This is a genomic window from Streptomyces sp. NPDC102279, assembly GCF_044766365.1.
In the GTDB taxonomy this organism is placed as follows: Bacteria; Actinomycetota; Actinomycetes; order Streptomycetales; family Streptomycetaceae; genus Streptomyces.
In genome coordinates this window covers 1-44,446 of the sequence record NZ_JBIWLU010000027.1, presented here as the reverse complement: position 1 = coordinate 44,446, position 44,446 = coordinate 1, and the positions used below count along the sequence as shown (strand labels likewise).

43 protein-coding genes are annotated in these 44,446 nt (G+C 71.8%); 31 read left to right on the top strand and 12 right to left on the bottom strand.

Annotation, left to right across the window (positions count from 1 at the left end; genetic code table 11):
- The first annotated feature begins 298 nt into the window (after nucleotides 1-298).
- The gene (gene rplQ, locus ACIRQH_RS40670) at nucleotides 299-796 is read left to right on the top strand and encodes a 50S ribosomal protein L17 (protein WP_164375593.1); all 498 of its coding nucleotides are present in this window, start codon (nucleotides 299-301) and stop codon (nucleotides 794-796) included.
- A gap of 91 nt (nucleotides 797-887) precedes the next feature.
- Nucleotides 888-1,754 carry a tRNA pseudouridine(38-40) synthase TruA gene (gene truA, locus ACIRQH_RS40665; protein ID WP_388869119.1) on the top strand — a complete coding sequence of 289 codons (867 nt, stop codon included), beginning with the start codon at nucleotides 888-890 and terminating at the stop codon, nucleotides 1,752-1,754.
- Between the two features lie 45 nt (nucleotides 1,755-1,799).
- Here the strand turns inward: truA and ACIRQH_RS40660 are convergent, their stop codons facing one another.
- Entirely contained in the window at nucleotides 1,800-2,687 is an 888-nt protein-coding gene (locus ACIRQH_RS40660; protein ID WP_358822700.1) for a hypothetical protein, read from the bottom strand.
- 74 nt (nucleotides 2,688-2,761) lie between these two features.
- Here ACIRQH_RS40660 and ACIRQH_RS40655 point away from each other — a divergent pair, with 74 nt between their 5' ends.
- The 4 genes from ACIRQH_RS40655 to glmM all read left to right on the top strand — a co-directional run bounded on the left by ACIRQH_RS40655 (nucleotide 2,762) and on the right by glmM (nucleotide 6,742).
- Nucleotides 2,762-3,958, top strand: coding sequence for a glycosyltransferase 87 family protein (locus tag ACIRQH_RS40655; protein WP_388869122.1), 1,197 nt, complete (start codon nucleotides 2,762-2,764; stop codon nucleotides 3,956-3,958).
- A gap of 223 nt (nucleotides 3,959-4,181) precedes the next feature.
- The gene (rplM, locus tag ACIRQH_RS40650; protein ID WP_037626954.1) at nucleotides 4,182-4,625 is read left to right on the top strand and encodes a 50S ribosomal protein L13; all 444 of its coding nucleotides are present in this window, start codon (nucleotides 4,182-4,184) and stop codon (nucleotides 4,623-4,625) included.
- 42 nt (nucleotides 4,626-4,667) lie between these two features.
- On the top strand, nucleotides 4,668-5,189 hold the full coding sequence (gene rpsI, locus ACIRQH_RS40645) for a 30S ribosomal protein S9 (protein WP_358822698.1): 522 nt from the start codon (nucleotides 4,668-4,670) through the stop codon (nucleotides 5,187-5,189).
- A gap of 194 nt (nucleotides 5,190-5,383) precedes the next feature.
- A complete protein-coding gene (glmM, locus tag ACIRQH_RS40640; RefSeq protein WP_358822697.1) occupies nucleotides 5,384-6,742 on the top strand; it encodes a phosphoglucosamine mutase in 1,359 nt (452 codons plus the stop codon).
- Between the two features lie 262 nt (nucleotides 6,743-7,004).
- Here the strand turns inward: glmM and ACIRQH_RS40635 are convergent, their stop codons facing one another.
- Together ACIRQH_RS40635 and coaA are read right to left on the bottom strand one after the other, a co-directional pair.
- Entirely contained in the window at nucleotides 7,005-7,943 is a 939-nt protein-coding gene (locus ACIRQH_RS40635) for a DUF389 domain-containing protein (RefSeq protein WP_388869126.1), read from the bottom strand.
- 16 nt (nucleotides 7,944-7,959) lie between these two features.
- Nucleotides 7,960-8,949 carry a type I pantothenate kinase gene (gene coaA / locus ACIRQH_RS40630; protein ID WP_358822719.1) on the bottom strand — a complete coding sequence of 330 codons (990 nt, stop codon included), beginning with the start codon at nucleotides 8,947-8,949 and terminating at the stop codon, nucleotides 7,960-7,962.
- 168 nt (nucleotides 8,950-9,117) lie between these two features.
- On the opposite strand from coaA, the gene glmS reads away from it, so the two are divergent.
- The 8 genes from glmS (at nucleotide 9,118) to ACIRQH_RS40590 (ending at nucleotide 17,560) form a co-directional block, all read left to right on the top strand.
- Nucleotides 9,118-10,965 (top strand): glutamine--fructose-6-phosphate transaminase (isomerizing), encoded by a 1,848-nt coding sequence (gene glmS / locus ACIRQH_RS40625; protein ID WP_388869130.1) that lies wholly within the window; start codon nucleotides 9,118-9,120, stop codon nucleotides 10,963-10,965.
- Between the two features lie 112 nt (nucleotides 10,966-11,077).
- Entirely contained in the window at nucleotides 11,078-11,449 is a 372-nt protein-coding gene (locus ACIRQH_RS40620) for a holo-ACP synthase (protein WP_358822717.1), read from the top strand.
- Nucleotides 11,450-11,531: 82 nt separating this feature from the next.
- On the top strand, nucleotides 11,532-12,962 hold the full coding sequence (locus tag ACIRQH_RS40615) for an NAD(P)H-hydrate dehydratase (RefSeq protein ID WP_388929548.1): 1,431 nt from the start codon (nucleotides 11,532-11,534) through the stop codon (nucleotides 12,960-12,962).
- Nucleotides 12,963-13,141: 179 nt separating this feature from the next.
- Nucleotides 13,142-14,020 (top strand): L,D-transpeptidase family protein, encoded by an 879-nt coding sequence (locus ACIRQH_RS40610; protein ID WP_404230550.1) that lies wholly within the window; start codon nucleotides 13,142-13,144, stop codon nucleotides 14,018-14,020.
- 93 nt (nucleotides 14,021-14,113) lie between these two features.
- Nucleotides 14,114-15,286, top strand: a complete 1,173-nt coding sequence (gene alr, locus ACIRQH_RS40605; protein ID WP_404230547.1) for an alanine racemase — start codon at nucleotides 14,114-14,116, stop codon at nucleotides 15,284-15,286.
- Nucleotides 15,287-15,411: 125 nt separating this feature from the next.
- Nucleotides 15,412-16,644, top strand: a complete 1,233-nt coding sequence (locus ACIRQH_RS40600) for an alpha/beta fold hydrolase (RefSeq protein ID WP_388869142.1) — start codon at nucleotides 15,412-15,414, stop codon at nucleotides 16,642-16,644.
- The gene (tsaE, locus tag ACIRQH_RS40595; protein ID WP_358819692.1) at nucleotides 16,610-17,143 is read left to right on the top strand and encodes a tRNA (adenosine(37)-N6)-threonylcarbamoyltransferase complex ATPase subunit type 1 TsaE; all 534 of its coding nucleotides are present in this window, start codon (nucleotides 16,610-16,612) and stop codon (nucleotides 17,141-17,143) included. The genes ACIRQH_RS40600 and tsaE overlap by 35 nt, the downstream gene beginning before the upstream one ends.
- Before the next feature lie 207 nt (nucleotides 17,144-17,350).
- Nucleotides 17,351-17,560 (top strand): hypothetical protein, encoded by a 210-nt coding sequence (locus tag ACIRQH_RS40590; RefSeq protein WP_358819693.1) that lies wholly within the window; start codon nucleotides 17,351-17,353, stop codon nucleotides 17,558-17,560.
- A gap of 42 nt (nucleotides 17,561-17,602) precedes the next feature.
- Here the strand turns inward: ACIRQH_RS40590 and ACIRQH_RS40585 are convergent, their stop codons facing one another.
- Nucleotides 17,603-18,157, bottom strand: coding sequence for a hypothetical protein (locus tag ACIRQH_RS40585; protein WP_358819694.1), 555 nt, complete (start codon nucleotides 18,155-18,157; stop codon nucleotides 17,603-17,605).
- A 110-nt stretch (nucleotides 18,158-18,267) separates the two neighbouring features.
- Here ACIRQH_RS40585 and tsaB point away from each other — a divergent pair, with 110 nt between their 5' ends.
- From tsaB to ACIRQH_RS40565, 4 genes are read left to right on the top strand one after another with little or no spacing between them, the layout of a single operon-like run.
- Nucleotides 18,268-18,921 carry a tRNA (adenosine(37)-N6)-threonylcarbamoyltransferase complex dimerization subunit type 1 TsaB gene (gene tsaB, locus ACIRQH_RS40580; RefSeq protein ID WP_404230542.1) on the top strand — a complete coding sequence of 218 codons (654 nt, stop codon included), beginning with the start codon at nucleotides 18,268-18,270 and terminating at the stop codon, nucleotides 18,919-18,921.
- Between the two features lie 17 nt (nucleotides 18,922-18,938).
- Nucleotides 18,939-19,412 (top strand): ribosomal protein S18-alanine N-acetyltransferase, encoded by a 474-nt coding sequence (gene rimI, locus ACIRQH_RS40575; protein ID WP_358819751.1) that lies wholly within the window; start codon nucleotides 18,939-18,941, stop codon nucleotides 19,410-19,412.
- Complete coding sequence (tsaD, locus tag ACIRQH_RS40570; RefSeq protein ID WP_358819695.1) at nucleotides 19,405-20,508, top strand: tRNA (adenosine(37)-N6)-threonylcarbamoyltransferase complex transferase subunit TsaD; 1,104 nt, start codon at nucleotides 19,405-19,407, stop codon at nucleotides 20,506-20,508. The genes rimI and tsaD overlap by 8 nt, the downstream gene beginning before the upstream one ends.
- The gene (locus tag ACIRQH_RS40565; protein ID WP_404230540.1) at nucleotides 20,505-20,762 is read left to right on the top strand and encodes a hypothetical protein; all 258 of its coding nucleotides are present in this window, start codon (nucleotides 20,505-20,507) and stop codon (nucleotides 20,760-20,762) included. The genes tsaD and ACIRQH_RS40565 overlap by 4 nt, the downstream gene beginning before the upstream one ends.
- A gap of 102 nt (nucleotides 20,763-20,864) precedes the next feature.
- On the opposite strand, the gene ACIRQH_RS40560 is transcribed toward ACIRQH_RS40565, so the two are convergent.
- The 4 genes from ACIRQH_RS40560 to ACIRQH_RS40545 are packed head-to-tail and all read right to left on the bottom strand — an operon-like array spanning nucleotide 20,865 to nucleotide 26,335.
- The gene (locus ACIRQH_RS40560) at nucleotides 20,865-23,165 is read right to left on the bottom strand and encodes a glycoside hydrolase family 3 N-terminal domain-containing protein (protein ID WP_404230537.1); all 2,301 of its coding nucleotides are present in this window, start codon (nucleotides 23,163-23,165) and stop codon (nucleotides 20,865-20,867) included.
- Between the two features lie 50 nt (nucleotides 23,166-23,215).
- The gene (locus ACIRQH_RS40555; RefSeq protein ID WP_404230534.1) at nucleotides 23,216-24,115 is read right to left on the bottom strand and encodes a carbohydrate ABC transporter permease; all 900 of its coding nucleotides are present in this window, start codon (nucleotides 24,113-24,115) and stop codon (nucleotides 23,216-23,218) included.
- Between the two features lie 4 nt (nucleotides 24,116-24,119).
- Nucleotides 24,120-25,031, bottom strand: a complete 912-nt coding sequence (locus ACIRQH_RS40550) for a carbohydrate ABC transporter permease (RefSeq protein WP_388869155.1) — start codon at nucleotides 25,029-25,031, stop codon at nucleotides 24,120-24,122.
- Nucleotides 25,028-26,335, bottom strand: coding sequence for an extracellular solute-binding protein (locus tag ACIRQH_RS40545; RefSeq protein WP_358819699.1), 1,308 nt, complete (start codon nucleotides 26,333-26,335; stop codon nucleotides 25,028-25,030). The genes ACIRQH_RS40550 and ACIRQH_RS40545 overlap by 4 nt, the downstream gene beginning before the upstream one ends.
- Before the next feature lie 138 nt (nucleotides 26,336-26,473).
- On the opposite strand from ACIRQH_RS40545, the gene ACIRQH_RS40540 reads away from it, so the two are divergent.
- From ACIRQH_RS40540 to ACIRQH_RS40525, 4 genes are all read left to right on the top strand, one after another.
- Nucleotides 26,474-27,502 carry a LacI family DNA-binding transcriptional regulator gene (locus ACIRQH_RS40540; RefSeq protein WP_404230531.1) on the top strand — a complete coding sequence of 343 codons (1,029 nt, stop codon included), beginning with the start codon at nucleotides 26,474-26,476 and terminating at the stop codon, nucleotides 27,500-27,502.
- Between the two features lie 346 nt (nucleotides 27,503-27,848).
- Nucleotides 27,849-29,048, top strand: coding sequence for an FG-GAP repeat domain-containing protein (locus ACIRQH_RS40535; protein WP_404230528.1), 1,200 nt, complete (start codon nucleotides 27,849-27,851; stop codon nucleotides 29,046-29,048).
- Nucleotides 29,049-29,199: 151 nt separating this feature from the next.
- Nucleotides 29,200-29,556 (top strand): YciI family protein, encoded by a 357-nt coding sequence (locus tag ACIRQH_RS40530; protein ID WP_355877019.1) that lies wholly within the window; start codon nucleotides 29,200-29,202, stop codon nucleotides 29,554-29,556.
- Between the two features lie 46 nt (nucleotides 29,557-29,602).
- Complete coding sequence (locus ACIRQH_RS40525) at nucleotides 29,603-30,886, top strand: RNA polymerase sigma factor (RefSeq protein WP_388869164.1); 1,284 nt, start codon at nucleotides 29,603-29,605, stop codon at nucleotides 30,884-30,886.
- A gap of 77 nt (nucleotides 30,887-30,963) precedes the next feature.
- On the opposite strand, the gene ACIRQH_RS40520 is transcribed toward ACIRQH_RS40525, so the two are convergent.
- Entirely contained in the window at nucleotides 30,964-32,145 is a 1,182-nt protein-coding gene (locus tag ACIRQH_RS40520; protein WP_404230525.1) for a methyltransferase domain-containing protein, read from the bottom strand.
- Nucleotides 32,146-32,304: 159 nt separating this feature from the next.
- Between ACIRQH_RS40520 and ACIRQH_RS40515 the strand changes: the two genes are divergently transcribed.
- The 4 genes from ACIRQH_RS40515 to groL all read left to right on the top strand — a co-directional run bounded on the left by ACIRQH_RS40515 (nucleotide 32,305) and on the right by groL (nucleotide 36,257).
- Nucleotides 32,305-33,174, top strand: a complete 870-nt coding sequence (locus ACIRQH_RS40515) for a polysaccharide deacetylase family protein (RefSeq protein WP_404230522.1) — start codon at nucleotides 32,305-32,307, stop codon at nucleotides 33,172-33,174.
- On the top strand, nucleotides 33,171-33,923 hold the full coding sequence (locus tag ACIRQH_RS40510; RefSeq protein WP_358819705.1) for a polysaccharide deacetylase family protein: 753 nt from the start codon (nucleotides 33,171-33,173) through the stop codon (nucleotides 33,921-33,923). Before ACIRQH_RS40515 ends, ACIRQH_RS40510 begins: the two co-directional genes overlap by 4 nt.
- A gap of 247 nt (nucleotides 33,924-34,170) precedes the next feature.
- A complete protein-coding gene (groES, locus tag ACIRQH_RS40505; protein ID WP_261705370.1) occupies nucleotides 34,171-34,479 on the top strand; it encodes a co-chaperone GroES in 309 nt (102 codons plus the stop codon).
- Between the two features lie 155 nt (nucleotides 34,480-34,634).
- Nucleotides 34,635-36,257, top strand: a complete 1,623-nt coding sequence (gene groL / locus ACIRQH_RS40500) for a chaperonin GroEL (RefSeq protein WP_404230518.1) — start codon at nucleotides 34,635-34,637, stop codon at nucleotides 36,255-36,257.
- A gap of 118 nt (nucleotides 36,258-36,375) precedes the next feature.
- On the opposite strand, the gene ACIRQH_RS40495 is transcribed toward groL, so the two are convergent.
- Nucleotides 36,376-37,149, bottom strand: coding sequence for an SDR family oxidoreductase (locus tag ACIRQH_RS40495; protein WP_358819707.1), 774 nt, complete (start codon nucleotides 37,147-37,149; stop codon nucleotides 36,376-36,378).
- Nucleotides 37,150-37,256: 107 nt separating this feature from the next.
- Nucleotides 37,257-37,925 (bottom strand): MOSC domain-containing protein, encoded by a 669-nt coding sequence (locus tag ACIRQH_RS40490; protein ID WP_388929556.1) that lies wholly within the window; start codon nucleotides 37,923-37,925, stop codon nucleotides 37,257-37,259.
- Nucleotides 37,926-38,004: 79 nt separating this feature from the next.
- On the opposite strand from ACIRQH_RS40490, the gene ACIRQH_RS40485 reads away from it, so the two are divergent.
- On the top strand, nucleotides 38,005-38,901 hold the full coding sequence (locus ACIRQH_RS40485; protein WP_358819709.1) for a LysR family transcriptional regulator: 897 nt from the start codon (nucleotides 38,005-38,007) through the stop codon (nucleotides 38,899-38,901).
- 49 nt (nucleotides 38,902-38,950) lie between these two features.
- On the opposite strand, the gene ACIRQH_RS40480 is transcribed toward ACIRQH_RS40485, so the two are convergent.
- Nucleotides 38,951-39,286: a WhiB family transcriptional regulator gene (locus ACIRQH_RS40480; RefSeq protein WP_358819710.1), complete on the bottom strand. Its 336-nt coding sequence runs from the start codon at nucleotides 39,284-39,286 to the stop codon at nucleotides 38,951-38,953.
- 390 nt (nucleotides 39,287-39,676) lie between these two features.
- Here ACIRQH_RS40480 and ACIRQH_RS40475 point away from each other — a divergent pair, with 390 nt between their 5' ends.
- The 4 genes from ACIRQH_RS40475 (at nucleotide 39,677) to ACIRQH_RS40460 (ending at nucleotide 44,291) form a co-directional block, all read left to right on the top strand.
- Entirely contained in the window at nucleotides 39,677-40,288 is a 612-nt protein-coding gene (locus ACIRQH_RS40475) for a response regulator transcription factor (RefSeq protein WP_003948568.1), read from the top strand.
- A 268-nt stretch (nucleotides 40,289-40,556) separates the two neighbouring features.
- Nucleotides 40,557-41,132 (top strand): sigma-70 family RNA polymerase sigma factor, encoded by a 576-nt coding sequence (locus ACIRQH_RS40470; RefSeq protein WP_081218935.1) that lies wholly within the window; start codon nucleotides 40,557-40,559, stop codon nucleotides 41,130-41,132.
- Between the two features lie 388 nt (nucleotides 41,133-41,520).
- Nucleotides 41,521-43,029, top strand: coding sequence for an IMP dehydrogenase (gene guaB / locus ACIRQH_RS40465; RefSeq protein WP_358819712.1), 1,509 nt, complete (start codon nucleotides 41,521-41,523; stop codon nucleotides 43,027-43,029).
- A gap of 137 nt (nucleotides 43,030-43,166) precedes the next feature.
- Nucleotides 43,167-44,291 (top strand): GuaB3 family IMP dehydrogenase-related protein, encoded by a 1,125-nt coding sequence (locus ACIRQH_RS40460; protein WP_355876986.1) that lies wholly within the window; start codon nucleotides 43,167-43,169, stop codon nucleotides 44,289-44,291.
- The last annotated feature ends 155 nt before the right edge of the window (nucleotides 44,292-44,446 follow it).

Here is a 44,446-nt window from a genome sequence, read left to right as displayed (position 1 = left end):
GGACAGCCCGCCCGGATTCGACCCGACCGCCGCCGCCGACGCCTTCGGCGCCGACGACGACGCGGACGCCGGTTTCGTCGAGACCGAGCAGTACTAAGAGCTCGGGACCGGCCGCCGGTTCCAGGGTGCGGGTGCGCTGTGCTTGATCGCGCTCCGTGACGGAGTCGCAGATGGACATCGTCCCGCGCCCCTTCCGGGCGCCCCTTCGGGGACGCCCGGATCTTCGACGGGCAATCGCCCGCTCGGACACTGACTTCGGTACCTGATACGGCCGGAGCAGACACCTAGGAGAAACACCATGCCGAAGCCTGCCAAGGGTGCCCGTCTGGGCGGCAGTGCCGCGCACGAGAAGCTGCTCCTCGCGAACCTCGCGAAGTCGCTCTTCGAGCACGGCCGCATCACCACCACCGAGGCCAAGGCCCGCCGCCTGCGTCCCTACGCCGAGCGTCTGGTCACCAAGGCGAAGAAGGGTGACCTTCACAACCGCCGTCAGGTGCTCTCGGTGATCACGGACAAGAGCATCGTGCACACGCTCTTCACCGAGATCGGCCCGCGCTACGAGAACCGCCCGGGTGGCTACACCCGTATCACCAAGATCGGTAACCGCCGTGGCGACAACGCGCCCATGGCTGTCATCGAGCTGGTCGAGGCCCTGACCGTGGCCCAGCAGGCCACCGGTGAGGCCGAGGCCGCGACCAAGCGTTCCGCCAAGGACGCCGAGGCTCCGGCCAAGGTCGAGGACACCAAGGTCGAGGACGCCACCGAGGCTCCCGCCGAGGAGTCGAAGGACGCCTGAGGCACTGCCTCGCTGTGAGCGGGTCCGTCCCTTCGGGGGCGGGCCCGCTTTCGCGTTCCGGCGGGTGAGCCGGGCTTGAGAGGATCCACGAGTGAGTGACGAAGCAGAGCCCGGGTTCGTACGGGTACGGATGGACCTGTCCTACGACGGGAGCGGATTCTCCGGGTGGGCGAAGCAGGCCGCCGGCCGCAGGACCGTCCAGGGTGACATCGAGGCCGCGCTGCGGACGGTGACGCGGACGAAGGACACCACGTACGAGCTGACCGTGGCCGGGCGGACCGACGCCGGGGTGCACGCGCGCGGCCAGGTGGCCCACGTCGATCTGCCCGAGGAGGTGTGGGCGGAGCACCGGGAGAAGCTGCTGAAGCGGCTCGCCGGGCGGCTGGAGAAGGACGTACGGGTGTGGTCGCTCACCGAGGCGCCCGCGGGGTTCAACGCGCGTTTCTCGGCGGTCTGGCGGCGCTACGCCTACCGCGTCACCGACGAAGCCGGTGGCGTCGATCCGCTGCTGCGCAGTCATGTCCTGTGGCATGACTGGCCGTTGGACGTCGACGCCATGAACCGAGCCGCCGAGGGGCTGCTGGGGGAGCATGACTTCGCCGCGTACTGCAAGAAGCGCGAGGGCGCGACGACGATCCGTACGCTCCAGGAACTGAGCCTGGTGCGGGGGGCGGACGGCGTCATCACCGCCACCGTGCGGGCCGACGCGTTCTGCCACAACATGGTGCGCTCGCTGATCGGAGCCCTGCTGTTCGTGGGCGACGGGCACCGGGGACCCGACTGGCCCGGCAAGGTGCTCGCCGCCGGGGTACGGGACTCGGCCGTCCACGTCGTGCGTCCGCACGGGCTGACGCTGGAGGAAGTCGGATATCCCGCCGACGAGTTGCTGGCCGCGCGGAACAAGGAAGCGCGGAACAAGCGGACGTTGCCGGGGGCGTCCGGTTGCGCGGGCTGCTGACCGCCGGAGGCGGCCGGGGCACACCCGGCCGCCGTACGGGGGGAGTTACCGTCCGGCGGCCGCGGAGGCCTGGGCCTCGCCGCGGCGGCGGATCTGCCGGAAGGTGAACTCGGCCAGGTCGTCGCCGCTCGTGAACACCGCGGTGTCCTTCGTCGTCACGTCCTTGCCGTTGCTGAAGCCGGCGAGGGTGAAGTAGGCGTACCGGCCGTAGGCGTTGGTCGTGGAGCGGCAGACGGCCGCGTCGCAGAAGGACTTGACGCCGTTGCCCGACAGGGAGGCGATGATGCTCTTCTTGTCCGCATCGGCCTTCGCCCTGGTCGCCTTGGCCTCGGAGTCGAAGACCGCGACACCGACCGTGACCGCGACGCCGTCCTTGCTGTAGGTGACCCGCAGGAAGCGGGTGCAGCCGCCCTTGGTGAGGACCTTCGGGAGCGTGCCCTTCGCGGCCGAGGCGCAGTTCTTCGTGTCGGCCGTCGGACCCTTGCGGTAGACGCGGTCACCCATGGTGAGCTGCGTACCCGGGAAGAGGATGTCCGGGCTCAGCGCCGCCGTGTCCTTCCGCGCGCTGGATATGAACTCCTTGGGATCCAGCGGCGGCGGAGCCGAGGTCGGCTCGAACGACGGCGCCGGCTCCGTGGAACTCGGGATGTCCGCGGTGGCGGGCAGGTTCGACGGCTGGTTGGACGCCTGGTTGCTCCCGTTGGCGTTCACGACGGCCATGGCGACGGCGGCGCCGACCGCCACGGTGGCCACCGCGCCGCCCACGATGAACAGCAGCCTGCGGCGCCTGTTGCGCGTCTCGGAAGCCTCTGCCAGCGCGGCCCAGTCGGGGCTCGCGCCGGTCTGCTGGCCACCCCACTGGGACTGTTGCTGAGAACCCGGCTTCCAGGGGTCCCACGGGGCCTGCCCCTGCCCACCCTGCCCATAACTCATGCGCCGCATCTTAGACGGGCGTTGGGGGGTGCCGTTCCGCTCCCTCGAGCACTTGAGCCCCTAGCGTGATCTGAATGCGGACGGGCAAAAGTGACATCTCCGGGTGGTTGGTACGTCGGGCGTCCTGGCATGCGTGGACGGTGACGACGGCGGTGCTCTGCGCTCATGTCGCAGGGGTCGCGCGGGCCGGTTCGAACGGCGGGATGGACAACGCGATCGTCGTCCGGGCCGCGCGGACCTGGCTGGACGGGGGATCGCCCTACGCCGACCGGCACTTCCTCTACCTGCCGAGCGCGGTGCTCGCCGCGGTGCCGGAGGCGGTGCTCCCGGACGCGGTGCTGCGAGTGCTGGTTCCGCTGACCGTGACCGCGCTGCTGCTGGCGGGCTGGGTGTGGGCGCTGCGGATCCACGGGGTGCCGTGGCGCAGCCGGCTCGGGGTGCTCGGCCCCGCCGTGCTCGCGCTCGGCTTCGCGCCCTTCGGGCACCTCGTCTCGCTCGGCAACTGGACCGTGACCGCCGCCGCCGCGCTGCCGCTCGCGCTGCTGCTGGCCGCGCGGGAGCGGTGGGGGTGGGCCGGTGTGGTCGTGGGCGCTGCCGTGGCGCTCAAGCCCCTGCTGGCGCCTGTTGCGCTGCTCTTCGTGTTCGCGCGCCGGTGGCCGGGGCTGGCGGCGGCGGTGCTGGTGCCGGCCGTGGCGTCCGGCGGGGCCGCGCTGCTGATGCCCGATCCCACGGGGTTCGTGACCCGCACGCTGCCGTTCCTGCTGCGCGGCCATGACACGTTCGTCACGCTCTACGAGGCGTCGCCCGCGGCCGTGCTGCCTCGGCTCGGGGTGCCCGGCCGGGTCGCGGTCCCGCTCTCCTGCGCCGCCGCGGCCGCGGGGGTCGTGTGCGCGTACCGCCGCTGGTCCCGTGGTGTTCCGGGGCCGCTGCGGCTGGTCGAGACCGCGGTGCTGCTGATGCTCTCGGCGTTCCTGGTGTCCCGGCCGTCGTACGACCACTATCTGCTGGTCGTCGTGCCGCTGCTGCTCGCGGGGCTGCCGTATCCGGAGTCGGTGACCCGGGGGCCCTGGTTCTGGCTGGCTCTGGTGCCGCAGGTGCCCGGCGCGGACTGGCCCTGGCTGGAACCGGTGACCCGCCGTGCGTTCCGGGACTGCTTTACCCTGGTGGTGACGACCGCGACGGTGGTGCTCCGGCACCGCCGGAGCCAGGCACTCCGTGGCCCCGGCCACTTCGCCGCACAGCGGCGGGTACGACGGGCCACGAGGGTGTGATCCCTCGCGTTTTGACCCGTCCGGGGCACCGCGGGTAAGCTTGCGGTTTGTTATGTGTATTGGCTTGCTCATTCTCACGTGAGGGGCCCTTACACCGGTCCACCGGGGCTGATGACCAGCGACCAGCACGCGGTATGCGTCACCGCAGTGCGGTCAGGGCTGTCGTGATCGTCCGTGGTGGCCATGTCAGGACCCACTCACTGAAGAAGCGAAGGCTACGACCGTGCGTACGTACAGCCCCAAGCCCGGCGACATCACTCGCCAGTGGTACGTCATCGACGCCCAGGATGTCGTCCTGGGTCGTCTGGCGACCACTGCTGCGAACATCCTGCGGGGCAAGCACAAGCCGATCTACGCCCCCCACGTCGATGCTGGTGACTTCGTCATCATCATCAACGCGGACAAGGTGCACCTTTCCGGCAACAAGAAGACCCAGAAGCTGGCGTACCGCCACTCCGGTTACCCGGGTGGTCTGCGCTCCGTCCGTTACGACGAGCTGCTGGCGAAGAACCCCGAGAAGGCCGTCGAGAAGGCCATCCGAGGCATGGTTCCCAAGAACACCCTGGGCCGCCAGGTGCTCTCGAAGCTGAAGGTCTACGCGGGCGAGAACCACCCGCACGCTGCGCAGCAGCCGGTCCCGTTCGAGATCACCCAGGTCGCGCAGTAGTTCCGGCCACCCCCTAAGACATAAAGAAATCTGAGGAGAATCGTGGCCGAGACCACTGTTGAGCAGCCGGTCGAAGAGACTGAGCTCGTCGACGTCGAGAACTACACCACCGAGTCCGAGGTGCCCGTCGAGGGCGAGTACACCTCGGAGTCGCTCGCGGGCCGCTTCGGCGACCCGCAGCCGGCCGCCGGCCTGGGCCGTCGCAAGAACGCGATCGCCCGCGTCCGGATCGTCCCGGGCACCGGCAAGTGGAAGGTCAACGGGCGCACGCTCGAGGACTACTTCCCGAACAAGGTCCACCAGCAGGAAGTCAACGAGCCCTTCAAGGTGCTCGAGCTCGACGGCCGTTACGACGTCATCGCCCGCATCTCGGGTGGCGGCGTCTCCGGTCAGGCCGGTGCCCTGCGCCTCGGCGTGGCCCGCGCGCTGAACGAGGCCGACGCGGACAACAACCGCGCCGCCCTCAAGAAGGCCGGTTACCTCAAGCGCGACGACCGTGCGGTCGAGCGCAAGAAGGCCGGTCTCAAGAAGGCCCGTAAGGCTCCGCAGTACAGCAAGCGTTAAGCTTCGCTGCCTGCTCGTACGCGTCGTACGCGTAGCTTCGAACGCCCCGGCGGCACGCCACAGTGCCGCCGGGGCGTTCGTTTATCACAGCGCTGGGCGTATAACGGCACAAGGTGCTCAAAGGCTCATGTGATCGGATGACCTCCGTATTCTTCGGGGGGATTTCGTACTCTGAAGCTTCCTCAGGAGGACAAGTGGGACGACTCTTCGGCACGGACGGCGTGCGCGGTGTCGCCAACGCGGATCTGACGGCCGAGCTCGCGCTCGGGCTCTCCGTGGCGGCGGCGCACGTACTCGCCGAGGCGGGAACCTTCGAGGGCCACCGGGCTGTGGCGGTGGTCGGGCGGGATCCGCGCGCGTCCGGGGAGTTCCTGGAGGCCGCCGTGGTCGCCGGCCTCGCCAGCGCGGGCGTGGACGTCCTGCGGGTCGGTGTGCTGCCCACCCCCGCGGTGGCGTATCTCACCGGCGTGCTCGGCGCCGACCTCGGCGTGATGCTCTCCGCCAGCCACAACGCCATGCCCGACAACGGCATCAAGTTCTTCGCCCGCGGCGGGCACAAGCTCGCCGACGAGCTGGAGAACCGTATCGAGGGCGTCTACGAGGAGCACCGCACCGGCGCTCCCTGGGACCGTCCCACCGGCGCGGGCGTCGGCCGGGTGAGCTCCTACGACCAGGGCTTCGACCAGTACGTCGCCCACCTCATCGGGGTCCTGCCGAACCGTCTCGACGGTCTGAAGGTCGTCCTCGACGAGGCGCACGGCGCGGCCTCCCGGGTCTCGCCCGAGGCGTTCACGCGGGCCGGTGCCGAGATCATCACGATCGGCGCGGAGCCCGACGGGCTGAACATCAACGACGGCTGCGGTTCCACCCACCTCGAACTGCTCAAGGCCGCCGTCGTCGAGCACGGCGCGGACCTCGGCATCGCGCACGACGGTGACGCCGACCGCTGCCTCGCCGTGGACCACACGGGCGACGAGATCGACGGCGACCAGATCCTCGCCGTCCTCGCGCTGGCGATGCGAGAGCGTTCCGCACTGCGCTCCGGCACCGTTGTCGCGACGGTCATGTCCAACCTGGGGTTCAAGATCGCGATGGAGCGCGAGGGCCTCGCGCTCGTCCAGACGGCGGTCGGTGACCGCTACGTCCTGGAGGAGATGAAGCAGCACGGCTACGCCCTCGGCGGCGAGCAGTCCGGGCACGTCATCGTCCTCGACCACGCCACCACCGGCGACGGCACGCTGACCGGCCTGCTGCTGGCCGCCCGGGTCGCGCAGAGCGGCCGTACGCTCCGCGACCTCGCCTCGGTCATGGAGCGCCTGCCGCAGGTCCTCATCAACGTGCCGGACGTCGACCGGACGCGGGTGAAGACCTCCGCCGAGCTGGCCACGGCGGTCGGTGACGCGGAGCGGGAGCTCGGCAGCACCGGGCGTGTGCTGCTGCGTCCCTCCGGCACGGAGCCGCTCGTCCGCGTGATGGTCGAGGCCGCCGACATCGAGCACGCCCGCTCGGTGGCCGCGCGCCTGGCCGACGCCGTGAAGTCGGCACTGGGCTAGGGCCTGTCGTTTGGATCAGGTGGCGCCGCGGTGCGGTGCCTTGTCGATCGGGTCGAGTGGGGCAGGGTGCGTGCAGTTGCAAGGCGGAGGAGGGCGACGACGCGGAGCGTCGGCAACCGACGACAACGCCGCAGATGGGCGTGCCCTGCCCCACGTCCCGCCGCATGATCCAAACGACAGGCCCTAGGGCCGTTCAGGAGTCTCCGACCAAGTGGTGGGGCCCGGCGCCCGACAGGGTGCCGGGCCCCACCACTTGCGGGCTCTAGACGGCGACCTTGCGCCCGCGCTGCAGTGCCCAGAACCACTTCTGGGCCATCAGCGTGAGAATGCCGGCGAGGACGATGCCGAGCAGGTTGAACAGCAGTTGCTTGGTGGAGCCCCAGGTCTGGCCCATGTCGCCGTAGCTCAGGGCCACCGCGGCGTTCGCCGCGGCCGGCACGGTCGTCACGGAGATCGCGACACCGACCAGGGCCCCGGACTTCGCGGAGGTCAGCGACAGCATGCCGGCCGCGCCCGCGAGGACCGCGACGACGAACGAGAACCAGTCCGGGGCGTAGACGAACCCCGTGTTGGGGCGCGGTCCCTCCAGCTGCGCCTCGGTGAACAGGCCCACTCCGTCCATGAACAGGCTGAAGAGCACCGTCACCGCCATGGCGATCGCGAAGCCGGCCAGCAGCGCCGTCAGGGAGCGCACCGCCAGGCGCGGGCCCCGCTGCACGACGGCCGTGCACAGACCGGCCAGCGGGCCGAACTCCGGGCCCACGGCCATGGCGCCCACGATCAGCACCGCGTTGTCGAGCACGACACCGCAGGCCGCGATCATCGTGGCGATCGTGATGAACGCGACGTAGGTGACCGACAGGGTCGACTCCTCGTGCGTGGCCTCCTCCAGGTGCTCCCACAGCACCGCGTCGGCGCCCTCGCCCGGGGCGTCCGCCTCCGCCTTGTCGGCACGCTTCGACAGGGACAGGTCGATGTCCTCGACCGCGATCGAGCCCGTGCGGTCGATGCCCAGGTCCCGCAGCCCGCCGATGAGTTCGTCGCCCGCCTCACGCGCCACGTCGCACAGCACGACGTCGCCGACCGGATTGCGGGCGGCTCCCGGCAGGACGACGAGGTGGGCGGTGCCGACCGTTCCGTCGATGAGACGCACCACGTCGTCGGTCCGGTCGGCGGGTGTGATCAGGCGCAGATGCAGCATGGGCGCAGCGTAGTGGTCAGAGTTTGCGCAGACTCAGGCGCTGCACCTTGTGGTCCTGACCCTTGCGTACGACGAGGGTCGCCCGGCCGCGGGTGGGGGCCACGTTCTCCAGCAGGTTGGGCTTGTTGATGGTGCGCCAGGTCGTGCGGGCGTACTCGAGGGCCTCGTCCTCGGAGACCTGGGTGTACTTGCGGAAGTACGAGTCCGGGTTCTGGAACGCGGTCGCGCGCAGCTTGCGGAAGCGGTTCAGGTACCAGCGCTCGATGTCCTCGGCGCGGGCGTCGACGTACACGCTGAAGTCGAAGTAGTCCGCGAGGCCGACGCGGGTGCGGCCGTCCTTGCCGGGCAGGGCCGGCTGGAGCACGTTCAGGCCCTCGACGATGAGGATGTCGGGGCGGCGGACCGTCAGCCGCCGGCCGGGCACGATGTCGTAGATCAGGTGCGAGTAGACGGGGGCCGTCACCTCGTCCTTGCCCGCCTTGATGTCGGCGACGAAGCGGGTCAGGGCCCGCCGGTCGTACGACTCGGGGAAGCCCTTGCGGGACATCAGGCCGCGCGCTTCGAGCTCCTCGGTGGGGAGCAGGAAACCGTCCGTGGTGACCAGCTCGACGCGGGGGTGCTCGGGCCAGCGGGAGAGGAGCGCCTGGAGCAGCCGGGCGACCGTGGACTTGCCGACGGCCACGGAACCGGCGACGCCTATGACGAACGGGGTGCCCGCCTGGGAGCCCTTCTCGCCGAGGAAGGTGTTCAGGGCGCCTCTGAGTCCGTCCGTCGCGCCGACGTACAGGTTCAGGAGTCTGGACAGCGGCAGGTAGATGTCCCGCACCTCGTCGAGGTCGATGACGTCGCCCAGGCCACGCAGCTTCTCGACCTCCTCGGCGTTCAGCGGGAGCGGCGTCTTTTCGCGCAGCGCGCTCCACTCGGCACGGGTGAGGTCGACGTAGGGAGTCGCCTCCGGCTTGGACCGGTGGGCGCTCCGCGGCAACGAGGAGACCGGAGAGATCACAGTCCATTGTTACGGGAGGATGGACGGGATGGAGGGTGGGGTCCGTCACGCCGGGGTCCGCGGGGTGGATTCGCGGGGTCCGCGGGCCTGTGCGGAGGGTGGCTGGAATTTCCGATATCGGGCACGGAATGCCGGTATCGGAACGGCGTCGGCCCGTACGCTGCCGCCATGTGCGGAATCGTGGGATACGTGGGGTCGCAGTCGGCGCTTGACGTGGTGATGGCCGGACTGAAGCGGCTGGAGTACCGGGGATACGACTCGGCGGGTATCGCCGTCCTGGCGGACGGGGGGCTCGCCGCCGCGAAGAAGGCCGGGAAACTGGTCAACCTGGAGAAGGAGCTGGTCGACCGGCCGCTGCCGGCCGGAACGACAGGGATCGGACACACCCGCTGGGCCACCCACGGGGGGCCGACGGACGCCAACGCGCATCCGCACCTCGACAACGCGGGCCGGGTCGCCGTCGTCCACAACGGGATCATCGAGAACTTCGCGTCGCTGCGCGCCGAACTGGCCGAGCGGGGCCACGACCTGACCTCCGAGACGGACACCGAGGTGGTCGCCCATCTGCTCGCCGAGGAGTTCTCCTCGTGCGCGGACCTGGCGGAGGCGATGCGGCTGGTGTGCCGGCGTCTGGAGGGCGCGTTCACCCTGGTCGCGGTCGACGCGGACGACCCGGACGTGGTCGTGGGCGCGCGCCGCAACTCGCCGCTGGTGGTGGGTGTCGGCGAGGGCGAGGCGTTCCTCGCCTCGGACGTCGCGGCGTTCATCGCCCACACCCGCTCGGCGATCGAGCTGGGGCAGGACCAGGTCGTCGAGCTGCGCCGGGACGGTGTCGTCGTCACCGGGTTCGACGGCAGCCCCGCCGAGGTGCGCTCGTACCACGTCGACTGGGACGCGTCGGCGGCGGAGAAGGGCGGCTACGACTACTTCATGCTCAAGGAGATCGCCGAGCAGCCGAAGGCGGTCGCCGACACCCTGCTCGGGCGGATCGACGCGGCCGGCTCGCTGTCCCTCGACGAGGTGCGCATCCCGGTCCGGACGCTGCGCGAGATCGACAAGGTCGTCATCGTCGCCTGCGGCACGGCCTTCCACGCCGGTCTGATCGCCAAGTACGCCATCGAGCACTGGACACGCATGCCGTGCGAGGTGGAGCTGGCCAGCGAGTTCCGCTACCGGGACCCGATCCTGGACCGGCAGACCCTCGTCGTCGCGATCTCGCAGTCCGGCGAGACCATGGACACGCTGATGGCGCTGCGGCACGCCCGTGAGCAGGGCGCCAAAGTCCTGGCGATCTGCAACACGAACGGTTCGACGATCCCGCGTGAGTCCGACGCGGTGCTGTACACGCACGCGGGCCCCGAGGTCGCCGTCGCCTCCACCAAGGCCTTCCTCACCCAGTTGGTGGCCTGCTACCTGGTCGCGCTGTATCTGGGCCAGGTGCGCGGCACCAAGTGGGGCGACGAGATCCAGGCGGTGATCCGGGAGCTGTCCCGCATCTCCAGCGAGGTCGAGCGGGTCCTGGAGACCATGGAGCCGGTACGGGAGCTGGCGCGCTCCCTCGCCCACAAGGACACGGTGCTGTTCCTCGGGCGGCACGTGGGCTACCCGGTCGCGCTCGAAGGGGCCCTGAAGCTCAAGGAGCTGGCGTACATGCACGCCGAGGGGTTCGCGGCGGGCGAGCTGAAGCACGGGCCGATCGCGCTGATCGAGGAGGACCTGCCGGTGGTGGTCATCGCGCCGTCGCCGCGCGGCCGTTCGGTCCTGCACGACAAGATCGTCTCCAACATCCAGGAGATCCGGGCCCGGGGCGCCCGCACGATCGTCATCGCGGAGGAGGGCGACGAGGCGGTCGTCCCGTACGCCGACCACCTGATCCGCGTCCCGGCCACCCCGACCCTGCTCCAGCCACTGGTCTCGACGGTCCCGCTCCAGGTCTTCGCCTGCGAACTGGCGACGGCCCGCGGCAACGAGGTGGACCAGCCGAGGAACCTCGCGAAGTCGGTGACGGTGGAGTGAGCGGGGGGTCGGGGCCGGTTCGGTGAAGGGGCCCGGCGGGCCGGCGGCGGGGTTGTGCGTCGTGGGCCTCGCGGTCGCGCGGAGCGTGGTCCGGGAGCTTTAGGGTGCCCTCATGAGCATCATCGGGGTCGGGATCGACGTGGCCGAGATCGACCGGTTCCGGGCGTCGCTGGAGCGGACGCCGGGGCTGGCCGAACGCCTCTTCGTGGAGCGGGAGTTGTTGTTGCCGAGCGGCGGGCGGCGGGGTATCGCCTCGCTCGCGGCGCGGTTCGCGGCGAAGGAGGCGCTCGCCAAGGCGCTGGGCGCCCCGGCCGGGCTGTACTGGACGGACGCCGAGGTCTACGTCGAGGACAGCGGCCGGCCCCGCCTGCGGGTGAAGGGCACGGTCGCCGCCCGGGCGGCCGAACTGGGAGTGCGGTCCTGGCATGTGTCGCTCAGTCACGACGCGGGGGTGGCCTCGGCGGTGGTGATCGCCGAGGGGTAGGGCGCCCCGCGGCCCATCCCGCCGGACGCGCACCCCGTGGCCGGGGCGGCACGCCGCGCGGCGGTGCGGGAGACTCGGGAGCATGCGTACTGCGTACAGCGTGGAGACCGTAAGGGCCGCCGAACGGGAGCTGATGGCACGGCTTCCCGAGGGGGCGTTGATGCAGCGGGCCGCCGCCGGACTGGCCGCCGCCTGCGCGGACCTGCTCGGGCGGGTGTACGGCAGCCGGGTGGTGCTGCTGGTCGGCAGCGGCGACAACGGGGGCGACGCCCTCTACGCGGGAGCGCGTCTCGCCCGGCGCGGAGCCGGTGTCACCGCGGTGCTCCTGGCCCCCGGCCGCACGCACCCGGAGGGACTCACGGCACTGCTGCGTGCCGGGGGCAGGACCGCCGCGCCCGACGCCGCCGAACCGCTCCTGCGCCGAGCCGACCTCGTCGTGGACGGGATCGTCGGGATCGGCGGCAAGGGCGGGCTGCGGCCCGACGCCGCGCGGCTCGCCGAACTCGCCGAGGCCTCCCGTGCCCCGGTCGTCGCCGTCGATCTGCCGAGCGGCGTCGAGGCGGACACCGGCGAGGTGCTGGGCGACGCCGTCCGCGCCGACCTGACCGTCACGTTCGGCACGCACAAGCCGGGGCTGCTCGTCGATCCGGCGCGCGGGTACGCCGGTTCCGTCCACCTCGTCGACATCGGGCTCGACCTCCCGGAACAGGCCGACCTGGAGGCACTGCAGCACGCCGACGTCGCGGCCCGGCTGCCCCGGCCCGGTGCGGCCAGCGACAAGTACCGGCGCGGTGTCGTCGGGATCGCCGCCGGGTCCGCCCGCTATCCCGGCGCCGCCGTGCTCGCCGTCTCCGGTGCGCTGCGCGGCGGGGCAGGGGCGGTGCGGTACGTCGGGCCCGCCGCGGACGCCGTCATCGCGCGGTTCCCCGAGACGCTGGTGTCCGGCGACGGGCCGGCCAAGGCCGGACGGGTGCAGGCCTGGGTGGTCGGTCCCGGCGTCGGGGACGACGCCGGGTCCGTGGCGGAGGTGCTCGCCGCGGACGTGCCGGTCCTGGTGGACGCCGACGCGCTCCGGCTCGCCGACCGGGAGACCGTACGGGCCCGTAGCGCGCCCACGCTGATGACCCCGCACGCGGGCGAGGCAGCCGCGCTGCTCGGGGTCGCCCGCGAGGCGGTGGAGGAGGCACGGCTCGCCTCCGTGCGGGAGCTGGCGGGGCTGTACGGGGCGACGGTGCTGCTCAAGGGCGCCACCACCCTGGTCGCCGGGCCGGTCGGCGCCCCGGTCCGGGTCAACGCGACCGGCACGGCGTGGCTGGCCACCGCGGGAAGCGGGGACGTCCTGTCCGGGCTCGCCGGGTCGCTGCTGGCGTCCGGTCTGTCCGCCCTCGACGCCGGCAGCGTGGCCGCCTACCTGCACGGCCTCGCCGGCCGCTTCGCGGCGGACGGCGCGCCCGCCGGCGCCCACGACGTGGCCGCGGCCGTCCCGGAGGCGTGGCGCGACGTGACGGACTGACGGACCGGCAGACCGGCAGACCGGCGGACCGGCAGACCGGCAGACCCGGGGCGCCGGCGGCGAAGCGGCGTGGCGGATGGCGGGCCCCGGGAGCGGCCGAAGGTCGCGTTGCCCAGATCGGGGGACCCTTTCCGCGCGGCTCACCCCGGGGCGTCGGCTCGTTGCGTATGGCTGATCGCATGATGAGCAGACGAATGGCGTGCCGGGTGGTCGCGGTGCTGCTGACGGTGGCGGCGGCCGTGCCCGCGGGGACGGCCGCCGCCGCGCCCGGACCGCCGCCGCCCGCGGGTGGCCGTGCGCTGACCGGACCGGCGTCGCCCGCCATGGCGGGGCGCACCACGGTGGCGTGCGCCGCGGGGAAGGGCCCGCACCAGCGGCAGGTCGAACGGTGGCTGAAGCTCGCCGTGGACGGAAGGCAGTCCACGGCGGACTGCGAGGCCGTGCGGGCCTTCCAGACGAAGCACGGCATCAAGCCGGCGAACGGCTACGCCGGCCCCGTCACCTGGGCCCGGATGCGCCTGCTGTCCGCCCGCACCGGCCTGGCCGACGCGACGGCCGACGCGACGACCGGTCCGGCGGCCGACACGGCGACCGGTGCGGAGACCGGCCCGGTGGGTGGCCCCGCCACCGACGCCGCGGCCGGCCCGGCGACCGGCGCGGACACCGGCGCCGTGGCCGCGGGCGGCTGCCCGGTCCGTACCTACCGGGTCGCCTGCGTCGATCTCAAGCGCCAGCTCACCTGGGTGCAGAAGGGCGGCAAGACCCTCTTCGGGCCGGTGGCGATGCGCAGCGGCGGCGCCGGACACCGCACCAGGACCGGCTGGTTCCGGATCTACTGGAAGCACAGGAACCACTGGTCGTCGCTGTACAACGCACCCATGCCGTACGCCCAGTTCTTCAGCGGCGGGCAGGCCTTCCACGCCGTCTACGGCAGCATCCACACCATCGGCGGTTCGATGGGCTGCGTGAACCTGCGGCTCGCCGACGCTCGGAAACTGTGGGGCGTCCTCAAGACCCGCGACCACGTGTACGTGTGGGGCCGCAGGCCCGGCAGCTAGGGAGCCGTCCGGACCGGTGGGGGTCCACCACCGGGCCCGTCGCGGGGACCGGTGCCGGAAGGGTGTCGGACGCCTCTGAGAGACTGGGGCGCGATGACAGAGACAGCACACCCGCGGACGGCACCCCTGCGCGCCCGCGCCGAGATCGATCTGGCCGCCCTGCGGGCCAACGTGCGGGCCCTGCGCGCCCACGCGCCGACCGCGGCCCTGATGGCCGTGGTCAAGTCCGACGCGTACGGCCACGGCGCGGTCCCGTGCGCCCGCGCGGCGCGCGAGGCGGGCGCCACCTGGCTCGGCACGGCCACCCCGGAGGAGGCGCTCGCACTACGGGCGGCGGGGATCCCGGGCCGCATCATGTGCTGGCTCTGGACCCCGGGCGGCCCCTGGGCCGAGGCGATCGAGGCCGACCTCGACGTGTCGGTCAGCGGCATGTGGGCGCTGCGCGAGGTCACGGCCGCCGCCGAGGCCGTCGGCGCGCCCGCGCGGGTGCAGCTCAAGGCCGACACCGGCCTCGGCCGCGGCGGCTGCCAGCCCGCCGACTGGCCGGGGCTCGTCACGGCCGCCCTCGCCGCCGAGGCGCGCGGGCTCGTCACCGTCACCGGCCTCTGGTCGCACCTCGCCTGTGCCGACGAGCCGGGACACCCCTCGATCCAGGCTCAACTCGCGCTGTTCCGCGAGATGGTGGCCCACGCCGAGCAGCAGGGCGTGCGCCCCGAGGTGCGGCACATCGCCAACTCGCCCGCGACGCTGACCCTCCCCGAGAGCCACTTCGATCTCGTACGGACCGGGATCGCGGTCTACGGGATCTCGCCGAGCCCGGAGGTCGGTACGCCGGGCGACTTCGGACTGCGCCCGGTGATGACGCTGAGCGCGTCGCTGGCCCTGATCAAGCACGCCCCGGCCGGCCACGGCGTGAGCTACGGACATCACTACGTCACCCCGGGCGAGACCACCCTCGGCCTGGTCCCCGTCGGCTACGCGGACGGCATCCCGCGACACGCCTCCGGCACCGGACCGGTCCTGGTCGCCGGGAAGTGGCGCACGGTCGCGGGCCGGGTGGCCATGGACCAGTTCGTCGTCGACCTCGGCGGTGACGAGCCCGAGCCCGGCGCGCGGGCGGTCCTGTTCGGCCCCGGCGACCGGGGCGAGCCGACCGCCGAGGACTGGGCGCGCGCCGCGGGCACGATCGCGTACGAAATCGTCACGCGCATCGGAACCCGCGTCCCCCGCGTCTACGTGAAGGTGAACGAGGAACAAGTGGGGTAACACCCCTGGGCCGACAGGTGCGCGGGACCCGACGGGCGGAAAGCGGCGGGTGGCGCGCGCCGTTCGGGTGCCGGGCCAACAGCGCGCGGCCGAGAGCCGACAGCCGGAACGAGGAGGAGCGGGACGTGAGCGAGAGCAGCGCGGAGGCTGTCGTGAGTGCGGCCTCGGCCGCCGCCTCCGCTGGGAACTGGCGCAGGGCCGGGGTGGCCGGCGCCGCGATAGGCGTGGTCGCGGCGGGGGCCGCGGCCGGAGTCGCGATAGAGCGGCTCACGGTCGGCCGCGGCATGCGCAGGAAGGCCCGTCTCGCCCTGGACTCGGCCGGCCCGTACGGCGGGCTGCGCGGCACCCCCGGCAAGGCGTTCGCCGAGGACGGCACCGAGCTGTACTACGAGGTCGACGAGGCCGAGCCGGAGGCACCGCTCGGCCCGCGCCGACGCCGGCTGTTCGGCCGCAAGGCCCCGGCCCCCGTCACCGTCGTCTTCAGCCACGGCTACTGCCTGAACCAGGACTCCTGGCACTTCCAGCGTGCCGCGCTGCGCGGGGTGGTCCGCACGGTGCACTGGGACCAGCGCAGCCACGGACGCTCCGGGCGGGGCGCGGCCCAGCTGAAGGACGGCGCGCCGGTCACCATCGACCAGCTCGGCGGCGACCTGAAGGCCGTCATCGACGCGGCGGTGCCCGAGGGCGCGGTCGTGCTCGTCGGGCACTCCATGGGCGGCATGACGGTGATGGCGCTCGCCGACCGGTTCCCCGAGCTGATCCGCGACCGGGTCGCCGCCGTCGCCCTGGTCGGTACGTCGTCGGGGCGGCTCGGCGAGGTCAACTTCGGGCTGCCGGTCGCGGGCGTCAACGCGGTCCGGCGGGTGCTCCCCGGCGTGCTGAAGGCGCTCGGGCAGCAGGCCGCCCTGGTGGAGCGCGGACGGCGGGCCACCGCCGATCTGTTCGCCGGGGTCATCAAGCGCTACTCGTTCGCCGGCCGGGACATCGACCCGGCGATCGAGCGGTTCGCCGAGCGGATGATCGAGGGCACGCCGATCGACGTGGTCGCCGAGTTCTACCCGGCGTTCACCGACCACGACAAGACGGCCGCGCTCGCGCACTTCGCCGAGCTGCCCGTCCTCGTCCTCGCCGGCGTCAAGGACCTGGTGACGCCGAGCGAGCACAGCGAGGCCATTGCCGACCTGCTGCCGGACGCCGAGCTGGTGCTCGTCCCCGACGCGGGACACCTCGTCATGCTGGAGCATCCCGAGGTCGTCACCGACCGCCTCGCCGACCTCCTGGTACGCGCGGGAGCCGTCCCGGCAGGAGCTACGGTGGGTGGCTATGGAAGCACCAGCAGCAGCGCACAACCCGGCTGAGTCCACGCGGGACGGGGCCGGCGCGCAGATCACCGTGACCTCTCCCGAACAGATGCAGGAGCTGGGCCGCAGGCTGGCCGCGCTGCTGCGCGCCGGCGATCTCGTGATGCTGAACGGCGAGCTGGGCGCGGGCAAGACCACGCTGACCCGGGGCCTCGGCGAGGGACTCGGCGTGCGTGGCGCGGTCACCTCCCCGACGTTCGTCATCGCCCGGGTGCACCCCTCCCTCGTCGCCGGACCGCCGCTCGTGCACGTCGACGCGTACCGCCTCGGCGGCGGGCTCGACGAGATGGAGGACCTCGACCTCGACGTCTCGCTCTCCGACTCCGTGATCGTCGTGGAGTGGGGCGAGGGCAAGGTCGAGGAGCTGACCGACGACCGGCTGCACGTCGTCATCCACCGCGCCGTCGGCGACACCACCGACGAGGTGCGGCACGTGACGCTGACCGGGCTCGGCGAGCGCTGGGCCGCCGCCGGTCTGGACGCCCTGGCACGCTGACCGTGGCGAGCCCGCCGTGTCGCGCCGCCGAGCGGCCGGTGCGTCGGGCTCGTGCCGTCGGGCGTCTTCGGGTCGTACGTTCGGCCAACTATCCGACAGGACGTCGGCAAGATATTGCGTTCGGCGTCCCGCCCGTGGTCACATGGACTCCAGTGCGTGGTTAGGTCTACCTAACCACGCTGGCCCCCGAAGCCCCAGGAGGCGTCCATGTCGGCTTCAGAGTCGGCCGCAGTGCCGGCCGCGGACCGTGACGTGCCGGTGGCGCCGCGCGCGACGGGCGGGGTGTCGATGAGGGACCTGCTGGCGGCCTGCGCCGCGGCGGAGGCCGTCTCCCGGCCGCCCCGCGCCCCCTTGGGCGAACCGCGTGCCACGGACCGGGTGCACCGCGCCGCCGAGGGGCCCCGCAGGGCCGCCTGACGTCACCGCCCGGTGTCACCGTCGGCGGGCGCCAGGGGCTTCCTACTTGATGACGACGACCTTCACATTGACGACCGCGAACTCCCACATCACGTCGGCGTCGGCGCGCGACGCCCGGATGCCGCCGAGCTTCTTGCTGGGGTCGGGCGCGGTCGTGGAACCGTCGACGGCCGCGCTGAAACCGATCGCGACGCCGTTGACCAGCGTGAACCGTACGAGGTGCTCGATCGGCACGCCGTCGGACCCGGTGACCGAGCCCGCCCGCGTCGTCACGGCGTAGGTGCCCGGCGCCGGGTCGACCGTGCCGGGGGTGACCTCGAAGGTGCGCCGCACCTTGTTGCCCGCGCCGACCAGCCACACCCGGTCGTCGTCGGTCGAGTAGACGACCCGCTCGCCGCTGCCGGACCGGCCGGGCAGTGCGGCGGGGTTCTTCTTGTCCCGGGGCGCCTTGGACGTGGAGGCCTTCGGCGTCGCGCTCGCGTTCGGTTTGCCCAGGGTGTCCGGAACGCTCGCGGACGCCTGGTAGGCGAGGAAGCCGACTGCGGCGAGTGCCGCCACGGTGAGCCCGGCCACGAATCCCGAGCTGCTCCTAGCCACCTTGTGTGCCCACCTCTCGACCTTCGTACGTCTTTGCTGTGACGGTAGCAGCCGAGGGACGGCACTCCCGGGCGGCCGTACGTCCGGCTCGGGCGCCGTAGGCTGTTTGCGTGCTCTTGCTCGCTCTGGATACCGCCACTCCCGCCGTCACCGTCGCCCTGCACGACGGGACGGCCGTCGTCGCCTCGTCGAGCCAGGTGGACGCGCGACGGCACGGGGAACTGCTGCTGCCGGCCGTCGACCGGGTGCTCACCGAGGCCGGTCTCGGGCTGGACGCCGTCACCGGCGTCGTCGTGGGCGTCGGCCCCGGCCCGTACACCGGCCTGCGTGTCGGCCTCATGACCGCCGACACCTTCGGACTCGCCCTCGGCGTGCCCGTCCACGGCCTGTGCACCCTCGACGGGCTCGCGTACGCGGCCGACGTGGAGGGTCCCTTCGTCGTCGCCACGGACGCCCGCCGCAAGGAGGTCTACTGGGCGCGGTACACCGATCCCCGCACCCGGGTGTCGGAGCCCGCCGTGGACCGCCCCGCCGAGATCGCCGAGTCGCTCGCCGGGCTGCCCGTCGTCGGCGCGGGCGCTCTCCTCTACCCCGACGCCTTCCCGGACGCCCGCTCGCCCGAGCACGTCTCGGCCGCCGCGCTCGCCTCGCTGGCCGCCAAGAAGCTGGCCGCGGGCGAGGAACTGGAGCCGCCCCGGCCGCTGTACCTGCGCCGCCCGGACGCCCAGGTGCCCAAGAACTACAAGGTGGTCACCCCCAAGTGACCGCCGAACTGCGCGAGATGCGCTGGTGGGACATCGATCCCGTACTGGAGCTGGAGAAGGAACTCTTCCCCGTCGACGCCTGGTCCCGGGGCATGTTCTGGTCCGAGCTGGCCCACGCGCGCGGGCCGCAGGCGACCCGCCGCTATCTGGTGGCCAGGGACGGCGACCTCCTCGTCGGGTACGCGGGGCTCGCCGCCGCGGGCGATCTCGGCGACGTGCAGACCATCGCCGTACGCCGGGACCAGTGGGGCACCGGCCTCGGCGCCCGGCTGCTCACCGAACTGCTGCGGGCCGCGAGCGCCTTCGACTGCGCCGAGGTGATGCTGGAGTGCCGCGTGGACAACGTGCGCGCGCAGAAGCTCTACGAGCGCTTCGGCTTCGAGCCCATCGGCTTCCGGCGCGGCTACTACCAGCCGGGGAACGTGGACGCCCTGGTGATGCGCCTGCACGACCCCTCCGCCTCCGTACAAGGAACAGAGACCCATGGCTGACGAACCTCTCGTCCTCGGCATCGAGACCTCCTGCGACGAGACCGGTGTCGGCATCGTCCGGGGCACCACACTGCTCGCGGACGCGATCGCGTCGAGCGTCGACGAGCACGCCCGCTTCGGCGGGGTCGTGCCCGAGGTCGCCTCCCGCGCGCACCTGGAGGCGATGGTGCCGACCATCGAACGGGCGCTGAAGGAGGCCGGGGTCTCGGCCAGGGACCTGGACGGCATCGCCGTCACCGCGGGGCCCGGTCTCGCCGGCGCGCTGCTCGTCGGCGTCTCGGCGGCCAAGGCGTACGCGTACGCGCTCGGCAAGCCGCTGTACGGCGTCAACCACCTCGCCTCCCACATCTGCGTGGACCAGCTGGAGCACGGCGCGCTGCCCGAGCCGACGATGGCCCTGCTGGTGTCCGGCGGGCACTCGTCGCTGCTGCTCTCCACCGACATCACCTCCGACGTACGGCCGATGGGCGCGACCATCGACGACGCGGCCGGCGAGGCGTTCGACAAGATCGCGCGCGTGCTGAACCTCGGCTTCCCCGGCGGCCCGGTCATCGACCGGTACGCGACGGAGGGCGACCCGAAGGCGATCGCGTTCCCGCGCGGCCTGACCGGTCCGCGCGACCCGGCGTACGACTTCTCCTTCTCCGGTCTGAAGACCGCCGTGGCCCGCTGGATCGAGGCCAGGCGGGCGGCGGGCGAGGACGTGCCGGTGCGCGACGTCGCCGCGTCCTTCCAGGAGGCCGTGGTGGACGTGCTCACCCGCAAGGCCGTCCGGGCCTGCAAGGACCAGGGTGTCGACCACCTGATGATCGGCGGCGGTGTGGCCGCCAACTCGCGGCTGCGCGTGCTCGCCCAGGAGCGCTGCGAGGCCGCCGGGATCCGCCTGCGGGTGCCGCGCCCGAAGCTGTGCACGGACAACGGCGCGATGGTGGCAGCGCTCGGCGCCGAGATGGTCGCCCGCAACCGCGCCCCCTCCGACTGGGACCTGTCCGCGGACTCGTCCCTGCCGGTGACCGAGCCGCACGTGCCGGGGCACGCGCACACGCACACGCACGATCACGTGCACGAGGTCTCCAAGGAGAACCTCTACTCGTGACCGTCGCGCTGATGTGGGAGGCCCGGGCCGTCGCCGGCCGAGGTGGGGACCTGATCGCCTGGGTGCGGCGGCAGGAGATCACGGGGGAGCCGGTGCGGCGCGAGATCCTGCGGGCGCCGCAGGACCGGGTCCTGGTCATCACCTGGTGGAACGCCGCGTACGACGTCGAACTGCCTGAACTCCCGGAGCCCGACGGGGAGTTGGTGACACGCGCCGTGCACCGGTGGCGGTTCGAGTCGGTGACGGAGGACTGACGGTCCGCGGACCGTCACCGGTGGGGCCGGTGCCGGAAACGCCCCCGCGGAGCCGGTGGACCTGATCCACCCGACCCCGCGGGAGCGTTCCCGCGATGGACCTCAGGCGTGCGTCGTCACCTCGCAGCGCAGCCGCCGGTCCGTGCCCGGCAGCCGTCGTGGCCCGGTCAGTGTCAGCCGGGCGGTGTGCCGCGCCTCCGCGCTCGACGCCCCCAGCCGCAGCTCCAGCGCGCCCGGCTCGACCACCCGCTCGCCCGCGCGGTCGGTGAAGGCCGACAGGTCCGCGTGGAATCCGAAGGTGACCCGGCGGGACTCACCGGGCGCCAGGTCCAGGCGCTGGTAGCCGATCAGGCGCACGTCCGGACGGGTCACCGACGCCACCGGGTCGTGCAGGTAGAGCTGGACGACCTCGGTGCCGTCGCGGTCACCGGTGTTGCGGACGGTGAGCGAGACGTCGTACGAGCCGTCCGTCGTGATCTCGGCGTCCGCACCCTGGAAGTCCTCCCACGCGAACGACGTGTACGAGCGGCCGTGGCCGAAGGCGTGCAACGGGGTCGGGTCCAGGTTGCTCACCTCGTTCGCGAGGCCGAGCGGGGGCTGGAGGTAGGTCCAGGGCTGGGATCCGGGCAGCCGCGGCACGCTCACCGGGAGGCGCCCCGAGGGGTTGACGCGCCCGGACAGGACGCCGGCCACCGCCGGGCCGCCCTCCTCTCCCGGGAAGAACGCCTGCACCACCGCGCCCAGACGGCCGTCCCAGCGGCCCAGCGCGTAGGGGCGGCCGGTCAGCAGGACGAGCACCACCGGAACGCCCGTGGCGACCAGCGCGTCCAGCAACTCGCCCTGTACGCCGGGCAACCGGAGGTCCGCGGCGTCGCAGCCCTCACCGGAGGTGCCCCGGCCGAACAGTCCGGCACGATCGCCGAGGACCGCCACGCACACGTCTGCCTCGGACGCCCGCGCCACCGCCTCCGCGAAACCGGAGGGGTCGGGGTCCGAGACGCCACAGCCCTCCGCGAACGTCACCTTGGCGTCCGGGAGTTCGGAGCGCAGGGAGTCGAGGACGGTGGGGATGTCGATGCCTGCCGGCACGTCGGGATGGTGCGTGAGCACATGGGACGGGAAGGAGTAGCAGCCGAGCATCGCGAGCGGGTCCGCCGCGCGGGGGCCGACGACCGCGACGCGGATCCCGGGGGCCAGCGGCAGTACCCCGGCCGGGTTGTCCAGCAGGACCACCGACGCCTCGGCGAGGCGGCCGGCCAGGTCGCGGTTGGCCGTCGAGTCCAGGTCGACGGGGCCTTCGGGCTCCGGCCTCCAGTCCTCGTCCAGGAGGCCCAGTTCGCACTTCTGCAGTAGCACGCGACGGGCCGCCCGGTCGATCAGCGACTCCGGGGTGCTTCCGCTCCGTACGGCGTCCACCAGCGGCTTTCCGTAGCACTTCACCGTCGGCAGTTCGACGTCGATGCCCGCCTCCAGGGCCGCGTGCGCCGCCTCGGCCGGGCTTCCCGCGACCCGGTGCAGGGTCTGCAGGAAACCGACGCCGAAGTAGTCGGCGACCACGGTTCCGGTGAAGCCCCACTCCTCCCGCAGGAGTTCGGTCAGCAGCCGCGCGTCCGCCGACGCCGGCACGCCGTCCGTCTCGTTGTACGCCGCCATCACCGAACGGGCGCCGCCCTCCCGCAGCGCCATCTCGAACGGCGGCAGCGTGACGTCCGCGAACTCCCGTCCGCCCGCCCGCACCGGAGCCAGGTTCCGGCCGCCCGCCGAGGACGCGTACCCGGCGAAGTGCTTCAGGGTGGCGACGATCCCGGCCGACTCCAGGCCGCGCACGTACGCCGTACCGATCGTGCCGACGAGGTACGGGTCCTCGCCGATCGTCTCCTCCACCCGGCCCCAGCGCAGGTCGCGGACCACGTCGAGGACGGGGGCCAGTCCCTGGTGCACGCCGACCGAGCGCAGGTCGTCGCCGATGCGCCGGCCCAGCTCCTCGACCAGTCCCGGGTCGAAGGTGGCGCCCCAGGCGAGCGGGACGGGGTAGGCCGTCGCGCGCCAGGCGGTGAATCCCGCCAGGCACTCCTCGTGGGCGACCGCCGGAATGCCGAAGCGGCCGGCGTCGGCGATCGCGCGCTGGGCGCGGGCCAGGGCCCGCGCGCCGAGCTGCGGGTCCACCGGTGCCGTGCCGAAGGAGCGGGTCAGCTGGCCGAGCCCGAGCGTGATCAGCTCGTCCCAGTCCTGGTCGGCGGCCATCTCGTGCTGGAGCGGGGCGACTCCGTCGCCGTCCGTCGCCGCGCCCACCCACACGCCGTACAGCTGGGCGGTCTTCTCCTCCAGGGTCATCCGGGAGAGCAGGTCGTCGACGCGGGCTGCCGGGGTGAGGGAGGGGTCGCGCCAGGGAGCGGTGGTCATGGAACTCCTGTCAGGGAAAAGGGGGGTCGACTGCCCCTGGTCGTCCACGTTCACTTGCCGCCCACACCCATGAGGCCGCCGACCAGCGCGCGGCGGGCCACCAGGTACACGGCGAAGATCGGGACACCGGAGAGGACCACGGAGGCCAGCAGCGCGGGGATGTTCACGCCGAACTCGCTGACGTAGTTGAACAGGCCGAGGGTCAGCACCCGGGGGCCGTCGGACTGCGTGAAGATCAGCGGGAAGAGGAGCCCGTTCCAGGCTTGCAGCGCCGAGTAGATGACCACGGTGCTGATGCCGCCCTTGGCCAGCGGGATGACCAGTTGGAACAGCATCCGGGTGGTGGAGGCGCCGTCCAGTCCCATCGCCTCGTACAGGTCCTCCGAGATGTCCCGCAGCGTGCCGGTGAGGATCAGCACCGACACCGGCATCGCGAAAGCGGCCGTCGGCAGGATGATCGCGAGCAGGCTGTCGTACAGGTCCAGCTTGGCGATCATCAGGTACAGGGGGACCACGACGGCCTGCGCCGGGATCGCCACACCCAGCAGGAAGAGCCGGAAGGCGGCCCCCGACCACACGCTCCGGGTCCGCACGGCGACGTAGGAGAGCGGGACGCACAGCGCCAGGACGATCACCACGACCGCGGCCGCCACGAGCGCGGTGTTCCACAGCAGGTGGCCGAAGCCGTTGTGCAGGACGGTGTCGTAGTTGTCCAGGGTCGGGTGGGACGGCGGCTTCAGGGCGTTGTGGCCCAGTGCCTCGCTCTGGTGGGTGAGCGAGGCCGAGATCATCGCGTAGACCGGGACGACCACGACGGCCAGCCAGATCATCGAACCGAGGCCGGCGAGCGGGTTGGCACGCCGTGACCAGTGCCGGCGGCGGGGCGCGCTCCGGTCGGGGCCCGCGGCGGGGGTGGTCTTCACCGGGCGCCGCAACGTGTCGTGTGCCATCTCGTCACATCCCTTCCCGGGTGCTGCGCATCGCGCCGAAGCCGGAGAGTCTCACCATCAGCAGGGACAACGCGGTCGCGGCGATCACCAGGAACGAGGCCACCGCGCTCGCGTAGCCGAAGTCGTAGCTCTTGAAGCCCGCCTGGTACATCAGGTACGGCAGGATCGCCGTGTCGGTGCCGGGGCCGCCCTGGGTGAGGATCAGGACCGTCTCGAAGTACGTGAGCGAACCGACGATCATCAGCACACCGGACGTGGTGGCCGTGTTGCGCAGCTGGGGCAGCGTGATCGAGAAGAACTGGCGCAGGCGTCCGGCGCCGTCGATGGCCGCCGCCTGGTAGAGCACCTCGGGGATCTGCCGTGCGCCACCCTGGTAGATCAGCGTGTGGAACGGGATGAACTGCCAGCCGCCGACGAACACGATCGCGAGGAAGGCGCCGCTGGTGGTGCCGAGCGTGTCCGCGTGGATGATGCCGAAGTTCGGGTCGAGCAGTGAGTAGAACAGCAGGGAGATCGCTGTCGACGACAGCAGGAACGGCGTGAAGAAGATCGCCGAGAGGATCGCGCGGTTGCGCTGCCTGCCCGCCGCCCACACGCCCAGCAGCAGCGAGAGCACCGTCTGGAACGCCCAGCTCACCACGGTCAGGGCCACGGTGACCGTCAGCGACTGGGTCAGCCGGTCGTCGTTCAGCAGTTTGCGCCAGTTCGCCAGGCCGACCGGTCGCGGGTCGCCCAGGCCGTTCCACTGGGTGAACGAGAGGTAGAAGGCCAGGACCATCGGGGCGATGGCGAAGAACGCGAAGAACAGGATGGCGGGCAGGGCCAGTGCCGCGCTCGGGCGGCCGGCCCGGTTGCGTCCGGCGGAGCGGGGGCGGCCCGCGGTGTGCGGACCGCCCTTGACGTGCGCTGTGCTCACTTCAGCCCCTTGAGCGCCGACACGAACTGCGTCGGCGAGGACTTGCCCACGAACAGCTTGTTGACCTCGGTGAGCATCGGGGTGGAGACGTTCGGGGCAACCGCCTGGTCCCAGCTCAGCGTGAACGCCGGTGCGTCCTGCACCATCTGGTACTGGAACTTGGCGAACTCCGGGTTGGGCGAGGCGTCCAGCAGGCTCGCCGCGTTCGAGGTGGCCGGCACGTCGCCGTTGGCGATGAGTTCCTTGGTGTAGGCCTCGGACGCGCTGTCCCGCAGGAAGGCGATCGCCGCGTCCTTGTTGGAGGTACGCGAGTTCACCGACCAGTAGTTGGTGGGATTGCCGACCACGTTGCGGATGTCGCCCGCGCCGCCCTCGAACTTCGGGAAGGCGCACCATCCCATGTTCTTCTTGGCGAAGTCCGGGAACTTGCCGAGCTGCGTGGAGTACTCCCACGATCCCATCAGGTGCATCGCCGCCCTGCCCTTGGCGAAGACCGCGGGAGCGCCGCCGTTGCCGTAGCCCACCGAGCTGTAGCCCTTGCCGAAGGCTCCGTCGTCGATCAGCTCCTTGACGGTCTGGGCGGCCTTGAGGACGGCCGGGTCGCCCCAGCCGGAGGCGTCGCCGTTCTTGATCTTGTCGAAGACATCGGGACCGCCGATCCGGTCGACCAGGTACTCCAGCCACATCAGCTCGGGCCAGATGTCCGAGCCGCCCAGCGCGAACGGGGTGATCTTCGCCTTCTTCAGCTTGGCGTTGATGTCGAGCAACTGGTCCCAGGTGGTGGGCGGCTGGAGCTTGTGCTCCTCGAAGACGGTCTTGTTGTAGAAGAGGATCACGGGCTGCATGCCCCGCATCGGCACGCCGTAGTTCTTGCCGTCCAGGCCGCCCGCGCTGAGCACCGACGGCAGGAAGCCGCTCTTGAGCACCGGGTCGGACGCGATGATGTCGGTCAGGTCGACCAGCTGGCCGGCGTCCTTGTACGCCTTGATCGAGCCGCCGCCCCAGTTGAAGAACACGTCGGGGGCGTTGGGCGATCCCATCGCGGTGCGCAGCTTCGCCGGGTAGTCCGTGGCGGGCACCTTCTGCAGTTTGACCGTGCCCTTGGTCTTCTTCGCCGCGGCCGACGCGTTGAACCGGCTGACGGACTTGACCTGGATCTTCGCCGCGTCGTCTCCGTAGACGAAGGCGGTGAGCGTGCCGCCGCCGCCCGAGTCGTTGTCGGAGCCGCAAGCGGTGAGCCCGCCGACGGAGGCCAGGGCGGTCGCGCCCGCGCCGAGGAACCAACGTCTGCTGTAGGACTCCATGGGACGGCACCTCTCGGTATGCGCGAAGACTCCACGACGAGCCGACGCGAATGTTTCGAAGGAAACTTCGAATGTTCCGGGAACGTAGGGCGATCCGGAGGGTTCGTCAAGAGGTCGCGCAGGGATACGATCGCGGACATGAAGCCTGGGAATTCCGTGGAAGCAAGGACGGCGACGCTCGCTGAGATCGCCCGAGAGGCAGGGGTGTCGGCCCCGACTGTTTCGAAGGTGCTCAACGGCCGCGCCGATGTCGCCCCGGCGACCCGCAGCCGGGTCGAGGAGCTGCTGCGTGACCACGGATACCGGCGGCGCAGGGCGGAGTCGACGCGGTCGCCCCTCATCGACCTCGTCTTCCACGAGCTGGAGAGCGCCTGGGCGATGGAGGTCATCCGGGGGGTCGAGAACGTCGCCCGGGAGGAGGGGCTGAGCGTGGTGCTGTCGGAGAGCGCCGGCCGGCTGACCCCGGGCAGGACCTGGGCCGACCAGGTCGCGGCCCGCCGACCGTACGGCGTGATCCTGGTGCTGTCCGGTCTCGACGAGTCCGGGCGGGCACTGCTGACCAGCAGATCCGTCCCGTTCGTCGTGATGGATCCGGCCGGTGACCCGGGCGACGACGTGCCGTCCATCGGCGCCACCAACTGGCACGGAGGACTCGCCGCGACGCGCCATCTGATCGAGCTCGGCCACACCCGGATCGGTGCGATCACCGGGCCCTCGCAGATGATGTGCAGCCGCGCCCGGGTCGACGGCTATCGTGCCGCGTTGGAGACGGCGGGGCTGCCCGTCGACTCCGGCCTGATCCTCCCCGGCACCTTCCATCACGAGAGCGGCTACCGGGCCGGGCTCGAACTCCTGCGCCGGCCCGACCGGCCCACGGCTGTCTTCGCCGGCAACGACCTCCAGGCGCTCGGCCTCTACGAGGCGGCTCGCGAGTTGGGGCTGCGCATTCCCGAGGACCTGAGCGTCGTCGGCTTCGACGATCTTCCGGTGGCGCGTTGGGTGGGGCCGCCACTGACGACCGTACGGCAGCCCCTGATGGAGATGGCCGAGGCTGCGGCGAAGCTGGTGCTCGAACTGGGCCGCCAGGAGAGGCCCGCGGCGGGGACGCGCATGGAGCTGGCGACCAGCCTGGTGGTCCGCAGCAGCACGGGGGCGCCTCCGGCGTGAACGGCGGACCCGGGACGAGGCCTCCCTCGCGCTCCTCCGGAGTCGGTCGGACCTGTGACCGAAACTTTCGAAGACGTCTGCCGCGAGAGCTGCCCCCCGGCGAGTGACACCGCCCGCGAGAGGCCCCGCGAGCGGGATGCCTCCCCTGAGAGAGACGGCTGCCGCGAGAGCCGGCCGCTTCCACGACGTAGGTGGAAGGGCGGTGGCCATCGCCGGCGCGGCCCCTTCCGAACAGCCCATTCCCCTTGGCCCCTTCGGGGGGTGCTCGCCGGTGGTGCGTACAACCAATGCGCCGACCGGCGAGTCTCGTGCGGTGAGCCTGTGACCGTGACGGGAGGGCCCGCTGATGAATTCCCCGCGTCCGCGCACACGGTGGGCGGGATCCCTCGCCGTGCTCCTGCTGGCCGTGGTGGCGCCCACCGGACGCGGTCCGGCGGGCGTGACGACCGTCCCCGTCACGCCCGCCTTCGTCCCCGTCCCCGCCGCCTCTCCCGTACGCGAGGACTTCGACGGTGACGGATACCCGGACCTCGCGGTCGGCGACGGCCACGCCACGGTCGGCGGACGGCAGGACGCCGGCCGCGTCACGGTGCTGTACGGCGGCCCGGACGGCTCGTCCCCGGGGGAAGGGGGCCGACGGGCCGTGATCAGCCGCGCCACCGGGGGTGTTCCGGGCGCACCGGTCGCGGGGGAGGGGTTCGGGTCCCGGGTCTCGCGGGGGGACCTGGACGCCGACGGCTACGCGGACCTGGTCGTCACCACCGCGGCGACGAGTGACGCGGTGATCGTCTGGGGCGGTCCGCACGGTCTGTCCGGCGCCACCTCCGTGCCCGCCGCCGTCGGGCAGACGGGCGACTTCGACGGCGACGGCCTGCTGGACCTGGTGCTCTTCCGGCCCGGCGCCGGGGACGGAGCCGCGGGCACCGAGGCGACCGTCTGGACCGGCCCGGTGCGCCGTTTGGGCGTTCCCGCCCGGTCGGCCGCGCTCGATCCCGGCGGACTCGCGCACGTCGGTGTCGTCGGCGGTGCCACCGGGGACGTCGACGGCGACGGCCGCGACGACCTGGTGCTCTCCGCGCACTGCGGCGCGGGCGCATCCTGCACGTACGTCTACCGCTCCACCTCTGCCGGGCCGGTCCGCACCGCCGGACACCGGGGCGGCCCCGCCGTCGCGGTCGGCGACCTCGACGGAGACGGCTACGCGGACGTCGTCGCGGACGTCGGTGCCGGTGCCGGTGCCGGTGCCGGGTCCGGCCCCGAGCCCGCCCGCCGGTTCGACATCGCGCACGGCTCCGCCGCCGGGGTCGGCGAGGGCGCGGTGTGGGCAACGGTGACGGCGTCGCCTGCGCCGGAGGGGCCCGGGGCGGCGGGAGCCGACGTGCTCGACGCTGGGTCCGGAGCCGGGGTGCGGCTCCTGGACACCGACGGTGACGGCTGTCCCGACCTGGTCGCCGCGGCACCCGGCGAGCGCGCCGGAAAGGCCCCGCTCCGCACCCTCTCCGGCTGCCCGGCGGGAGCCGTCCCGGTGCCGGTCCACAGGCGCTGACCTCGTCCGGGGAAGAGACTTCGAAGCAGACGACGAAAAACTTCGAGGAATTGCCGGGACGGTGTCGAAACCGTCGTCCCCCGATCGACGCACAGGTGAGAGGCGGGGACGGACCCCGTCCCCGAGAGTCACCGAGACACGAGGAGTCACCATGCCCCGCTACCTGTCGCTCGTCCAGATCGACGAGAGGACCGCGCCCGCCGAGGGCCCCAGCCCCGAGCTGATGCAGCGCATGGGCGAACTGATCGAGGAGATCACCAAGGCGGGCGTCATGCTGGAGACCGAGGGTCTGACGCCCTCCGCCCAGGGCAAGCGCGTCCTGTGGTCGGGCGGCGAACTGACCGTCACCGACGGGCCCTTCACCGAGTCCAAGGAGGTCGTCGGCGGCTACGCGATCATGCAGTGCAAGGACATGGCCGAGGCCCTGGAGTGGACCAAGCGGTTCCTGAAGGTGCACGAGGAGCACTGGACGGTGACCTGCGAGGTGCGCGAGATCGCCGGAGGCTGAGCGGTCCGCTTGGCCGGGGGCCGTCGCGGGTGTCTGATGGTGGGCTGTGGAACAACAGCCCACCCAGGCCCCCGGCGGCGGCGTCGACGCGGCCGTCGAGACCATCTTCCGCATCGAGTCGCCCCGCATCATCGCGGGCGTCGCGCGCATCGTGCGTGACGTCGGCATCGCCGAGGAGCTCGCGCAGGACGCCCTGGTCGCGGCGCTGGAGCAGTGGCCGCGGGACGGCGTGCCGGACAACCCCGGCGCCTGGCTGACGGCGACGGCCAAGCACCGCGCGATCGACCTCGTACGCCGCAGGGAGCGCTACGCGCGCAAGCTGGAGGAGGTCGGGCGGGACCTCTCGCTGTCGGCGCCGCACCACGTCGACGAGCCCGCGGATCCGGACGACATCGACGACGACCTGCTCCGCCTGGTCTTCACCGCGTGCCACCCCGTGCTGTCCGCCGAGGCCCGGATCGCACTCACCCTGCGGCTCGTCGGCGGTCTGACCACCCCCGAGATCGCCCGCGCCTACCTCGTCCCGGAGGCGACGGTCGCCCAGCGCATCGTGCGCGCCAAGCGGACGCTCGCGGCCAAGGCGGTCGCCTTCGAGGTGCCGTACGGGCCGGAGCGCGAGGCCCGCCTCGGGTCCGTGCTGGAGGTCATCTACCTCGTGTTCAACGAGGGGTACGCGGCAACGGCGGGCGACGACCTGCTGCGCCCGGCGCTGTGCGAGGACGCGCTCCGGCTGGCCCGCGTGCTCGCCGAGCTGATGCCGAAGGAGCCCGAGGTGCACGCCCTCGCGGCCCTGCTGGAACTCCAGGAGTCACGCGCCGCCGCCCGGACCGGACCCGGTGGCGAACCCGTCCTGCTCAGGGACCAGAACCGCCGCCGCTGGAACCGCATGCTGATCCGCCGGGGCTTCACCGCGCTGGGCCGCTCCAACGCCGTCGCCACCGGCAGCCCCGGGCCGTACGCCCTCCAGGCCGCCATCGCCGCCTGCCACGCGCAGGCCCTCACCTACGAGGACACGGACTGGTCGCGGATCGCCGCCCTGTACGGGCTGCTGGCCACGCGGGTTCCCTCGCCCGTCGTCGAGCTGAACCGTGCCGTGGCCGTCTCCATGACCGAGGGCCCCGGCCCCGCGCTGGAGATCGTCGACGCCCTCACCGGCGAACCCGCCCTGCGCGACTACCACCTGCTGCCCAGCGTGCGCGGCGATCTGCTGGCCCGGCTCGGCCGGACGGCGGAGGCGCGGGCCGAGTTCGAACGGGCGGCCGCGCTGGCCCGCAACGACCGCGAACGCGCCCTGCTCACGGACCGGGCAAGGGAGTTGCCCGGCTCGTGAACCCTCGCCGGTGACTCGGTGACTCGGTGACTCGGTGACTCGGTGACTCGGTGACTCGGTGACTCGGTGACTCGTGCTCAGGCCGTGGCCGGCCGCGCGGGTGCTCCGACGAGCATGGTGGGGGCGCCCGCCACCCGGGTCAGGAACACCGTCGCGGACCGGGGCCCCTGCGGCTTCACCTTGCGCCGCAGCTCCTCCGGTTCGACGGCCGACCCGCGCTTCTTCACGGTCAGGACGCCGACCTCCCGCTCCCGCAGGAGCGCCTTCAACTTCTTCACGTTGAAGGGCAGTCGGTCGGTGATCTCGTACGCCGAGGCGTACGGCGTGGGGCGCAGCTCGTCGGCGGTGACGTAGGCGATCGTCTCGTCGACGAGACCGCCGTCCAGGTCCTCGGCCACCTCGGCGACCAGGTGCGCGCGGATCACGGCGCCGTCCGGCTCGTACAGATAGCGTCCGACCGTCCGCACCGCCGGGTCGGGCAGGCCGCGCCCGCGCAGTTCGCGCGGGCCCGGCAGCAGGGTGGCGCGCACCAGGCCCGGTTCGGTGCCGAACCACAGCACGGCCTCCTTCACGTCGCCGCCGTCGGAGATCCACTCGGCCTCCGCCGCGGCGGGGACCGCCTCGTGCGGGATGCCGGGCGCGATCTTCAGTGCGGCGATGGGAGCCTTCGTGGCCGCGCCGACCGCCCAGGACAGGGGCGGCGAGTAGGCCTCCGGGTCGAAGATGCGGCCCCGGCCGCCCCGGCGCCCGGGGTCCACGAAGACCGCGTCGTAGCCCGACGTGTCCACCTCGGTGACATCGGTCTCGCGCACCTCGATCAGGTCGGCGAGTCCCAGCGCGTCGGCGTTCGCCCGCGCCGCGGCGGCCGTGAGCGGGTCGCGGTCCACGGCGAGGACGCGGATGCCCCCGCGGGCCAGCGCGATCGCGTCGCCGCCGATCCCGCAGCAGAGGTCGGCGACGGAGCGGACGCCCAGCGCGCGCAGCCGCTCGGCGCGGTGGACCGCCACGGTCGTGCGGGTGGACTGCTCCACCCCGTTCGGCGTGAAGAACATCCGCCCGGCGTCCTCGGACCCGAACTTCGCCACCGCCCGCTGCCGCAGCCGGGCCTGTCCGAGGGCCGCCGAGACCAGCTCGACGGGGTGCTCGCGGCGCAGCCGGGTGGCGACGGCCAGTTCCTGCGCCGGTTCGGTGTCGTGCACCTCGTCGAGCAGGGCGCGGCCCTCGGAGGTGAGCAGGGAGGCGAAGGAGACGTCGTTCACCCGGCCATTGTGGGCCAGTCGGTGGACGGCGTGCCTCCGGCCGCGGTGTCGGGGCCGCGTCCGGGCGGTGACCTGCGAGGATCCGGGCCCATGCGATCCGTACGACAAAACTATAAGAACGGCGCAAATCGGGCTGGTGTGCGCTGCGGGATCGGCGCGATGGCCCTCGCCGTCCTCGTCTCCGGCTGTGCGGCCGACAGCTCCGGCACCGGCGCCGTCCGCCCGGCCGCCGGCCAGCAGGCGGGCCGGCTCCAGGCGGCGCCCGCCCGCGCCCTCGACTCGTACGCCCTCCGGCTCCGCAAGGCGCTGGCCGCCCGCACCGCCGTCGCCAAGCGCTGGGGGATGCCCACCGCGCCCCTGATGCCCCCGGCACCGCCCGCGAAGAAGCCGGTCATCGAGGCCCGCAAGGGGTTCGAGGTCGACGGCCAGAAGGAACTCGGGCTGCCGCCGGTCTTCACGACCGTCCCCACCAAGGAGAGGGTCGTCTTCCTCACCATCGACGACGGCGAGGAGAAGGACCCGCAGTTCCTGCGGATGATGAGCGACCTGAAGATCCCGTACACCGTCTTCCTCAGCGACTACCTGATCAAGGACGACTACGGGTACTTCCGGAAGATGCGCGACCGCGGCATCACCCTCAACAACCACACGCTGCACCACCCGTACCTGCCCGGCCTCTCCTACGCGCAGCAGAAGCACGAGATCTGCGGCATGCAGGACGTGATGAAGAAGCAGTTCGGCAAGCGCCCGTCGCTCTTCCGCCCGCCCTACGGCAACTACAACCAGGACACCCTGCGCGCCGCCAAGTCCTGCGGCGTCACGCACGCGCCCATCTGGGACGAGGAGGTCTTCGTCGACCACTGGGAGTACCGCGAGGAGGACCAGGACCTGCACCCCGGCGACATCGTCCTCACCCACTTCCGCGGCCGCAAGGACTGGAAGGGGACCATGCCCGACCTGGTCCGCCGCTTCCTGAAGAGGGTCACCGCCGAGGGCTACGCGGTCGCGCGCCTGGAGGACTACCTGTGAGGCTGCGGGTGCCGGTCGCCGGACTGCTCGCGGCGCTGCTGCTCACCGGCTGCGCGCAGTCCGTCGACCCGATCGAGCGGCTGGGCAAGAAGGCGGCGCAGCGGGTGCACCCGCAGCAGACGGCGTACCGCCGCTGGGGCCTGACCGCCCCGCTCGCCCCGGCGCCCCGTGCGCCCGCCCGGACCACCGCGCGCACCGCGGGCCCGGGTCTGCCGCCCGTCGTGGACCACGTCCGCACCCGCGACAAGGTCGTCTTCCTGACGTACGACGACGGAGCCGAACGCGATCCGCGGTTCGTCGACATGGTCCGTGAACTGCGGCTGCCCGTCAGCATGTTCCTCACGGACAGTGTCGTCGGGCCGGGGTACGCCCACCTCGCCCGGCTGCGCGAGGTCGGCGCGACCGTCCAGAACCACACCCTCGACCACGCCTCCCTGCGCGGACTGCCCTACGCGGGCCAGCGCGCCGAGATCTGCGGGCAGCAGGACAAGCTCCGGCAGCGCTTCGGTATCCGTCCCCGGCTGCTGCGGCCCCCCTACGGCCGGTACGACGCGACCACCCTGCGAGCCGCCGGCGACTGCGGGGTCAGAGCGGTCGTCCTCGGCAGGACCCCCGGTGCGCACCGGCTCCGGCCGGGCGACATCCTCTCCGGCTTCGAGGAGCCCGACCTCACGGACGCCACGCTGCGGCTGCTCCGGCGCATCCAGGCCGAGGGCTTCACGCCCGCCCGGCTGGAGAACTACCTCTAGAGCCCGGAAACCGCTTCCAGAGGGGCCCGCCCGGACATCCGATGGGGCCGTCGGGGCCGCGCCACGCCGCCCGGCTTTGGCACTCCGCTTGACCGAGTGCTAATCGCAGTCATAGTGTCAGGCCTGGCACTCCCCCCTGGAGAGTGCCAATAGCGACGGGCAGATCCGGCACCCGCGACGACGGATCCACCTGGTCGCCACCTCAGACAGTTAACCCCGTGAGATCTCCGAAGGGGGAGGTCGGATCGTGACGACCACCAGCTCCAAGGTTGCCATCAAGCCGCTCGAGGACCGCATTGTGGTCCAGCCGCTCGACGCCGAGCAGACCACGGCCTCTGGCCTGGTCATCCCGGACACCGCCAAGGAGAAGCCCCAGGAGGGCGTCGTCCTGGCCGTGGGCCCGGGCCGCTTCGAGGACGGTAACCGTCTTCCGCTCGACGTCACCGTCGGCGACGTCGTGCTCTACAGCAAGTACGGCGGCACCGAAGTGAAGTACAACGGCGAGGAATACCTCGTCCTCTCGGCTCGCGACGTACTCGCGATCATCGAGAAGTAATTCACCCGGTAAGGGCGTTCGGGGTCATTCCCCGGACGACCCCGCACCAAGCATTGCAGTGAACTGCGCCCCTGGCCCCCGCTACTTCTGATGAACCGGGCGCTGGGGGCGCCGTTCGTTTCTCCCAAGTTTTCCGAGAGGGCTGAACCGCTCCCATGGCGAAGATCCTGAAGTTCGACGAGGACGCCCGTCGCGCCCTCGAGCGCGGCGTCAACAAGCTTGCCGACACGGTGAAGGTGACGATCGGCCCCAAGGGCCGCAACGTCGTCATCGACAAGAAGTTCGGCGCCCCCACCATCACCAACGACGGTGTGACCATCGCGCGCGAGGTCGAGCTCGACGACCCGTACGAGAACCTCGGTGCCCAGCTGGTGAAGGAGGTGGCGACCAAGACCAACGACATCGCGGGTGACGGTACGACCACCGCCACCGTGCTGGCCCAGGCGCTCGTCCGCGAGGGCCTGCGCAACGTCGCCGCCGGCGCGTCGCCCGCCCTCCTGAAGAAGGGCATCGACGCCGCGGTCAAGGCCGTGTCCGAGGAGCTCCTCGCGACGGCCCGCCCGATCGACGACAAGTCCGACATCGCCGCCGTGGCCGGGCTCTCCGCCCAGGACAGCCAGGTCGGCGAGCTCATCGCCGAGGCGATGGACAAGGTCGGCAAGGACGGTGTCATCACCGTCGAGGAGTCCAACGCCTTCGGCCTGGAGCTGGACTTCACCGAGGGCATGGCCTTCGACAAGGGCTACCTCTCGCCCTACATGGTGTCCGACCAGGAGCGTATGGAGGCCGTCCTCGACGACCCGTACATCCTCATCCACCAGGGCAAGATCAGCTCCATCCAGGACCTGCTGCCGTTGCTGGAGAAGGTCATCCAGGCGAACGCCTCGCGGCCGCTCCTGATCATCGCCGAGGACGTCGAGGGCGAGGCCCTGTCGACCCTGGTCGTGAACAAGATCCGCGGCACGTTCAACGCCGTCGCCGTGAAGGCCCCCGGCTTCGGTGACCGCCGCAAGGCCATGCTCGGCGACATCGCCACCCTCACCGGTGGTCAGGTCATCGCCGAGGAGGTCGGCCTCAAGCTCGACCAGGTCGGCCTGGACGTGCTCGGCACCGCCCGCCGCGTGACCGTCACCAAGGACGACACCACCATCGTCGACGGTGGCGGCAGCTCGGACGAGGTCGTCGGCCGCGTCAACCAGATCAAGGCCGAGATCGAGAACACGGACTCCGACTGGGACCGCGAGAAGCTCCAGGAGCGCCTCGCGAAGCTCGCCGGCGGCGTGTGCGTGATCAAGGTCGGCGCCGCCACCGAGGTGGAGCTCAAGGAGAAGAAGCACCGTCTGGAGGACGCCATCTCCGCGACCCGCGCCGCGGTCGAGGAGGGCATCGTCTCCGGTGGTGGCTCCGCGCTCGTCCACGCCGTCAAGGTCCTCGAGGGCAACCTCGGCAAGACCGGCGACGAGGCCACGGGTGTCGCGGTCGTCCGCAAGGCCGCCGTCGAGCCGCTGCGCTGGATCGCCGAGAACGCCGGCCTGGAGGGTTACGTCATCACCTCCAAGGTCGCCGAGCTCGACAAGGGCCAGGGCTTCAACGCCGCCACCGGTGAGTACGGCGACCTGGTCAAGGCCGGCGTCATCGACCCGGTCAAGGTCACCCGCTCCGCCCTGGAGAACGCCGCCTCCATCGCCTCCCTGCTCCTCACGACCGAGACCCTGGTCGTCGAGAAGCCGGCCGAGGAAGAGGGCGACGCCGGTCACGGCCACGGCCACTCCCACTGACGCACCGCGTCGTGAACACGGGCACGCCCGCCGCGGCGTGACATCGTGAAAAGGTCCCCGTTCCTCAAGGAACGGGGACCTTCTCGCGTAACGAAGCCCGACTCACGTCGTCATCCCCTCATCGGGGGCCGTACTTGCGCCCCGTCTTCGACGTGATCCCGCCCAGCAGCGCGCGCGGTGTCACCTTCACCACCCCCATCAGCACCTTGTACCGGGCGTCGGGGATGGACAGCGTCCGGCCGCGTGCCAGGTCCGCCAGCGCCGCCGCGACCAGCTTGTCCGCGTCGAGCCACATCCAGTTCGGGATGTTGTCCGTGCCCATCCCGGCCCGCTCGTGGAACTCGGTCCGCACGAAACCGGGGGCCAGCGCCATCAGCCGTACGCCGCTGCCCGCGAGATCCTTCGCCGCGCCCTGCGTGAACTGCACGACCCACGCCTTCGACGCGCCGTACGTCCCCCGCGGCACGAACGCGGCCACCGACGCGACGTTGACGATGCCGCCCCGCCCGCGTTCGCGCATGCCCTCGGCCGCCGCCGACGTCAGCCGCAGCACCGCCTCGCAGTGCACCTTGAGCATCGTCAGCTCGTCCGCCATCGACACGTCGAGGTAGTGGCCCTTGTTGCCGAACCCCGCGTTGTTGACCAGCAGGTCGACCGGGCTCCTGCGGTCCGAGAGGCGGGCGGCGACCGCTTCGATCCCCTGGTCCGTCGCCAGGTCGGCGGTCAGCACCTCCGCCTCGATGCCGTGCCGGTCGTGCAGCTCGGTCGCCTGCTCGTGCAGCCGCTTCGTGTCCCGCGCCACCAGCACGAGGTTGTGCCCGTCCGCCGCCAGCCGCCGCGCGAAGGCGGCACCGATTCCCGCGGTCGATCCCGTAATCAGAGCCGTTGTCATGGCGCAAGGTTAGTGACCTGTTCAGGAGCCCCGCGCCCGGTGCCGCCCAACGCCCGGCCGCGCTCTCCGACTTCCCCCGACCCGGACCAGCCGGCCCGGAGCACACCTCATCGGCCGTACTGCGCCACGTACTTCTCCGCTGCCGCCCGCGACTCCGGATGCAGTGCGTCGCCGGCCGCCAACAGGTCCGGAAGCAGATCCCGTTGGGTCGTGACCGCGCGGAACTGGACGGCGACGGTCACCTCGTGAGCGGGCCGGTGGACGATCCGGACCGCGTCCCCGGCACGGATCTCGCCGGGCACGATCACCCGCAGGTACGCGCCGGGCGCGCCCCGCAGCGTGAACCGCTTGACCCAGCCCTTCTCACCCAGGTGCTCCTGGAAGGTGCGGCACGGGATGCGGCCACTCGTGATCTCCAGGACCACCTCGGAACCGATCCGCCAGCGTTCGCCGATCAGCGCGCCGGACACGTCGAGCCCCTGCGTCGTGAGGTTCTCGCCGAACACGCCGTTCGGCAGGGGGCGGCCCAGCTCGCGCTCCCAGGCGTCGAGGTCCTCGCGTGCGACCGCGTACACCGCCTGATCGTCGCCGCCGTGATGGCGCAGGTCGCACACGGTGTCCCCGGTGAGTCCGCTCGCGGCGCTCCCCTTCGGACCGGGAGCCGCCACGCGCACACTTCCCTCGACCGGCCGCTTGTCGATCCCGGTCACGCCGTCCGGGTGGTCCGTGTAGTCGACGGCCCGCGCCCGGCCCACGTTCAGCGACAGAAGCTTCATGGCACCACGCTAGGTGATCCAATCCAAAGCGTCGATGCCATATTCGGCGCCGTACCCAAGCCTGGCTTATGCTCGAAAAGTGATCGAGGCCCGTCATCTCCGTGTCCTGCGCGCCGTCGCCACCACCGGTTCCTTCTCGGCGGCCGGCCGCGAGCTGGGCTGCACCCAGCCCGCCGTCAGCCAGCAGATGAAGGCGCTGGAGGCGTCGGTCGGCACCCCGCTGCTCATCCGCACGGGCCGCGAGATGCGCCTCACCCAGGCGGGTGAGGCGCTGGTACGCCACGCGGCGAACATCCTGGCCGGCCTCACCGCCGCCGAGGAGGAGGTCGCCGCCATCGCCGGCCTGCGGGCGGGCCGGGTGCGGCTCGTCTCGTTCCCCAGCGGCAGTTCCACCCTGGTCCCCACCGCCCTCGCCGCCCTGCGCGCCGCCCACCCCGGCACCCGCGTCTCCCTGGAGGAGGCCGAACCGCCCGAGTCCGTCGAGAAGCTCCGGGCGGGCGACTGCGACATCGCGCTCGCGTTCCGGTACGAGGGCGCACCGGGCGTCGAGGAGTGGGACGACCTCGTCGTACGACCGCTGCTGACGGACCGCCTGGTCGGGCTGGTGCCCGAGCGGCACCGGCTCGCCCGCGCGGAGTCCGTCTCCATCGGGGAGTTCGCCGCCGAGTCATGGATCGCGGGGTGTCCGCGCTGCCGTGGCCAACTCGTCGAGGTCTGCCGCGGCGCCGGGTTCGAGCCCCGCATCGACTTCGCCACGGACGACTATCCGGCCGTGGTCGGCCTGGTGGGCGCGGGACTGGGTGTCGCCGTCCTCCCCGAACTCGCGATCGAGTCCGTACGCCCGAAGGGGGCACGCACCGTGACGGTGGAGCCCGCGGTGCGGCGGGAGATCGTGGCCCTCACGCTCCCCGACCTGGCCGAGGTGCCGGCTGTGGCCGCGACGCTGGACCGGCTCGCGCGGGCGGCCGCCCGCTAGGAACCCACACGGGTGCTCTCAGGAGCGCCCGTCATGCAGAAACGTTCCTTCAAGTGTTCGAAGCGGGGCCGCTGCCGCCGCCGGTGGCCGATGCCGTGACCAGCCGGTTGCGGGCCCGTCCCATGAGCTCTTCGCGCTCGTCCTCGGTCAGTCCGCCCCACACGCCGTACGGTTCGCGCACCGCGAGCGCGTGTGCCGCGCACTCGGCGCGTACCGGGCATCGCATGCAGACCTCTTTGGCCGAGTTCTCGCGAGCGCTCCGTGCCGCACCGCGCTCGCCCTCCGGGTGGAAGAAGAGCGAGCTGTCGACCCCGCGGCAGGCCGCGAGGAGCTGCCAGTCCCAGAGGTCCGCGTTCGGACCGGGAAGGCGGGAGAAATCTGCCATTGCATGTCCCCTTGTTTCCGTTCTGGGCTGCTCTGTGCCCACCGACCGTACATCTACGATCTAAGGAGATGAAAATATGACTCATTGCGAATCTAGCCGCAGACACCAGCAAAGGGGAAGAAAACAGGCTAAATGGGGCATAGGTTGTGATGAAACGTTGAGGGTCGGCGCGCATGTCTGCACCGTGTCCGCGCCCTCACGTACAGTGCCGATGACGACCGACTGCCCCGTAACTCTTTCGGGTGACCATCGTTGAGATGGGCGGAGGCGGTCGAAGGAACAAGCGCTCGGGCAGACGGTCCTATCCGTCGGCGAGTGTCGACCGCACAGGTGACGATTCGTACCAGCCTGGAGGCTCAAGGTGACGCGCATCAGCTGCGGAGGGCGGCCATGACATCCGTCCTCGTCTGCGACGACTCCCCGCTTGCCCGAGAGGCGCTCCGCCGCGCGGTCGCGACCGTGCCCGGTGTCGAGCGCGTGACCACGGCGGCCAACGGCGAGGAAGTACTCCGCCGCTGGGGTGCCGACCGCTCGGACCTGATTCTGATGGACGTACGCATGCCCGGACTGGGCGGCGTCGAGACGGTCCGGCGGCTGTTGTCCGCCGACCCCGGTGCGCGCATCATCATGCTCACCGTCGCCGAGGACCTGGACGGCGTGGCGCTCGCCGTCGCCGCCGGCGCCCGCGGCTATCTGCACAAGGACGCCTCACGGGCGGAGCTGCGCGCCACCGTGACCCAGGCGCTCGCCGACCCCACCTGGCGGCTCGCTCCGCGCAGACTGCGTTCGGCCGAGATGGGCGCCGCGCCCACGCTCACCGCGCGTGAGATCCAGGTGCTCGAAGGGATGAGTCACGGCCGTTCGAACGCGGAGATCGGACGTGAGCTTTTTCTCTCCGAGGACACGGTCAAGACCCACGCCCGGCGACTGTTCAAGAAGCTCGGCGCGTCGGACCGGGCGCACGCGGTCGCGCTCGGATTCCGCTGGGGCCTGGTCCGCTAGGTGAGCGGACTCGGGGGTATGACCGTAGTAGTCCCTACCCGCCGGACGGCGGGTGGGGCCGGGCCCTCGAAGAGAGTGTCTTCGGTGTCCGATCCCCGTTTCCCGGCGGATGCCGCATCCTTGAGGTGTGGAGTTCCTCGGGGACAAGTCGGACGAGCGGAAGGGGAGGGCGCAGGAGATGAGTTCCGGCGCACCTGCTCATAACGCTTCGGTGCACAACTACGGACGCGGTGCCTCGGACGCTTCGGCGCCAAGGCACCATGGACCGATGCGTGAAGACGAGACGACGGGGATCGGTGCACTCGTCCATCGCGCGGTCGACGGCGACGAACAGGCGACCCACGACCTGCTCGCCCACGTGCACCCCCTCGCGCTGCGCTACTGCCGCACCCGTCTGTCCCGGCTCCCGGGCGACGCGCGGCACTTCGTGGAGGACCTGGCGCAGGAGGTCTGCGTCGCCGTACTCCTCGCCCTTCCGCGGTACAAGGACACCGGGCGCCCCTTCGAGGCGTTCGTCTTCGCCATCGCCGCGCACAAGGTCGCCGACCTCCAGCGCGCCGCGATGCGCCATCCGGGGTCCACGGCCGTTCCCTCCGACGAGATGCCGGAGCGGCCCGACGACTCCCTCGGTCCGGAGGAGCGCGCGCTGCTCAGCAGCGACGCCGAATGGGCCAAGAAACTCCTCGCCAACCTCCCCGAGAACCAACGCGAGCTGCTCCTGCTGCGGATCGCGGTGGGTCTCACGGCCGAGGAGACGGGTCAGATGCTGGGAATGTCGCCGGGCGCGGTCCGGGTCGCCCAGCACCGCGCCCTGAGCCGGCTGCGCGCCCTGGCCGAGCAGTAGGAATCTCCTCCGCACCTTCGGTCCAGCACCCCCGGTCCCGCACTCCCGGCGTTCCCGCCCTGCGTGCGGGTTGTTCGCCGTCGCGCACGGTTCCGCGCGCCAGTGACTGTCGCGCCACGCGCCCCGAGTGATCGTCCTTCGTGTGCGGTGAGTCTCTTTCCCTGCGTGCGCAGGACGCGGCGACGCGCACGGAAACCGCCCGCGCGCGCCTCGGCCGGGCCCTCGACCGTGCCCCAGGAGCCCCTCCGGGCACCGGTCTGAACACGGATGACGGAATACCCGTACGAACATACGAAGCCGGTGCTGACCCGGAACCGTGGAATGAGAGAGCCGTGCTTCCCGTTAGCATGGACATCCGCACCGATCAAGGCCATTTGGGGAAGGTGTCATGACTGCCAACGTCGACGGAGTGCCCGCCAAATTCGCGACACTCGGGCTGACCTACGACGACGTGCTGCTGCTGCCGGGCTCGTCGGACATGGCGCCCGACCAGATCGACACCGCCTCGCACATCTCGAAGAACGTCCGGGTCAACATCCCGCTGCTGTCCGCCGCCATGGACAAGGTCACCGAGTCGCGCATGGCGATCGCGATGGCCCGCCAGGGCGGCGTCGGTGTTCTGCACCGCAACCTCTCCATCGAGGACCAGGCCAACCAGGTCGACCTGGTGAAGCGTTCCGAGTCCGGCATGGTGACCGACCCGATCACCGTGCACCCGGACGCCACGCTCACCGAGGCCGACGCGATCTGCGCCAAGTTCCGCATCTCCGGCGTCCCGGTCACCGACGGCGGCGGCAAGCTGCTGGGCATCGTGACCAACCGCGACATGGCCTTCGAGACCGACCGTTCGCGCCAGGTGCGCGAGGTCATGACACCCATGCCGCTCGTCACCGGCAAGGTCGGCATCTCGGGCAACGACGCGATGCAGCTGCTGCGCCGCCACAAGATCGAGAAGCTTCCGCTGGTCGACGACTCGGGCGTCCTCAAGGGCCTCATCACCGTCAAGGACTTCGTCAAGGCGGAGAAGTACCCGAACGCGGCGAAGGACGGCGAGGGCCGCCTGCTGGTCGGCGCGGCCGTCGGCGTGGCGGGCGACGCCTTCGAGCGCGCCCAGGCCCTGATCGAGGCGGGCGTCGACTTCATCGTCGTCGACACCGCCCACGGACACTCCCGTCTGGTCGGCGACATGGTCGCCAAGATCAAGTCGAACTCCTCCGGCGTCGACGTCATCGGCGGCAACATCGCCACCCGCGAGGGCGCGCAGGCGCTCATCGACGCGGGCGTCGACGGCATCAAGGTCGGTGTCGGCCCGGGCTCCATCTGCACGACCCGCGTCGTCGCCGGCATCGGCGTCCCGCAGGTCACGGCGATCTACGAGGCGTCGCTCGCCGCCAAGGAAGCAGGCGTCCCGGTCATCGGCGACGGCGGTCTCCAGTACTCCGGCGACATCGCGAAGGCCCTGGTCGCGGGTGCCGACACGGTGATGCTCGGCTCGCTGCTCGCCGGCTGTGAGGAGTCGCCGGGCGAGCTGCTCTTCATCAACGGCAAGCAGTTCAAGTCGTACCGCGGCATGGGCTCCCTGGGGGCCATGCAGACCCGTGGTGACCAGCGCTCCTTCTCCAAGGACCGCTACTTCCAGGAGGGTGTCGCCTCCGACGAGAAGCTCGTCCCCGAGGGCATCGAGGGCCAGGTGCCCTACCGCGGCCCGCTCTCCGCGGTCGTCCACCAGCTCGTCGGCGGTCTGCGCCAGTCGATGTTCTACGTCGGCGGCCGCACCGTGCCGGAGCTCCAGGACCGCGGCCGCTTCGTCCGCATCACCTCGGCGGGCCTCAAGGAGAGCCACCCGCACGACATCCAGATGACGGTCGAGGCACCGAACTACAGCCGCAACAAGTAGGCGTGCACCAGCGTTCGACGGGCGCCACGCGTGCGTGGCACCCCGACAAGGGCGGCCCCGGAAGCTTCCGGGGCCGCCCTTGTCGGGGGCGTCGGGGATACTGGGAGGCGCAGAAGCGAAGAGGGAAAGGCCACAACGTGACTGAGATCGAGATCGGGCGCGGCAAGCGCGGCCGTCGGGCGTACGCCTTCGACGACATCGCCGTCGTCCCGAGCCGCCGTACGCGGGACCCGAAGGAGGTCTCGATCACCTGGCAGATCGACGCCTACCGCTTCGACCTGCCCTTCCTGGCGGCCCCGATGGACTCGGTCGTCTCCCCGGCCACCGCGATCCGTATCGGCGAGCTGGGCGGCCTGGGCGTCCTGAACCTGGAAGGCCTCTGGACGCGGTACGACGACCCGCAGCCGCTGCTGGACGAGATCGCCGAGCTGGACGCGGAGACCGCGACCCGCCGCCTCCAGGAGATCTACGCGGCTCCCATCAAGGAGGAGCTGATCGGCCAGCGCATCAAGGAGGTGCGCGACTCCGGGGTCGTCACCGCCGCCGCGCTGTCCCCGCAGCGGACCGCGCAGTTCTCCAAGGCCGTCGTGGACGCGGGCGTGGACATCTTCGTCATCCGCGGTACGACGGTGTCCGCCGAGCACGTCTCCGGCGCCGCCGAGCCGCTGAACCTGAAGCAGTTCATCTACGAGCTGGACGTCCCGGTGATCGTCGGCGGCTGCGCCACGTACACCGCGGCCCTGCACCTGATGCGCACCGGCGCGGCCGGTGTCCTCGTCGGCTTCGGCGGCGGCGCCGCGCACACCACGCGCAACGTCCTGGGCATCCAGGTCCCGATGGCCACCGCGGTCGCCGATGTCGCCGCGGCCCGCCGTGACTACATGGACGAGTCCGGCGGTCGCTACGTGCACGTCATCGCCGACGGCGGTGTCGGCTGGTCCGGCGACCTCCCCAAGGCGATCGCGTGCGGCGCCGACTCGGTGATGATGGGCTCCCCGCTCGCGCGCGCCACCGACGCGCCGGGCCGCGGTCACCACTGGGGCATGGAGGCGGTGAACGAGGAGCTGCCGCGTGGCAAGAAGGTCGACCTCGGCACCGTCGGCACCATCGAGGAGATCCTCACCGGCCCGTCGCACATCCCGGACGGCTCGATGAACATCTTCGGCGCCCTGCGTCGCGCGATGGCGACCACCGGTTACAGCGAGCTCAAGGAGTTCCAGCGCGTCGAGGTGACGGTCGCGGACTCGCAGCACAAGCGGTAGTTCTGACGTCTGCACGCCGTATGTGAGAAGGGCCCCCCCCCCCCCCGGGGGGGGGGGGCGGGGCGGGGGCGGGGGGGGGGGGCGCCCCCGGCGGGGGGGGGGGGGCCCCGCGCCCCGCGCCAGGCCCAGGCGCCCCCGGCCCCCGCCCCCCCCCC

Coding starts and splice junctions, on each gene's coding strand:
- rplQ (WP_164375593.1), top strand. CDS start 299: ATGCCGAAGCCTGCCAAGGGTGCCCGTCTGGGCGGCAGTGCCGCGCAC.
- ACIRQH_RS40660 (WP_358822700.1), bottom strand. CDS start 2,687: ATGAGTTATGGGCAGGGTGGGCAGGGGCAGGCCCCGTGGGACCCCTGG.
- ACIRQH_RS40655 (WP_388869122.1), top strand. CDS start 2,762: ATGCGGACGGGCAAAAGTGACATCTCCGGGTGGTTGGTACGTCGGGCG.
- ACIRQH_RS40635 (WP_388869126.1), bottom strand. CDS start 7,943: ATGCTGCATCTGCGCCTGATCACACCCGCCGACCGGACCGACGACGTG.
- glmS (WP_388869130.1), top strand. CDS start 9,118: ATGTGCGGAATCGTGGGATACGTGGGGTCGCAGTCGGCGCTTGACGTG.
- ACIRQH_RS40620 (WP_358822717.1), top strand. CDS start 11,078: ATGAGCATCATCGGGGTCGGGATCGACGTGGCCGAGATCGACCGGTTC.
- ACIRQH_RS40615 (WP_388929548.1), top strand. CDS start 11,532: ATGCGTACTGCGTACAGCGTGGAGACCGTAAGGGCCGCCGAACGGGAG.
- ACIRQH_RS40610 (WP_404230550.1), top strand. CDS start 13,142: ATGATGAGCAGACGAATGGCGTGCCGGGTGGTCGCGGTGCTGCTGACG.
- alr (WP_404230547.1), top strand. CDS start 14,114: ATGACAGAGACAGCACACCCGCGGACGGCACCCCTGCGCGCCCGCGCC.
- tsaE (WP_358819692.1), top strand. CDS start 16,610: ATGGAAGCACCAGCAGCAGCGCACAACCCGGCTGAGTCCACGCGGGAC.
- ACIRQH_RS40590 (WP_358819693.1), top strand. CDS start 17,351: ATGTCGGCTTCAGAGTCGGCCGCAGTGCCGGCCGCGGACCGTGACGTG.
- rimI (WP_358819751.1), top strand. CDS start 18,939: ATGCGCTGGTGGGACATCGATCCCGTACTGGAGCTGGAGAAGGAACTC.
- tsaD (WP_358819695.1), top strand. CDS start 19,405: ATGGCTGACGAACCTCTCGTCCTCGGCATCGAGACCTCCTGCGACGAG.
- ACIRQH_RS40560 (WP_404230537.1), bottom strand. CDS start 23,165: ATGACCACCGCTCCCTGGCGCGACCCCTCCCTCACCCCGGCAGCCCGC.
- ACIRQH_RS40555 (WP_404230534.1), bottom strand. CDS start 24,115: ATGGCACACGACACGTTGCGGCGCCCGGTGAAGACCACCCCCGCCGCG.
- ACIRQH_RS40545 (WP_358819699.1), bottom strand. CDS start 26,335: ATGGAGTCCTACAGCAGACGTTGGTTCCTCGGCGCGGGCGCGACCGCC.
- ACIRQH_RS40540 (WP_404230531.1), top strand. CDS start 26,474: ATGAAGCCTGGGAATTCCGTGGAAGCAAGGACGGCGACGCTCGCTGAG.
- ACIRQH_RS40535 (WP_404230528.1), top strand. CDS start 27,849: ATGAATTCCCCGCGTCCGCGCACACGGTGGGCGGGATCCCTCGCCGTG.
- ACIRQH_RS40530 (WP_355877019.1), top strand. CDS start 29,200: ATGCCCCGCTACCTGTCGCTCGTCCAGATCGACGAGAGGACCGCGCCC.
- ACIRQH_RS40515 (WP_404230522.1), top strand. CDS start 32,305: ATGGCCCTCGCCGTCCTCGTCTCCGGCTGTGCGGCCGACAGCTCCGGC.
- groL (WP_404230518.1), top strand. CDS start 34,635: ATGGCGAAGATCCTGAAGTTCGACGAGGACGCCCGTCGCGCCCTCGAG.
- ACIRQH_RS40495 (WP_358819707.1), bottom strand. CDS start 37,149: ATGACAACGGCTCTGATTACGGGATCGACCGCGGGAATCGGTGCCGCC.
- ACIRQH_RS40490 (WP_388929556.1), bottom strand. CDS start 37,925: ATGAAGCTTCTGTCGCTGAACGTGGGCCGGGCGCGGGCCGTCGACTAC.
- ACIRQH_RS40480 (WP_358819710.1), bottom strand. CDS start 39,286: ATGGCAGATTTCTCCCGCCTTCCCGGTCCGAACGCGGACCTCTGGGAC.
- ACIRQH_RS40475 (WP_003948568.1), top strand. CDS start 39,677: ATGACATCCGTCCTCGTCTGCGACGACTCCCCGCTTGCCCGAGAGGCG.
- ACIRQH_RS40470 (WP_081218935.1), top strand. CDS start 40,557: ATGCGTGAAGACGAGACGACGGGGATCGGTGCACTCGTCCATCGCGCG.
- guaB (WP_358819712.1), top strand. CDS start 41,521: ATGACTGCCAACGTCGACGGAGTGCCCGCCAAATTCGCGACACTCGGG.